Origin of the sequence: Leisingera aquaemixtae, assembly GCF_001458395.1 — a bacterium.
GTDB lineage: Bacteria > Pseudomonadota > Alphaproteobacteria > Rhodobacterales > Rhodobacteraceae > Leisingera > Leisingera aquaemixtae.
The window spans coordinates 1-54705 of record NZ_CYSR01000036.1 but is presented as its reverse complement, the minus strand read 5'-3'; the positions used below and the strand labels follow the sequence as shown (position 1 = coordinate 54705).

Here is a 54705-nt window from a genome sequence, read left to right as displayed (position 1 = left end):
GCACCGCGGACACCGCGGTGTCCACGGAAACAGCGCTGCGGCTGATGGATCATGCGACCTGCCCGGACATGCGGCTTACCCTGGTGAAAGATGCTGATCACCGGTTCTCGGACGCTGCCTGCCTGAAGTTGATCGAAAACGCTGTGCTTGACGTGCTGGGCGGTGCCTGAAGCGGCATTAAGGTGATCGAAATGCCGACAGGCTGCCAAGGCATTTGCGATTGCAGTGGCTTGTTCACGTATCGGTCCAGTTGGGCAAAGCCATTAGAGTTGCGGTGCCGCAGAGCGCGCCCCGGCCTTTACCGGGGTCATGCGGGCGGCTGAAGGCAAAGGTTTTTATTGAATGAGGAATTTCAGAAATGGAACAGAGGGTAAGCCTGATCACGCTGGGCGTGCCGGATATGGAGAAGGCCGCGGCCTTTTACGAGGCGTTGGGCTGGCAGCGGGCGGAGAGCCCGGACGGGGTGATCGCCTTTGACCTGATCTCGCAGACGCTGGGCCTCTACCCCCTGGCGGCGCTGGCGGAAGATATCGGGGTGCCGGAAGCGGAGCTGGGCACCGGCGCGATGACGCTGAGCCACAACACCCGCAGCAGGGAGGCGGTGGCAGAGCTGCTGGCGGCGGCTGAGGCCGCGGGGGCAGAGGTGCTGAAACCGGCGCAGGATGTGTTCTGGGGCGGGCATCATGGCTATTTCCGCAGCCCGGACGGGCATGTCTGGGAGATCGCCTTCAACCCGTTTTCGCCGCTGGCGCAGAATGGCGCGTTCCGCTGGAACGGCTACTGAGCGTGGCGCGGCGGCGGCAGCGGTTCGGCAAACCGCTGCCTTGGGGAGGTTTTTCTTGATCCGGCTGCCGCCTCTCCGCACAGTTGCAGAGACGGGTGGCAGCCAAACCGCGAGGGCAGGATATGCCTCATGACCAGCAACCGAGCCGCGAACCATTGGTTCTGCTGCCGGGGATGATGTGCGACGGCCGGATCTTTGACGCTCAGATCAGGACATTTTCCGGCAGCATGCCGGTGATGGTTCTGCCGCTGGCAGGCGGCGACACGGTAGAGAAGATTGCCGCCCGGATGCTGAGCCACCTGCCGCCGCGCTTTGCCTTGGCGGGGATGTCGATGGGCGGGATCCTGGCGATGGAGCTGGTGCGCCGGGCGCCGGAACGGATCAGCCGCCTGTGCCTGATGGGGGCAAGCCCGCTGGCGGAGACGCCGGAGCAGGCCGCCGACCGGGAGCCGCAAATCATTGCCGCACGCACTGGCCGGCTGGAGGATGTCCTGCGCGCGGCGCTGCCGATGGAGGCGCTGGCGCCGGGGCCGTCGCGGCTGGAGGTGCACAGCCTGTTCTGCCACATGGGGATGGAACTGGGGCCGGAACTGTATGTGGCGCAGGCGCGCGCCCTGCAGCGGCGGCCCGACCAGCAGGCCACGATGCGGCGGGTGCATGTGCCAACGCTGGTGCTGGCGGGGGAGCATGACACGATCGTGCCGCGTGCCAAGCAGGAGCTGCTGGCGCAGCTGATCCCGCACGCGCGGCTGGAGGTCATCCCGGAGGCGGGGCATTTCCCGGTGCTGGAGGCGCCCGATGCGGTGAACCGGGCGCTGCTGCACTGGCTGGCAGTGCCGGCCTAAGGGTAGAGCGCGGCGCGCTGTGCCTTGCTGAGCAGTTCGGGCTCTGCCACCGGTTTGCCGGTGTCCGCATCAAAGAATGGCGTGTCTTTCCAGCGGCCCGACAGGCGGGCGGTGATCATCCGGCTGAGGATGCCCAAGGCCATGGCGCCGCCGCCCTTGGTTCTGGACTGTTTGCCGGGAACGGGGAGGAAGGCCCGGGCGCGGATCTTGCCCAGGGCGGACGGATCCTGAAACAGGTTGGAGCGCATGCCGGCAAAGGGCAGGCCGGGCTTGGCCAGCGTGTTGGCAAAAGGCGTGCCGCAGCAGGCGGCGTACCAGCGCAAGGGGCCGCGGCGGCCCAAGCGGATCGCCCTCAGCTGCTCTGCGCCGTGGGTGATGGTGATGGTGTCGGGCGACAGCTGGAACAAATCGACCGGATCCGGGGCCGGATCCGGCTGGCCGTGATACAGCTCGTTGGCGCGGCAGTCGGCGCAGTAGCAGACGACGCGGGTGCCGCCTTTGACACCCGCTGCTGAAACTTCGCCGCGCAAGGTCCCGCAATTGCAGGAGAATGCCAGGCCGCCGCCCATCCCGTCAGGCAGCCGTGTTCTTGTTGGCCGGTTTGCTGGCCGGTCTACGGGCCGGTGTGCTGCGGCTGTTGGCGTTCATGAAGTTGATCACCAGCGGGCGGATATTGTCGCGCCAGCTGCGGCCGGCAAAGATCCCGTAGTGGCCGGCGCCCGGTTCCAAGTGGCTGGCCTTTTTGCTTTCCGGCAGGCCGGTGCAAAGGTCCAGCGCCGCGACGCACTGGCCGGGGGCGGAGATGTCGTCCTTGGCGCCTTCGACGGTCTTGACCGCTACATCGGTGATCTTGCTGAAATCGACCTTGTGGCCGTTGACGGTGAAGACGTTGCGGGCGATCTCGCGCTTCTTGAAGATGCGCTCCACCGTCGACAGGTAGAATTCGGCGGTCATGTCCATCACCGCCAGGTATTCGTCGTAGAACCGGTTGTGGGCGTCGTGGTCCGAGGCTTCCCCGCGGGAGACGCGCTGGATCTGGTCCAGGAACGCCTTGGTATGGCGTTCGCCGTTCATCGACATGAAGGAGGCGAGCTGCAGCAGGCCAGGGTAGACCTTGCGCCCGACGCCCGGGTATTTGAAGCCGACCTGCTGGATCATGGTTTCCTCCAGCTGGCCCATGGTGACGCGGCGGCCGAAGTCAGTGACCTCCGTCGGGGTGGCGTCCGGATCCACCGGGCCGCCGATCAGGGTCAGCGAGGAAGGCTGCGCATCCGGCTCGCGCTCCGCCAGGTAGGCGGTGGCGGCGAGCGTCAGCGGCACCGGCTGGCAGACCGCGACGACATGGGTGTCGGGACCCAGCTCCCGCATGAAGTCGACGAGGTAGAGCGTGTAGTCCTCGATATCGAATTTCCCTGCGGAAACAGGAATGTCGCGGGCATTGTGCCAGTCGGTCACATACACTTCGCAGTTCACCAGCAAGCTTTTGACGGTGGACCGCAGGAGGGTGGCGTAGTGGCCGGACATCGGCGCAACCAGCAGCACCTTGCGCGGCTGTTCTGCGCGCCCGTTGACCTTGAAATGGATCAGGTCGCCAAAGGGGCGTTCTACCACGGTGGTAATGTCGACCAGATGGTCTTTGCCGTCTTCGCAGGTGAAGGTGCGGATGCCCCACGCGGGTTTCACCACCATCCGCTGGTAGGTGCGTTCGGTCACTTCGCCCCAGGCCGCCATCCAGCTGAGCGCAGGATTTGGCAAGGCGGAAAAGACCGGGTAAGATGCCATGGAGAGGGCGGTGGCACCCAGCCATTGGTTGGTGTTCCGGACGGTCTCCATCAGGTCGTAGGTCATCATGTATCGCATGCGCGTCTCCTTACGGGCTCTGTCCCCGCGTCATCGGACCAGAAAATCCGGAACATCGGACCAATCGCCGCTTTGCCCTGCCTTTTGCAGACGAGTATTCTGCATAGCAGAAAGCCTATGAGGGATTCCTTTATATGACAACTAGTGACGAAGTATCCGCAACGTCCAATTCTGAGAGCTTTGAAAAACTTAAGGAAAATATGATCCGCGTCGAGGAGCTGAGCAAGCGCCTGGCTGACGTTATGTCCCGTAAAGTGCCGCACAACCCGGCTCTGGACGGTCCGAATCAAGAGCTTTATGCGCGTGCAGCAACCGCCTATTGGACGGAGGCCATGCAGAATCCCGCCAAACTTCTGGAGCATCAGCTCGAATTCTGGAGCAAGTCTGTGCTGAATTTCGCCGAAGCGCAGAAAGCTCTGACCGGACAATTGGACAGCACGGATGACGGCGGCCCCACGGACCGCCGTTTTTCGAATCCGCTGTGGCAGAGCAGCCCGTACTTCAATTATGTCAGACAGCAGTACCTGACCAACGCCGAGGCGATCCGCAAGGCGGTGCAGAGTGCAGGTGAGATGGATGCCAAGGACAAGCAGCGGCTGAGCTACTTTGCCGATCAGATCATCGAGATGATGTCGCCGACCAATTTCCTGCCGACCAATCCGGACGCGCTGGAAAAAGCGGTGGAAACCGAGGGCCAGTCGCTGATCGACGGGCTGGAGAACCTGGTCACCGACCTGGAGGCCAACAACGGCGAGCTGGTGGTGCGGCTGGCGGATGAAAGCGCGTTTGAGCTGGGCGGCAACATCGCCACCACGCCGGGAGACGTGATCTACCGCAACCGGATGATGGAGCTGATCCAGTACAAGCCGGTGACGGACACCGTGCATGAAACCCCGATTGTGCTGTTCCCGCCCTGGATCAACAAATTCTACATCCTCGACCTGAAGGCGCAGAACAGCCTGATCAAATGGGTGACAGAGCAGGGCTACACGCTGTTTGTGGTGTCCTGGGTCAATCCCGACGCCAGCCTCGCCGATGTGGGGATGGAGGATTACATCCAAGAGGGCTTCCTGGCCGCGATCGAAAAGGCCAAGGAGGTCTGCAAGGCCGATCAGGTCAACGCGGTGGGATACTGCATCGCGGGCACCACCCTGAGCCTGACCCTGTCGCTGCTGAAACAGCGCGGCGACAAATCGGTGAAATCGGCAACCTTCTTCACCACGCTGACCGACTTCGGCGACCAGGGCGAGTTCACCCCCTTCCTGCAGAACGATTTCGTCGACGGGATCGAGGCGCAGGTGGAACAGGAGGGGCTGCTGCGGTCGTGGGTGATTGCGCGCACCATGTCGTTCTTGCGCTCCAAGGACCTGATCTATGGCCCGGCGGTGAAAAGCTACATGATGGGCGAGACGCCGCCCGCCTTTGATCTGCTCTATTGGAACGGCGATGGCGCCAACCTGCCGGGGCGGATGGCGATTCAGTACCTGCGCGGCCTGTGCCAGAACAATAAATTCGCCGGCGAAGGGTTCGAGCTGATGGGCCACAAGCTTCAACTCAAGGACGTGGATGTGCCGGTGATGTCGATTACTTGCGAAACCGATCACATCGCCCGCTGGAAGGACTGTTACCGCGGCGTGCAGCAGATGGGGTCGCGCAGCAAAAGCTTTATCGTGTCGCAGTCCGGCCATATCGCGGGCATCGTCAATCCGCCCAGCAAGAAGAAGTACGGCCATTACACCAACGACGACCTGAAGGGGGACAGCGAGGCCTGGATGGAAGGCGCTCAGTACCACGAGGGGTCGTGGTGGCCGCGCTGGAATGACTGGCTCAAGAAACGGTCCGGCAAGCAGGTTCCCGCCCGCGAGGTGGGGGATTCGGGCTATCCCTCTTTGATGCCGGCGCCGGGATCCTATGTGAAGGTCAAGGCAAACCGTTGATATTGCAGGCGCAGAAATTTTTTCTGCGCCGCAGCATCAAAACCCTTGAAATGCTGCAGTGCAGCGCGCATATTCCTTTCATGCTAAGAGCGCAGGATGGTCCTGCTGCAGCTTTCTGAGGAATTAGAACTATGGCAAAGACCCAAGACTTCACCGCGATGATGAAAGACTTCATGGGCGCCTTCCCGGTTGACACCAAAGCAATGGAAGACGTCTTCAAAAACACCGCAGCCCTGAACGAGAAGCTGTCCGCCGTTGCGCTGGACGCTGCCGGCAAATCCGCCGAGATCTCCAGCAAGTGGACCAAAGAAACCATCGCCAAGCTGAGCGACGTTTCCAAGGTCAAGGCTGAGCCGGCCGACTATGCCAAGGCGGCAACCGACTTCGCCTCCGCTTCCGCTGAAGTGGCTGCCGAAAACATGGCTGCCTTCGCCGAAGTGGCCAAGAAGGTCCAGATGGACACCGTCGAACTGATGATGGCGGCCGGCAAGGACATGTCCGAAGAAGCAACCGCTGCGATGAAGAAGGCCACCGACGAGGTGACCACCGCAGCGAAAAAAGCTTCGGCAACTGCCAAGTAAGAACGACCACGATCCGGCCCTCGCTCTCCTCCCTGACGGAGCCGGACCGTGAAGAAGGACAGGCCGTAAGGCCTGTCCTTTTGCGTTTCAGGGGATCATTCCGGCAATCCGGCCTGCCGCAGGCCGTCGCAGTAATGCTCCAGATCCTGCGCCCTGGCAAAAGGCAGCGTCTTGCTGATGCGGGCCACCGAGAATTTCGGCTCAAGGTCCAGGATGCGCCCGCATTCGCGCGCGGCCGCGGGCCGGTTCCCCAGCTGCGCGTAGCAGGCGGCCAGATGGCGGTGCGGCGCCGGGAAGCGCGGAAACAGCTCAATCGCCTTAGACACCTCTGAAACCGCCGGATCATAGGCCCGGCACATGTAGAGCGCGAGCCCGCGGAACCAGTGGAAATAGGTCGGGTGGAACGGGTTCTGCGCCGTTGCCTGGTCCAGTTCGGCCAGCGCCTTTTCCGGCCTGCCCTGGTAAATCAGCGACAGTCCGCGGAACGCCATGGCATCGGTATCGTTGGGATTCAGCATCAGGGCGCGCTGGAAATGGTCCTCCGCCAGGGAGAAATTGCCCTTGCACAAATGCATCACGGCCAGCCTGCGTTGCGCAACGCTGTCGAGCGGGTCGATCCGGGCGGCATGGCGCAGCAGCGGAAAGGCCTTGTCCAGAGTGAGTTCCGCCGACATTGCCCAGCCGCTCATCCACTCCACCAGATAGGTCAGCGCCAGCCCGGAGTAGGCGGTCGCATTGCCGAAATCGGCATCGCAGGCCTGCTGGTACAGGGCGCGGCACTTCTTAAGCCTGCCGCGGGAGTCCAGAATGACGGACTTGGCCTGCATCACCAGCTCCCGTGCGGTCAGCGTGCCGCGTTTTGCAGCCTGCGCGGCGGACTTCTGCCGCGAGATGGATTGCAGCTGCGTCGCCAGGGTTTGAGTGATCTGCGCCGCCAGCACATCCTGCTGGGCGAAATCATTGGACAGATCCCGGTCATACCGGCCGCTCCACAGCGACAGGCCGCTGGTGCCATCGGACAGCGTGACAGTGATCCGCAGCCTGCCGGGCAGCTGCCGGACGCTGCCTTCGGCCAGGTAGCGGACGCCCAGCTCAGCCGCGACAACCGGCGCCCCGGCGCCGCTGGCGGCAAAGCGCTGCGCCGCATTGCGGGAGACAACGCGCAGCGCCCGGAACCGGGACAGGCCGATGGTGATGTCCTCGGTCAGCGTCTGCGCCATGGCTTCGGTGTGTTCGCTGGCGCGAGAGGCGCTGGAAAAGGGCAGCACCGCCACCGATGCCTCTGGCGAGGGGCCTTCCGGCTCCAGGGCGGGCAGCGAGTTGCCGGTGATGCGGTAGATCCGCACCGGCTCTGCGATATTGCGGACCTGCTGCAATCCGAGGTCGTCGAAGGCCGCGCCGACCCGGCCGCGGACCTGTTCGTGCACGGTGCCGGAAATGCAGATCTCCCCCGGCGCGGCAAGGCTTTGCAAGCGGGCGGCGATATTCACGCAATTGCCCAGCAGGTCATCGCCAGCGGGGAACACCAGGCCCGCGTGGATGCCCATCCGCAGCCTCAGACTCAGCCCGCGGGGGCCGTTGCGGCAGGCGGCGGCCTTGCTGGAAATCGCCATGGCCGCCTTGACTGCGGGCACTGCTGAAGGGAATTCCAGCAGGAACCCGTCACCCACTGTTTTGACAACCCGTCCTTCATGCTCCCGTGCCGCCGGGGCGATGATGCGGCTGCCCAGATCGCGGACCGCAGCAATGGTTTCCGATTCCCGGGCCTCAGCCAGGGCGGAATATCCGGCCACATCAGCAATCAGTATGGCAGCTTGTTTTTGCCCGTCCCCTTGGTCAGCCATTTTCCCCGGTACCGCAGACTCGAAAGACCTGACGCTAATTGTATCATATTGAGAATTTTTTGGTGCTCTTTAGATGCAAAAAATAAAATATCTGATTCAATGTGTTCCGCTTCGGCGTCAGAAATGCGCTGTGCGGAAGTTAGAATGCTTCACCTGCCAGCCCGCCAGGCGGCGCAGCTTGCCGGACTCCATCTGCTGGTCCAATGCCGGCCGTTCTGCCCAGGCGCCGTGTTTCGTCAGCACATATTTCAAGCTGCGCACCACATAGCTTGCATCATGCGCGTGGCGGCGGGCAATCTCCGCGGTGATGTCCGCCACTGAAACCCCGGTTTCGGCGCTGGCGTTGAAGTGGCCGGTAAGCTGCGGCTGTTCCAGCAACAGCCGGTAGGCCCGGGCCAGATCCGACCGGTGGACCAGCGGCCAGCGGGTGGTGATGCTGCCCCAGATCTCAAACGGCCTGGCGCTGCGGGCAGCCTCAAGATAGCGGCTGAAAACGCCGCCGTCCGCGTGGTAAACCATCGCCGGATGCACCACAGCGGCAGAGAGGGCAGGGGAGGCCAGAACCCTCTGGCCGTTTTCCTGCATCCAGGCAAAGGGTTTGATCGGCCGCAGCGGACTGGCCTCATTGGCGATCCTGTCGCCGGTGGCGCCATAGAGCCAGCAGCCGCCGGTGTAGAGCAGCCGCAGCGGTTCAGGGCGCCGGGAGGCCTGGTGCAGGATGGCGGCGATGGCCGTGGTGTCGGCCGCGGCCATGCCATCGCCGAAGGTGGCGGCCAGCTGGATCAGCGCATCGGTGCTGGCAACCTCCTGCACCCAGCCTTCGGGGCGGCGCAGATCGCCGCGCAGGGGCCGGGCGCCCATCGCGCCCAGCCTGCTGTCCGAGGCCGCCGAGCGGCTGAGGCCGGTGACTTGGTGGCCGCTGCGGACCAGTTCCCGGGTGACGGCGGTGCCGATGGATCCGGTGCCGCCGAGAATCAGAACTTTCATTTTCAATGCGCTCCTGCCGCGGAATCTGCTGCAGGACAGACCTTTAAAAGCTGAAGCCCGGTTCACGTCAAGGCCTGCCGCAGCAGGCCGCCACCGGGGCTGGCAGGATCAAATGTTGCGGAAACAGCGCTGAGGCTTCCCTTTTGTTCTGCAGTGGCATAGGCTTTGCTGCGATGCGTCATGACCGGGGAGGGAACACATGGCAGAACAGGACAAACCCTTGCTGATCAAACGGTATGCCAGCCGCAGGCTGTATAATACCGAGACCAGCGATTACGTCACGCTGGAGGATATCGCGGGGTTTATCCGGGATGGCCGCGAGGTGCAGATCGTCGACCTGAAAACCGGCGATGACCTGACCCGCCAGTACCTGTTGCAGATCATTGCCGAGCATGAAAGCCGCGGAGAGAACGTGCTGCCGGTGAATGTGCTGAACGATCTGGTGCGCAGCTACATGGTGCCCGGCGGCGGGGTAATGCCGCAGTTCCTGCAGACCTCATTCGACATGCTGCGTGAAAGCCAGTCGAAAATGATGGAAAACATGACCGCGATGAACCCGATGGCCAAGATGCCGGGGTTCGAAGCGGTGAAGGCGCAGCAGGAGGCGTTCCTGAAGGCGATGACCAGCGGCTTTGGCACGGCGGGCTGGACCGGCGGCGGGCGCGAGGAGGAGAAATCCGGCGGCAGCGGCGAAGATCTGGACGACATCAAGAAGCAGCTGGCGGAGCTGCAGGAAAAGCTGTCGAAGATGAAGTGAGGCTGAGCGGCTCGCGCCGGCAGAAAATCCCACAGAAAAGCCCCCGGTCCAGCTTGGCGGGGGCTTTTTCTATAAGGGGGCTTGGTGCAGGGTATGGTGCAGGGTTATGTCACGACCCGGCTTCGACCTTCAGCACATTGTGCAGCCGGTGGTATGGCGCGTTCTTCACGATCTCGTCCAGGGTCTTGGCCTCAGCTGCTGGCCGCGCGCGCAGGAACAGATAAGCGCTGGCGCCAAAGGACAGGGCGCAGGCGCCGACGATTGTGCTGACGATGACTGTTTCGAGTCCCATGGCTTCAAACATGCGTTTCTCCGGTTGCTTCCCCTATATAAGGCAACAAAGCTGAAAATTCCATATCACTTCCCGTCCGCGCCGAGCTTACCGGCTTCCAGCACGTGGCGGGCAAGGGTTTCGGCGCTGTCGCGCTCCTGCGCGCGGTGGCGCATTTTCACCCGGCCGCCGATCCGGGAGGCGGTTGCGAAGATGAAACCCGAAAACGACAGCAGGATGAGTCCAAAAGCCAGCCCCCCGGTCACCGTGCCCGCGATCGCCGCGCCAAAGCTTGCCAGCAGCGCGCCGGCTGCCAGCCGCTGCGCCCATTGGCCGATCACCTGATCCGCGTCGCGGGCCTGCGCCTCAGCCTCCGCCGCCTCGGTGGCAAAGGCGGTCAGCAGGTCGGCCACGGCAAGACCGCAGTCCGGGTCATTGGCGGCGCGGATGGCGGCCAGCAGCGCGGCGCGTTCTGCCCGGTCCGATACAACCGCGCCAATGATCCGGCTCAGGTCGCCCTTGGGGATCGGATCCCCCATGCTCAGGGAGTTGGCCATCGCAACCAGCGCGGTTGCCGGGCGCCGCTTGAATTTCAATGGGGCTTTCATGGCGGCAAGGTGGACGGCACACGCCCGGATTGCAATCACGAAAAAGCCCCGGCGCAGGGCCGGGGCTGCAACTGTCAGGTCTTGGCTGCGTCTCAGGCGGCGGCCTTGCCCATGGTCTCTTCAACCGCACCCAGCAGGATATCCGCGATCACGTCCAACTCTGCCCGGCTGAGGCGGACCGGCAGGCGTACGTCGCAGGCCTTCATCAGCATGGCGCGGGTCTGCGGCAGATCGGGCAGGTCACGCAAAAACTGCCAGTTCCAGAAGGCACGGGCGTTGTCGGTGGACAGGCCAAAGACCTGCACCTTGACGCCCTTGGCTTCCGCCGTGGCGGCAAAGGCGCGGGTCTGGTCTTCGCTGAGGCCTGCCAGGTTGAACTGGATCGAATCCGGCGCGCGGCGTTCCGGGCCCAGCGGTGCGGGCACGTCGAAGAAGGGGGAGGCGTTCAGGCGGGCTGCCACATAGTCGTGGTTGGCCAGCCCGTCGCGCACCCGGCGCGCCAGTTCCGGCAGCTGCGGGCGGATCACGGCCGCCGACAGGTTGCTCATCCGCAGGTTATAAAGCGGCAGCTGGTTCTGCCACTTGGCAAAGGCCTGCGCCAGCTCCGGGGTGTTATCGCCGTGCGGGCCCTTGTGCTTTTTCCAGTTGTGCTCATAGGCGCCGGACATAATCACGGCGCGCGCAATCAGGTCGGCGTCGTCAGTGATCAGGATGCCGCCTTCGCCAGCGTTGACCATTTTGTAGGACTGGAAGGAGAAGCAGCCCACCTTGCCGATGGTGCCGATGTTCCGGCCGTTCCAGGTGGTGCCCAGCGAATGGGCCGCGTCCTCGACCACCGGGATGCCGCGGGCATCGCACAGCGCCATGATCGCATCCATATCGGAGGTATGGCCGCGCATGTGGCTGATGATCACCGCCTGCACGCCGTCCAGCTTGGCTTCGAAATCAGCCATGTCGATACGGTAGTTGTCCGCCACCTCACACAGCACCGGCACGCAGTCGGCATGGACGACTGAGGACGGCACGGCGGCGAAGGTGAAGGCCGGGATCAGCACCCGGGCGTCGCGGGGCAGGCCCAGCGCCTTCAGCGACAGGAACAGCGCCGCCGAGCAGGAGGAGACCGCCAGCGCGTATTTGCTGCCCAGCAGTTCAGCGTATTCCTGTTCCAGCAGCGTGACCGGCGCGTCATCAGGCGCCGTGTAGCGGAAAAGATCGCCCGATTGCATCAGCGCGTCGATGGCCTCGCGGGCGGCTGCGGGAATGGGCTCAGCGTCATGAACGTTGGGCGGCAGGGCCATATTTCAAAATCCTGAATTGTTGCTTCAGGAAACGTAAAACTAACCAGGGCTGCTGCCAAGAGGGGACGCGGCGGAATTTGCCACGCCCGGCAAAATTTCACAGGGTTGTTGCGAAGTTGCGCGAAAACCGGCTCAGGAGCGCCTAAACGCCAAGCCGGTCGCGCAGGGCAAACCAGGTCATCGCCAGCACCAGGAGCGGCGAGCGCATCCGCGGCCCGCCGGGAAAGCGTGGGGCAGGAACGCGGGCCAGGGTGTCAAACCCCTCTGCCTGGCCCTGGATCGCCTGCGCCATCAGCTTGCCCGCATGGGTGGCAGTGCCGACACCGTGGCCGGAATAGCCCGAGGCGGTCAGCACGTTGGGCGCCAGCCGCGCCAGATAGGGCATCCGCTTCATGGTGATACCCAGGGTGCCGCCCCAGGCGTAATCGATCTTCACGTCCTTCAGGTGCGGGAAGATCTCCGTCATTGGCTTGCGCACGGTGGCCTGGATATCGGAGGGGAAGCGGTAGCCATAGCTTTCGCCGCCGCCGAACAGCAGCCGTTTGTCGTGGCTGAGCCGGAAGTAGTTGACCACGAATTTGGTATCCGCCACCGCCACGTCGCGGGCCAGCACCCGGGCGGCGTCCTCGCCCAGCGGCTCCGTCGCCACCACGAAGTTGTTGATCGGCATGACCCGCGCGGCCACCTGGCCATTCAGGCCGCCAAGATAGCCGTTGCAGGCCAGGACCAGGTGATCGGCGGTGACGCTGCCGCCCGCGGTGCGGATCCGCAGCTTGGCGCCTTCCTCGATCTCCAGAACCTCGCTGCCCTCGTGGATGACGGCCCCGGCAGCCGCAGCCGCACGGGCCAGGCTGAAGGCATAGTTCAACGGATGCAGATGCCCCGCACCATGATCCAGAATGCCGCCCTTATAGGCGGGCGAGGGGCACATGGCCCAGCAGGCGTCCTGGCCGAGCAGCTCAATGCTGCCGTAGCCGTAGCGGTCCTGCAGGTGGCGGCCATAGTCATGCAGCTCTGCCGCCTCCTTTTCGGAAAAGGCGGTCCAGGCGACGCCTGGTTTCAAGTGGCAGTCCTGGCCGTGGCGGGCGATCAGCGATTTCACCAGATCCTTGGCATCCTCGCCCAGCTGCCAGAGCTTCTGCGCCTCCGGCCCGCCCATCAGCGCCTCCAGACCCTCCTGGTCCATGCGCTGGCCGCTGCCGAGCTGGCCGCCGTTGCGCCCGGAGGCGCCAAAACCCACCCGCTGCGCGTCCAGCAGCACCACGGACATTCCCGCTTCGGCCAGATGCAGCGCTGCCGACAGGCCGGTATAGCCGCCGCCCACAACGCAGACGTCCGCGGCCACCGCGCCGTCAAGGGCTGCAAAGTGCTCCATCGGAATGGCCGTCGCCGCATACCAGCTGTCCGGGTACTCGCCCTTGCGGTCATTGGAATAGAGCAGGTTCATCCCCATCACGCACCTCATCAGGAGCAGGCCCGCCAGCGCGTCGCCTGCTCTTCATCTTTCTGTAAATACTCAATTGCACGGGCGCTGCACCGGGGCGCAGCGCCTGAGGTTTCAGACGTTCATCAGCAGGTGCTCGCGCTCCCAGGGCGAGATCACCTGCAGGAACTCCTCGTACTCCGCACGTTTCACGATGGAGTAGACACGGGCGAAATCCGGGCCCAGCACCTCATGCAGGGCGGTGGCCTCCTCGAACATGTCGAGCGCCTCGCCCATCACCTGCGGAATGTCTCCATCCCCGTCATAGGCATTGCCCTTGAACTGCTTGCGCGGACGCTGCTCCTCGATCAGGCCGAGATAGCCGCAGGCCAGTGACAGGGCGATGCCCAGATAGGGGTTGCAGTCCATGCCTGCGATGCGGTTTTCCACCCGCCGCGCTTCAGGACCGGACAGCGGGATTCGAATGCCGGTGGTGCGGTTGTCGCGCGCCCATTCCAGATTGATCGGCGCGGCGTGGTCCTTCACGTAGCGGCGGTAGGAGTTCACATAGGGCGCCATGACCGCAAGACCCGCGGGCAGGTGGTTCTGCAGCCCGGCGATGAAGTGGAAGAATGCATCGGTCTCGCCGCCCTGCGGGCCTGAGAAGATGTTCTCTCCGGTCTCCATGTCGATCACCGAATGGTGGATGTGCATCGCGGAACCGGGCTCATCCTCGATCGGCTTGGCCATAAAGGTGGCAAAGCAGTCGTGGCGCAGCGCGGCCTCGCGGATCAGCCGCTTGAAGTAGAACACCTCATCCGCCAGCTTGACCGGGTTGCCGTGGCGCAGGTTGATTTCCAGCTGGCCGGCGCCGCCTTCCTGGGTGATGCCGTCGATCTCGAACCCCTGCGCCTCGGCAAAGTCGTAGATGTCGTCGATCACGGGGCCGAATTCGTCCACCGCGGTCATCGAATAGGCCTGCCGCGCAGCCGCCGGGCGGCCGGAGCGGCCCATCATCGGCTTGATTTCATGCGCCGGGTCCAGGTTGCGCGACACCAGGAAGAATTCCATTTCCGGCGCCACAATCGGCTTCCAGCCTTTGTCGTGATAAAGCTGCACCACCCGCTTCAGCACGTTGCGCGGGCTGTAGGGGATCGGATCGCCGTCCCGGTCATAGGCATCATGGATCACCTGCAGCGTCCAGTCCGCGGTCCAGGGCGCGGCCGTGGCCGTGGACATGTCCGGCTTCAGGGTCATGTCCTTTTCGATCCAGCCGTCGTCATCCGCAGCATCGGCCCAGTCGCCGGTGATGGTCTGGTAAAAGATGCTGTCTGGCAGATGGAAAAAATCGGTCTTTGCAAATTTCGATGCCGGTACCGCCTTGCCACGGGCGATACCGGGAAGGTCCGAGATAACGCATTCAACTTCGTCGAGACGACGGCCCTCCAGATAGGATTTTGCTGCATCGGGAAGGGCGTCGAGCCAGGCTGACATTAGGTCCTCTCTTTCCTGTAAAACTCTGCGAGGAAGGTTGCGATGTTTTGATTATCCACGGGGGCATCCAGACCGGCAGCAGCGCGGTCGAGCACCTCGTCGGGCACCACGCCGCGGCCGCGTTTTTCTATCAGGCCGCCGACAAAGGCGCTGGGAAACTCGGGGTGGGGCTGCCAGGAGATGATGTGGTCGCCATAAGCCAGGATGCCGTTGCGGCAGAAATCATTCCCGCCCAGCACCCGCGCGCCCTCGGGCAACTCCACCACCTGGTCCTGGTGCCAGGCGTTCAGGGTCAGCGGGCCGTCCTGCGTCTGGTAGGTGACGCGGCCCACAGCCCAGCCGCCTTCGAACTTGGCGACCTTGCCGCCAAGCGCCTGGGCGATGATCTGATGGCCAAAGCAGATGCCGGCCAGCGGCTGTTTGCTGGCGTGGATGGCGCGGATCAGGTCCTCCAGCGGCGGGATCCAGGCGTGATCCTCATAGGCGCCATGCCTGGAGCCGGTGATCAGCCAGCCGTCGGCGTCCTGCGGCCCATCCGGGAAGATGCCGTCCACCACGGCCCAGGTCTGAAACTCGAACCCCTTGCCATCCAGCATGCCGCGGAACATGCCGTCGTAATCGCCGAACGGTTCATACAGGTCTTCGGGGGAGTGGCCGGTTTGCAGGATGCCGATTTTCATAAGTCACCAGTCAGAAGAAGTTCGCTGCACGGGACGGTAGCCCGCCGCCAGGACGGCGGGCAAGCCACCGTTAGGTCAGACCGTATCCAGGTAGATCTCCACCCGCTCTTCCGGGGTGAGTTCTTCCATGTAATGCAGCTCCTGGCGCTTGGTCAGCACCATGTTGCGGATCATCTCGGCGGAGAAGAACTGCGGGATGATGTCCGAGTTCTCGAACGCGTCGATGGCGCTTTGCCAGGTGTTGGGCACCTGCGGCAGGTCCAGCGCATAGGCGTTGCCGGTGATCGGCTCCGAGGGTTCGATCTTGTTCTCGATCCCATAAAGCGCGGCGCCGAGAATGGCGGTCAGCATCAGGTAGGGGTTCACGTCGCCGCCGGCAAAGCGGTGCTCAATCCGGCGCGCCTTGGGGCTGCCGGAGGGCACGCGGATCGCGGCGGTGCGGTTCTCGTAGGCCCAGCAGATGCCGGTGGGGGCGTGGGCGCCCGGCACCATCCGGTCATAGCTGTTGCCGTGCGGCGCAAACACCAGGGTGGAATCGCCCATTGCCTTCAGGCAGCCGCCGACGGCGTGGCGCATGGCATCGGTGCCCTTGGGGCCGCCGTCGTCAAAGATGTTGTTGCCGTCCTGATCCAGCACCGAGAAATGGGTGTGCAACCCGTTGCCGGCGTAGTCCTCATAGGGTTTGGCCATGAAGCTGGCGGCAAAACCGTGGCGGCGGGCGAGGCCCTTGACCAGCATCTTGAACAGCCAGGCGTCATCGGCGGCGCGCAGCGCGTCGGGGCCGTGCATCAGGTTGATTTCGAACTGACCCAGGCCCGCCTCGGAAATCGCGGTGTCGGCGGGGATGTCCATGTCCTCGCAGGCGTCGTAGAGATCGGTGAAGAAGGTGTCGAACTGGTCCAGCGCCCGGATCGACATGGTTTCCGCCGCCTTGCGGCGCTTGCCGGACCGCGGCGACGTCGGCACCTGCAGGTTCTTGCCGCTGTCGTCGATCAGGAAGAATTCCAGCTCCACCGCGACCACCGGGGTCAGCCCCAGCGCCTTGTAGCGGTCGACCACGGCGCGCAGCGCGTGGCGCGGGTCACCTTCGTAGGCGCGCCCGTCTTCACGGTACATCCAGATCGGCAGCAGCGCCGAAGGCGCGTCCAGCCAGGGCATCGGCACAAAGCCGCGCTCAGTCGGCTTCAGCACCCCATCGGCATCGCCGCTCTCAAACACCAGCGGGCTGTCGTCGATATCCTCGCCCCAGATGTCCAGGTTCAGAACCGACAGCGGAAAGCGGGTGCCTTCCTCGACCGCCTTGTCGGCAAAGCGGGCAGGGACGCGCTTGCCCCGGGCCTGACCGTTGATGTCCGCCGCCGCAACGCGGATGGTGCGCACATGCGGGTTTTTCCTGAGCCAGTTCTTCATCCAATCACCTGACGGTTTCGGGGGCACCGCCGGCCGCCAGCGCCCCCGGACGGGGCGCAGCAGGGCCGGGGCAGCTTATCACCCCTGGTCCAATTTTTGATCATAATCCAGCGCGGCCTAGGGTTTGCCCATGAACTCGCAGGATTCTGTGGCCGGACACCTGGGCTCTGAATTTGATCAAATAATGGATACTACCGGATCAGATTAGGACGCAAGCGAAATTTTCTCCGCCGTTCCTGGGGCAGGTGCTTGTTCAGGTGTTTGTTCACCGCGCCGAAGATGGCGATGATCACCAGCGTCAGCAGGATGAAGTAGAACGCCAGGATCGGGTAGGGGACAAACGGGTTGAAGGTCTTGTCCGCGAAGTAGCTGGCGTAATACAGCGCATCACCCTGCTGCCGCCAGGCCGGGAAGCCGGAGAAGAACACCAGCGTGGTGGCGTGGAACAGGAAAATCGCCTCGTTGGTGTAGGCGGGCCAGGCCAGCCGCAGCATGGTCGGGAAGGTGATGCGGCGGAACCGGGTCCAGCCGGACATGCCATAGGCGTCCGCGGCCTCGATATCGCCCTTGGGGATCGACAGCAGCGCGCCATAGAAGATCTCCCCCGAATAGGCGGCGGTGTTGAAGAACAGCACGACCAGGGCGCCCAGCCAGGCCGAGGTGAACGGGTCAAAGAAGCTGGAGACGCTTTTCAGGCTGAGGAAGCAGGCATAGGCAAAGAAGAACTGGATGAACAGCGGGCTGCCGCGGAACAAGAAGATGAACCACTCCGCCGGTTTGCGCCACAGCGGGTTGGGGCTGGACTTGCCCACCGCCAGCGCCACCGCCAGGAAAAAGCCGGTCGTCAGCGCCAGCGCGCCGAAGTAGACATTCCAGATCAGGCCGGAGCCGATCAGGGTGAAATGCTCGCACAGGGTATATTCGCCGCGCGGCAGCAGCCGTTCGCCAATCCCCAGGGAGCGGAAGGCATAGGCCTGGATGGTTTCAACGCAACTCATGCCGCTGCCTTTCTTTGTGCTTCGCCGCCCGCTGTGGCCTGGCCTTTGGTCAGGCGCTTCATGATCCGGGCCAGAACCACTTCGGACACCTTGGTGAAGCAGAGGTAGAACACCAAGAGCGCCGCAAAATACCAGACATGCCAGTTCGGATGCGGGTATTCCGTGAAACGCTCAGTCTTGGTGCCGCCCAGCTCCCGCGCCCAGTAAACGATGTCCTCGACCCCCAGCAGGAACAAAAGCGGCGTCGCCTTGATCAGCACCATCCACAGGTTCGACAGGCCCGGCAGCGCATAGACCCACATCTGCGGCACCAGAATGCGCCAGAACGCCTGGCGTGTGGTCATGCCATAGGCCTCGGCGGTTTCGATCTGGGCGCGCGGAACGGCCCGCATGGCGCCGTACAGAACGTTGGCGGCAAAGGCCCCGAAGACAATCGAGAAGGTCAGAACCGCCAGGAAAAAGCCGTAGGTTTCATGCACCCACTGCGGCGATGCGGACAGCGGCAGCTTGGCTGCGTCGCAGACCACAAAGTCGATGCCCTGCCGGATCGGCTGATCCCAGTCCGGGCACTTCACCTTGTGGCGCATCCATTCGAACGCCTGGTCCAGCGCGATGACGAAAAACAGGAAGAACGCGATGTCCGGCACGCCCCGCACGATGCTGGTATAACCCTTTCCGAACCAGCGCAGCGGCAGGAACTTGGAGCGGGCGGCGCTGGCGGCGCCGAAGCCGAACAGCAGCGCAACCGGGGCGGTGATGGCCAGCAGGACCAGAACCACGACGACCGAGATGTAAAGGTTCAAGTGCTTGCCCGTGGTCAGGTAGCAGCTGAGCCAGCTCAGCCCCTCAAGCGTGGACGGGTCCGTGCAATAGGAAAACATGTTAGTGCCTGTCTTTCTCCGGCCGTGCCCGGCAGCATGGCCGCCGGAAGAGAATGAATCAGGCCCGCGCGCCGCGGCGGCGGGCCTGCAGATCCTGGAACAGGATCAGATTACCACTGGGAGGACACTTCCCACTTGGCGATCAGTTCGTTCAGCGAGCCGTCATCTTTCATCGACTGGATCGCCGCATCGAACTTGCCGCGCAGCTCAGCGTCCGACTCGCGGAAGCCCATGCCGACGCCGCCGCCCAGAGCTTCGGTCTTTTCGAGCATCACCAGATCGTCACCAACCACGGTGTCGAGGAAGCTCTTGTCGGCCAGAACCGCGTCAGCTTCGCCGTTGCGCACGGCGGCGACGGTTTCTTCCGGGGTGGCAAACTCAACCAGGGTCCAGCCCTGCTCGGCCACAAAGGCGGCCTGGATGGTGGTGGCCTGGGCGGCAATCACGCCGGATTCCAGGTCGATGTCTGCCGACTGGGCAACATAGGCGGACGGATCCGGCGGCGTGTAGGGCTGGGTGAAGTCAATCACCTCGTCACGCTCGTCGGTGATCGACATGCCGGCGATGATGGTGTCGTAGTTGCCGGATACCAGGTTCGGAATGATCGAATCCCAGTCGTTCTTGACCCACTCGCAGGTCAGCTCGGCACGCTTGCACAGCTCGTCGCCCAGCTCGCGCTCGAAACCGTCGATTTCGCCCGCGTCGTTGACGAAGTTCCACGGCGCATAGGCGCCTTCGGTGCCCAGGCGCACCGTCTCTGCCAGGCCCATGCCCGCGGACAGCGCCAGGGCGGCGGTGCCAAGGATCAGTGATTTCATGAGTATACTCCCGTTTTTGGTTGGTTGTTGGACTTGTTTGTTATTGCTCAATGCGCGTGGCGCGTCGAGGAAAGGAAGGCGCGCAGCCGCTCGGAGCGGGTGCCGCCAAAGACTTCGTCGGGGGTGCCTTCTTCTTCGATCAGGCCCTGGTGCAGAAAGACGACGTGGCTGGAGACGTCGGCAGCCATTTTCATGTCATGGGTCACGATCATCATGGTGCGGCCTTCGGCAGCCAGGTCCTTGATCACCCTGATCACTTCCTGTTCCAGCTCCGGATCAAGAGCGGAGGTGGGCTCGTCAAACAGCAGCGCCTCGGGCTCCATGCACAGCGCGCGGGCAATCGCGGCGCGCTGCTGCTGGCCGCCCGACAGCTGGGCGGGGTAGACATCGCATTTGTCGCCGATCCCGACCTTGGTCAGGTAATAGCGGGCTTTCTCCTCCACCTCAGACTTGTCGCGCCCCAGCACGGTGACCGGCGCTTCCATCACGTTCTGCAGGATGGTCATATGGGCCCACAGGTTGAACTGCTGGAATACCATGCTGAGATTGGTGCGGATGCGCAGGATCTGCTTGGCGTCGGAGGGGCGGCGGTTCAGCCCCTGGCCGGTCCAGGTGACGGGTTCGCCCTTGAACAGGATCTCGCCTTCCTGGCTGTCTTCCAGCAGGTTGCAGCAGCGCAGAAGGGTGGACTTGCCCGACCCCGAAGACCCGATCAGCGAAACCACATCCCCCTTGTGGGCGGTGATATCCACGCCTTTGATCACTTCCAGCTCACCATAGGATTTGTGCAGGCCGCGGATTTGCAGAACGGGCGTTGTATCGGTCAAGGTGTCGTTGTCCCTATGAGTGGAAATTCGTTCTTATTGGACCGAAAAAAAGACCGAATGCAACGTTCAAACCGCACAAGCTGGCACCGCAAGCCGCAAAACGGGGGAGTGTGCCGCCGTTTTGGAAGGGGGCGCTACGTCAGCTCTGCAGTGCGGATGCGCTGACTGGTCAGCACCGGGCCAGGCGGCGTCGGCACCGCCAGGTAGCCGCTGGGAGCGATCTGAACGAGGCCGTTGAGGTGCAGCAGGCGGCGGGTCTCCGGGTCCAGCCCGCGGATGGCGGATTCGATTGCGGAAAACAGCGCCTTGGTGTCGCCGCCCAAAGCGGTGATGTAGGGCAGCCCAGGCGTGGGCTCGGTGCGCTCGATCTCTGTCAGCCCGGCGGCGAAACCATCGAATTCACGGACCATTTCCCAGGTCAGCGCGTCCAGCGCGGCAAAGTCGGCGCGGCCCTCGGCCACGGCTTCGGCAGACAGCCGGTGGCCGCCGGTGTCCACCAGCGCGCCGGGCAGGATGCTGCGGTCATGCAGATGCACCATCGGCGCCGCCCAGCCGGATTGCGACAGCGCTTCGTTGTAGGCAAAGCGGCGTCCGGCAAAGCTGCCAAGGGGCTGGCCTGCGTCCTCTTTGCGGGCAACAAAGACGCTGTTGTAATGGCCGGGCGGGCAGCCGGGCAGGCCGTAGTCGGGGGTGCCGACAAGCTCTACCTCGCCATAAAGCCGGGTGCGGTAAGGGCAGCCGCAAGTCTGCGACAGCAGCAGATCGGGGGATTTCCAGACCTCCCAGAAATCGGCGCCGCGGGTCAGCTGCCCGGGGCCGCCGCCAAGGTGATCGCGGATCGAGGCCCAGAACCGGTCGTTTGCCGCCGCGGTTTCCGGGCGGTCGTACATTTCAAGATGAGCAATCATAAAGCAGCCTCTGCCCGTTGGCGCGCCTTGGCGCTGTCCACGTCCGATACCCCCAGCAGGCTGGCTGACAGCCGCAAGAGCGCGTCTTCGTTCGCATCGCGGCGGCCGTCGGCCAGGGCCACCTGCCACAGCGCCTCGAGCACGCCGGTGCGGTCCTCATAGGCCACGGCATCCTTGATCGCGCGGGTAAAGCGGACGGTGTCGGGGGCCTCGGCCTCCATCGCCTCCGCCTGTTCGCGCAGGATCAGCGCGCCGCCGGTGTCCAGCCCGTAGCGGGCCGCCAGAATGCGGTCGATGCGGTCCTTTTCAACTTCGGAATAATTGTGGTCGGAGCGGGCAATCCGCACCAGCAGCGCGGTCAGCGCCAGCCGCGCGCCTTCGTCATCCAGCGTGGCAGGCGCGGGCTCCAGCAGGCGGTGCAGAAGCTCCCGGAACATCAATGCTCTCCAGCGGTGCTGCCGAGTTTCTCCTCGGCGCGCTCCCGGGCCTTCTGGCTGTCGGTATAGGACAGGCCCATCGCCTTGCGGGCCTCCTCGACGATGGTGACTTCGCCCTCGTGGGCGCTGCCGTCGGCCAGCACCACTTCCCACAGCGCGTCCAGCGCGGCGAGGCGCTCCTCCAGGCCGGTGGTTTCGCGGATCAGCCGCCCGAAGGTGTCGGTTTCCGGCGCCGCGGCGTGCAGCTTCTCGCAGGTGGCGCGCACCTTGGCGGCCTCGATCGCGTTGTGCTGGTAAAGCCGGGCCAGGATCCGGTCGATCAGGCTGATCTCCTCCAGCTGGTAGTCGCGGTCGGATTGCGCCACCCGCACCAAGAGCGCCCCCAGCGCCAGTTCGGCATCCGGGTCAGGCAGGGCCGGCGGTTCGGACGGGCGGAAAGCTTGGAAGAATTTCTTAAGCAGGGGCATTCGATGACCTCAGTCAGCTGCGCGGCGGGGCGCGGGATTATTCGCCGTAGCCTTCGATGATTTCCATATCACCGGCAGACACCGGATCGCGCAAGGCCTTGGCGTCCTGGTAGGCCACTGAATCATAGCAGGCTTTTGCGGTTGCGAAATCCTTGAATTCAATCACTACCGTGCGCGCCTTCATCTGCCCTTCGCGCACTTCCTTCGGGCCGCCGCGGATCAGGAACCTGGCGCCGTATTCCGCAAACACGGGCCCGTTGGCGCTGATGTAATCCTTGTAACGCTCCGCGTCATTCACATCCACGTGGGCCACCCAGTATCCTTTGGGCATGGGGTGCAGCCTCCCTTCTTTTTATGGTTGAGTTCAGGCTGATACAAATCCGTGCCGAACACAATGGGGCGGTTATTAAGAATTTGCCGTTCTGGCGGAATTTGCGGTTGGTTCAGTATGTTGCGCCGGAAAGGAAAACGCCCGCCAGACACGGCGGGCGTTTCAACCATGATTAACGGCAGGGCCGTGTCAGCCGATTTCAGCCAGGCGTGCCAGCGCTTCCTTGACTTTGGCTTCCTCTTCTTCGCGTGCGGCGAGGTTTTCGCGCGCCTCTGCCACAACCTCTTCCGGGGCGGAGGCCGCGAATTTCGGGTTGTTCAGCCGCCCGCGCAGGCCGCCCAGCTCCTTGGCCAGCTTGCCCAGGGTCTTTTCCAGGCGCGCCTTTTCGGCGTCCACGTCGATCACATCCGCCAGCGGCAGCCCGAAGGAGGCGCCAGGAGCAGCGACCGAGGCGCAGCCTTTGGGGAAGCTCTCCACCTGTTCCAGCGAGGTGATGCGGGCCAGTTTCTGGATCATCGCCTCGTTCTTCTCCCAGGCCGCGCGGGCCTGATCGGAGAATTCGGTCACCACCATCGGGATCTTGGCCCCGGCCGGCACATGCATCTGCGCGCGGGTGGAGCGGATGTTCTCGATTGCGGTGATCACCCAGTTCATCTCGGCGTCCGCTTGCGGGTTGACCAGCTCGGTGCCGTAGGCCGGCCAGTCTTCATGCACCAGCATGTTCGAACGCTTGGCGGTGTTGCCCCACAGCTCCTCGGTGATGAAGGGCATGATCGGGTGCAGGAGGATCATGCACTGATCCAGCACCCAGCCCAGCGTCTGGCGGGTCTCGGTAATCACCGCCTCATCGTCGGAGCCGAACAGCGGCTTTGACAGCTCGATGTACCAGTCGCAGACCTTGCCCCAGACAAAGGCATAGAGCGCGTTGGCCGCATCGTTGAAGCGGAACGCCTCTAGGGCGGCGTCCACTTCAACCCGCACCTTGGCGGTCTCGCCAATGATCCACTGGTTCACGGCTGCCTTGGCATCCGGGCAGGCGTAGGCGGGGACGTTCGGGTCATAGACGTTGTTGAAATGGGCAAAGTTCACCGCATTCCACAGCTTGGTGCCAAAGTTCCGGTAGCCCTTGAGCCGCTCCATATCCAGCTTCAGCACGCCGCCAAGCGCCGCCATCGCGGCGGAGGAGAAGCGCAGCGCGTCGGCGCCGAACTCGTCGATGATCTCCAGCGGGTCGACCACGTTGCCGGTGGATTTCGACATCTTCTTGCCCTTGGCGTCGCGCACGAGGCCATGCAGGTAGACGGTGTCGAAGGGGATGCGCTTCTTGACCGGCAGGTTCTCGTCCAGCACCGCCAGCTGCATCATCATCATCCGGGCAACCCAGAAGAACAGGATGTCCTGCCCGGTGACCAGGGTCGAGGTCGGGAAGTACTTCTCCATTTCCGGAGTGGTGTCCGGCCAGCCCAGCGTGCCGATCGGCCAGAGGCCGGAGGAGAACCAGGTGTCCAGCACATCCGGGTCGCGGAACATCGGCACCTGCATCGGCCCGTCAAAGCTGCGGATCGCGCCTTCGTCCTGCACATCCATCAGCTTGACCTGTTCGGCCAGAACCCGCGCCGCTTCGTGCTGATCGGCGACAATGCGGAATTCGGTGCCTTCAGCGGACTGAAGACGCGCCTTTTCCAGCGCCTCTTCCTCAGTCGCGGCGCAGATCGGGTACCAGTCCTCCTCGCCGGGGACATACCAAACCGGGATCTGATGGCCCCACCACAGCTGGCGCGAGATGCACCAGGGCTCGATGTTTTCCAGCCAATGGTAATAGGTCTTCTCGCCGCTCTCCGGCAGGATCTTCACATCGCCATTGCGCACGGCGTCCAGCGCCGGGCCGACAACCTTTTCCGCGTCCACGAACCACTGGTCGGTCAGCATCGGCTCGATCACAACCTTGGAGCGGTCGCCGAAGGGCTGCATGATCGGTTTGTTCTCGACGTAAGGCACCTGCACCTGAACGTCCTCGCCGCTCTCAGGGTCGGTCTTAGTGACGGTCTGCATCACCGCCAGGCCTTCGCGGGTGATCTGCTCCACCACCAGATTGCGTGCCTCGAACCGGTCCAGACCGCGCAGGTCGTCCGGCACCAGATTGATGGCGTCGGCTTCATTCTCTGACAGGGTCTGCTCGCCCTTGGCCACTGCCATGGCAATGCCGGCGGCTTCCGCGTAGGGGGCGCCGTCGTCGCGCATCTGGCCCTTGGTGTCCATCAGGCGGTACATCGGGATGCCGCCGCGCTTGGCAACCTGGTAGTCGTTGAAGTCATGCGCGCCGGTGATCTTCACCGCACCCGAGCCGAAGTCCTTATCCGGGTATTCGTCCGTGATGATCGGGATCAGGCGGCGGTGTTCCTTGGGGCCGACCGGGATTTCGCACAGCTTGCCGACGATGGGCGCATACCGCTCATCGCTGGGATGCACCGCAACCGCGCCGTCGCCCAGCATGGTCTCGGGCCGGGTGGTCGCGATGGAGATATAGTCGCGCTCTTCCTCCAGCGTGACGTTGCCGTCGGCGTCCTTCTCCACATAGGTGTAGGTGGCGCCATTCGCGAGCGGGTACTTGAAGTGCCACATGTGGCCCGCAACCTCGATGTTCTCGACTTCAAGGTCAGAGATCGCGGTCTCGAAATGCGGGTCCCAGTTGACCAGCCGCTTGCCGCGGTAGATCAGGCCCTTGTTGTACATCTCCACAAACACCTTGATCACGGCGTCATGGAAGTTGGGGGAGTTCTCGTGGCCCACGCGGGTGTCGCCATGGGCGCCCGCCATGGTGAAGGCGGTGCGGGAGAAATCGCAGGACGCGCCGAGGCGTTTCAGCTGCTCAACAATGGTGCCGCCGGATTTTTCCTTCCACTCCCAGACCTTCTCCAGGAATTGCTCGCGGCCCAGCTCGCGGCGCGACGGCTGCTGGGTCTTGGCCAGCTCACGCTCGACAACCATCTGGGTCGCGATCCCCGCGTGGTCGGTGCCCGGCTGCCACAGGGTGTCGTACCCCTGCATCCGCTTCCAGCGGATCAGGATGTCCTGCAGCGTGTTGTTGAAGGCATGGCCCATGTGCAGCACACCAGTGACGTTCGGCGGCGGGATCATGATGCAATAGGTGGAGGCTTCCGGCTTGGCATTTGCGCCTGCCTTGAAACAGCCGGCCTCTTCCCAGGCCTTGTAAAGGCGGCTCTCGGCTTCGGCCGCGTTGAATGTCTTTTCCATCGCCATGCGCTAGGTCCTGCGTGCGTGTAAATTTGGGGTCGCGCTATCCCTTACCGAAAGGGGCGGCAAAGGGAAAGTCCCAGCGGCACCGGGGCAGTGCGGCGGCCTGCCGGGCGTGGCATCGGTCAACTTTTATGGAACCAGCGGCGGGCGGGCGCGTTTTCCGTTAACCAAGCGCCGCGCGGAACAGCGGTGGCGCACCGGTCTTTCAAGCGCCCCGCAGCGGCGCCGAAATCAAAGACGCCCGGCCCCTGCTGACGCGCATTCCGCGGTACGGGCCGGGCGCACGATTTTCCGGAGGGCGCGACACCTTAGGCCCGGCGGCCGTAATCTCCGCCGCAGGCATCTGGATCGCGCGCGGACCGTCTGCCCCTTATTGCCCGGTCCGGTCCAGCTTGGTCGCCAGGTGGATCAGGCTTTCCGACGAGCGCACCCCGCGGGCTTCTGCGATCTTGTCGATGGTTTCGTCCAGTTCCGCAGTGCTTTGCGCCACCACCTGCGCCAGCAGATCGAACCGGCCGGAGGTGGTGTGAACGACCTCAACCCCCGGCAGTTTGCGCAGCCGCGCCAGCACCTCCGGCCCGCTGCGCGGCTCGATCGACATCAGCACCGTGGCCTGCAGCGGCGGGCGGGCGGCGGCGCAGGATTTGAGCGTGTAGCCGGTGATCACCCCAGTGGCCTCCAGCCGCTCGATCCGGGCCTGCACTGTGGTGCGGGCAAGGCCAAGATGGCGCGCCAGCTCGGCCACCGGGCGGCGGGCATTCTCCCGCAGCAGTGTGACAAGGCGCTGATCGGTGTCGTCGGTTTGCATGTTCTGCCTGCGATCTGACGGAAGTTTTCGTCACTATAGGCAAAGTGACGAGCGGAATCGACGGAAAACTCACGGAAAATATGTAAAACGAATGAGGGTTACAGATGCAGCAGATTCCCCCGCTTTGGCTTTCGCCTGAGTCCCACTTGGCCCGCAGCGCGCCGGATCATCCGATCCTGTATTTCTCGCCGCGGGTCCTGCACGAGGTGGCGCGGCGGTTCAGCCAGGGGTTTCCGGGGCTGGTGACCTATGCGGTCAAGGCCAACCCGCACCCGGCGGTTCTTTCCAACCTTGTGGCGGCGGGGATCACCGCCTTTGATGTGGCCTCGCCCGCAGAGATGGAGGCGGTGCGCGCCGCCAGCCCCGATGCGGTGATGCATTACAACAACCCGATGCGGTCCGAGGCGGAGATCGCCGCCGGGATCGAACACGGCGTCGCCAGCTGGTCGGTGGATGAGCTGAGCGAACTGGAGAAGCTGGACGCTGTGCCGCGCGCCTGCGAGATCGCCGTGCGCTTTGCGCTGCCGGTGGCGGGCGCGGCCTATGATTTCGGCAGCAAGTTCGGCGCCGCGCCGGAGGAGGCGGTGGAACTGCTGAAGCAGGTGGCGGCCAAGGGCTGGACGCCTGCCTTGTGTTTCCACCCGGGCACTCAGTGCGAAGATGAGACGGCCTGGGTCGAATATGTCCATGCCGCAAAGCGGATCGTCGATGCGGCGGGAGTGCGGATTGCGCGCCTGAATGTGGGCGGCGGCTTTGCCGCCAACCGCGATGGCGTGGCGCCGGATCTGGAAAAGGTCTTTGCCGCGATTGCCACCGCAGCGGATCAGGCGTTCGGCGCTCAGAAGCCCACGCTGATCTGCGAGCCGGGCCGGGCGATGGTCTCCGAAAGCTTCACCTTGGCCGCCCGCATCAAGGGGATGCGCAAGGACGGCGCGGTGGTGTTCCTGAACGACGGGATCTATGGCGGCCTGGTCGATATCCGCGACATGGGGCTGCCGGGGCGGGTTGAGGTTGTGGCCTCCGACGGCACCCACCGCAGCGGTGTGCGCAAGCCGCGGGTGGTGTTCGGGCCGACCTGCGACAGTCTTGACCGGCTGCCGGACGGGCTGCCGCTGCCTTGCGATTGCGTCGCGGGGGACTATGTGCTGTTTCCGGGGCTGGGCGCCTATTCCTCGGCCATGAGCACGCAATTCAACGGCTATGGCCTGTCTGACGTGGCGACGGTGATTGAGCTGGCTGGACAAGCGGCCCGCTGACAGTAGTCTCGCCCCCGCAACAGCAGCCAGCGCGGACAGGGGGCGAGCATGGAAAAATTCGGGAAAAGCCAGCCGGTAAAGCGGGTCGAGGACCTCAGGTTCCTGACCGGCCAGGGGCGGTACATCGAGGATGCTGCCCCGGCGGACGCCTTGCGCGTATGGGTGCTGCGCAGCCCGGTGGCGCATGGGGAAATCTCAGCGCTGGACGTCGAGGATGCGCGCGCGGCGGAGGGCGTCCATGCGGTGATCACCCTGGCCGATCTGGAAGCTGCGGGCATCGACACCTCCATGGACGGCTCGCTGGTGACGAACCGCGACGGCACCAAAGGCGCGGCGCCCGAGCGCCCGATGCTGGCGCGCGGCCGGGTGCGCTATGTCGGGGAGCCGGTGGCGGTGGTCATAGCGGAGACACTGGATCAGGCCCGCGATGCCGGGGAGCTGATCGAACTGGACATCGACGATCTGCCGGTGAAGCTGGACGTGCTGCCGGGCGGTGAGCCGCTGCATGCGGGGGTGCCGGACAACAAGGCGTTTGACTGGGGCATGGGCGATGAGGCGGCCACCGCGGCGGCGTTCCAAAGCGCGGCCCATACTGTTGCGCTGCAGGTCGAGGACAACCGGATCATCGTCAATTCGATGGAGCCGCGCGGCTGTTTTGCCGAGTGGTCCGAAGAACGGCTGCATTTCTGCTACGGCGGGCAGGGGGTCTGGGCGATGAAGTCCCAGCTTGCCGCCAAACTGGGGCTGGACGAGGCCGCTGTGAAAGTCACCACGCCCGATGTGGGCGGCGGCTTTGGCATGAAGGCGATGCCTTATCCGGAGTATTTCGCGGTCGCCCATGCCGCCCGGACCCTGGGCCGGCCGGTGTTCTGGATGTCGGACCGCTCTGAGGCGATGCTCAGCGACAATGGCGGCCGCGACCTCACCTCGCTGGCGGAACTGGCCTTTGACGAAACCCTCAAGATCACCGCCTACCGGGTCACCACCCGCTGCAACCTTGGCGCGTATAATTCTCATTTCGGCCAGCCGATTCAGACCCAGCTGTTCAGCCGCGTGCTGGCAGGCGTCTACGACATTCAGACCGCCTGGCTGCAGGTGGAGGGGATCTATACCAACACCACCCAGGTCGACGCCTACCGCGGCGCCGGACGGCCGGAGGCGATCTATGTGCTGGAGCGGGCAATGGACCGGGCCGCCCGCGAGCTGGGGGTGGATCCTTGGGAGCTGCGGCGGCGGAACTTCATTCCGGCTGACGCGTTTCCCTACAACACCGTCACCGGAGAGACCTATGATGTAGGCGATTTTAGCAAAGTCCTGAGCCGCGCCGCGCAAGAGGCTGATATCGCGGGATTCGCGGCCCGCCGCGCCGAAGATGGTAAACGCGGCAAGTTACGGGGCGCCGGGCTTTGTTACTATATCGAAAGCATTTTGGGCGATCCTTCGGAAAGCGCGGAAGTGGAGTTTCTGGAGGACGGGCGGGTGCATATCTATGTCGGCACGCAAAGCAACGGACAGGGGCATGAAACCGTCTATGCCCAGTTTCTGGCCGACCAGAGCGGTATCCCGGCAGACAAGATCCAGGTCATCCAGGGCGACAGCGACCGCATCGCCACGGGCGGCGGTACCGGCGGCTCGCGGTCGGTGACGACGCAGGCCAATGCGCCGCTGGCGGCGGTGGATGCGATGATCGCCGCCTTCATCCCCTTCCTGGCGGAGGAGATGGGGGTGGAGGAAGAGGCTGTCGGGTTTGACGGCGAAACCTTCCGCGCACCGGGCTCCAACCTGACCCCCACCATGCTAGAAGCGGCAGAGATGGCCCGCGCGCACGGGCGGCTTGATCTGCAGCGTCACGCGGCGCGGGCCCGGCTGCCGGGGCGCTCGTTTCCGAACGGTGCCCATGTTGCCGAGGTCGTGATCGATCCGGAGACTGGGAATTCCGCTGTGGAGCGCTACACTGTAGTCGACGATTTCGGTAATCTGATCAACCCGGTGCTGGCCGAAGGCCAAGTGCACGGCGGGGTGGCGCAGGGGCTGGGACAGGCCATGCTGGAGCGTGTTGTCTATGACGAGGACGGACAACTGCTCACGGCTTCGTTCATGGACTATGCCTTGCCGCGGGCCAGCGGCGTTCCCATGATTGGATTCACCTCCGAGCCGGTGCCTTCGACACAGAACCCGATGGGGATGAAGGGCTGCGGCGAGGCGGGCACCGTCGGCGCGCTGGCAGCGGTGGCAAACGCGGTGCAGGACGCGGTCTGGGACCGCGGCGTGCGGCAGGTGGACATGCCGTTCACCCCGCTGAGGATTTGGGAAGTGCTTAGGGATGTTTCTGAAGCAGCTGAGTAAAAGGGTTCTAGGGTGGCTGGGACGGCCGCTGCGCTCGGAGCACTCCGGCGAAACCAAGCTGCGCGGGCCGCAGGCGCATGTGATCATCCTGGACGGCACCATGTCGACGCTGGAGGCGGGGCATGAAACCCACGCCGGCCAGCTGTACCGGCTGTGCAGCCAGACCAGCGGCCAGGTCTCGGTCTTTTACGAATCCGGCGTCCAGTGGAAGGGCTGGGGCAGCGCGCCGGACGTGATGATGGGCCGCGGCATCAACCGCCAGATCCGCCGCGCCTATGGCTATCTCGCCTCGCGCTACCGGCCGGGCGACCGGATCTATCTGTTCGGCTACTCCCGCGGGGCCTATGCGGTGCGCTCGCTGGCCGGTGTGATCGACCGGATCGGCCTGCTGAAGCCGGAGCACGCCACCGTGCGCAACATCCGCCCCGCCTACCGCCATTACCGGCTGAACGGGCGCTCCAAGACCGGCACCGCCTTCACTAAGGCGTATTGCCACGGCGAGGTTGAGATCGAGATGGTCGGCGTTTGGGACACCGTCAAGGCGCTGGGCCTGCGGCTGCCGCTGCTGTGGCGCTGGGCGGAAAAGCAGCACAATTTCCACAACCATACATTGGGTCCCCATATCAAAAGCGGCTATCACGCGCTGGCACTGGATGAGACGCGCGACGTGTTCAAGCCGGTGCTGTGGGACTGCCCCAAGGGCTGGAACGGCCACGTCGAGCAGGTCTGGTTCCGCGGCGCCCATGGCGATGTGGGCGGCCAGCTGGGCGGCTTCGAGGAAGCGCGGCCGCTGGCCAATGTCTCGCTGATCTGGATGCTGGAAAAAGCGGAGGAACGCGGCCTGCCGCTGCCCAGCGACTGGCGGATGCGCTTTCCGGTCGACCCCAAGGCGCCCTCGGTCGGCACATGGCAGGGCTGGGCCAAAATCTTCCTGCTGCGCAGCCGCCGCCGGGTCGGGCTGGACTCCAGCGAACGGCTGCACAGCAGTGTCGATGCGGGAAGACAGAACGCCGCATCGTCCGGCGGCTGGCTGGCGATGTTCTCCAAGACCTGAAGGGGGAGGGCTGGCCCGGCTGGTTTCCTGGTTTCAAGGAAACCGTCAGTCCCGCTTGCAGGCAAGATGCAGCGGGAGGGCTGTCGGATCAGACGGCGGCGCGGCGCTGCTCGAGCGCCTGCTTCAGGCGCTTCAGGGACAGGGCGACAATCAGCTTGTGGGCGGGCCGGACCGGGATCATGTAGGCGCGGCCAAACCGGTTCCGCGTCTTGACCGAGGAGGTCACGGACAGGACGCCGGCGCTGCTGGTTAAACAGGTCATCACGTCCAGGTGCCTGTCCCGCACGGTCAGGGTCAGGACCGTATCCGACACGGCTTCCACCAGAAAGAAATCCAGCTTGTCACCGGGCTGCACGCCCGTGTGCGGCTTGCTGGTGATGCCGCCGATGCGTTTGACGCCAAAACAGGCCGATATCGCGTCCCGCAGCCAGAACGCCAGCTTCAGGCCCGGCAGCGGCCGCGCGTGCATCAGGGTCCAGGCCTCTAGCGGGGTGACCGGAACTGGCAGAACAATGGACTGCGTGTCCAGGAAATCCAGCTCTGCGGCGGGGGCCAGGATTTGAATGCGGGCGGTGGCGGCCCGCGCGAAGGTATTTGGCGGCATGGCCGGCCCTTCCGCTGCGTGTCAGGTTACGGGATTGAAGATAATTGCAAAAATGCGGCCGACAAGGCCCGCGGCAAAAAACCGGCGGCCGGGGCTAGGCGGCTTTCATCACGATGCAGGTGGTGGATCCGGTCGCGTAAAGCCGCCCGTCCTCAACCCCGCGAAGCTCGCCATGCGCCACCCCGGTCGAGCGGCCGGCATGGTCGACGGTGCCGGTGCAGCCGATCAGGGTGCCCAGAGGGATCGGCCGCAGGATGTTGATCTTGAATTCCAGCGTTGTGTAGACCGAGCCCGGCGGCACCCTGGTCATCACCGCGCAGGCCATGGCGCTGTCCAAGAGCGTGCCGTACCAGCCGCCATGCACGGTGCCCATCGGATTGGTGACGTGGAATTCGGGCGTGCCGCGGAACTCAACCCGGCCTTCTTGAACGCTGTGCAGGTAATAACCCAGCGTCTCGGCAATCGGCGGGCCGGGCAGGCGGCCCTCCAGAATGCCTTGCATGAACTCAAGCCCGGAGATCCGGGATATCTGCTCTATCGTCAGCAGGTCGGAAGGCTGTTTGGCATAAAACATGGCGCGCGGGTCCTTGGCGGGGGGGTGTCCCCCGCATTAGGAACCGCGCGCCGGGGCCTGCAAGGCTTACGCCACGTTCTCCAGTGCCACCTTGGGGGTGACGCCCAGGGCGAAGCAGACGTCGCGGGTCAGTTCCGGGCGGTTCAGGGTGTAGAAATGCAGCTTGTCCACGCCGCCTTCCAGAAGGTCCGAACACAGCTCGGTGCACAGTGCCGTGGCCAGCAGCTCCTCGCGGCCGTCGCGCAGCGCCTTGTCAAAGGCGTTTTCGACCCAATCCGGGATCACGGTGCCGCAGCGTTTGGCGAAATTCCGGGCGCCCTTCCAGTTCTCGATCGGCAGGATGCCGGGAGTCAGCCTGCTGCCGTCGATCCCCGCCTTTTCGCAGGCGTCGCGGAAGCGGAAGAAGGTTTCCGCCTCAAAGAAGAACTGGGTCAGAGCCTCATCAGCGCCGGCATCCAGCTTACGCTTCAGCCATTCCACGTTGGCGGCCTGGCTGGCGGCCTCCGGGTGGCAGTCCGGGTAGGCGCCGACGCGGATGGTGAAGCCGCCGCGCGCCGCCAGACCCTTGATCAGTTCCACCGAGTCGGCAAAGCCTTCGGGATGCGGAGTGAACTTGCCTTCGCCCTTGGGCGGGTCGCCGCGCAGGGCGACGATCTCGGTCACGCCGGCCTCGGCAAACTGGTCGGCGATCTCCAGCGTTTCCGCCTTGGAAGCATTCACGCAGGTCAGATGCGCGGCCACATTAAGGCCGGAGGAATTGTGCAGGGTCGCAACCGCATCGCGGGTCAGCGTGCGGGTGGTGCCGCCTGCGCCATAGGTCACCGATACAAAGCGCGGATCCATCGGAGCGAGGACCTGCACGGTGTCCCAAAGCCGGAAGGAGGCTTCGAGATTTTTCGGCGGGAAGAATTCGAAGGAAATCTTGGGCGTCGTCATCTCAGGTCTCTCGCTATGTGTCTGTTTGCACTTGTTGCACGCGCAGCATTGTGAGACAATTTCATAATACTCAAGATTAACATGAGCGATCTGATAGAATGCATATCGAATTCCGCCATCTCCGCACCATCAAGGCCATCCATGAGGCCGGCGGGCTGGCCCGGGCTGCGGAGCAGCTGAACATCACCCAAAGCGCACTGAGCCATCAGGTGAAGGGGCTGGAGGACCAGGCCGGGGTGGAACTGTTCATCCGCCGGTCCAAGCCGATGAAACTGTCCCCCGCGGGCCTGCGGCTGTTGCGGCTGGCAGAGCAGGTTTTGCCGCAAGTCGAAGCGGCGCAAGCGGAATTTTCCTCCTTGCGGGATGGCAATACTGGCCGGATGCATATCGCTATCGAATGCCACGCCTGTTTCGAATGGCTGTTCCCGGTGCTGGAGGGCTTCCGCAAGAACTGGGGCGACGTGGATGTGGATATCCGTCCGGGCCTGGCCTTTGACGCGCTGCCTGCGCTTCTGAAGGAGGAGGTGGATCTGGTGGTGTCCTCCGACCCGGAGGACATTGCCGGTGTCGAGTTTATCGAGCTGTTTGATTACAATCCTGTCTTTGTAGCTTCAGCGCAGCATCCGCTGGCGGAAAAGCCTTATATCGAGGCGGAGGATTTCATCGGCCAGAGCCTGATCACCTATCCGGTGGACAAGGTCCGGCTGGATGTGTTCAGCCAGCTGCTGATCCCGGCGGGGGTGGAGCCTGCCTCGATCCGGCAGGTGGAACTGACGGCGGTGATCCTGCTGCTGGTCGCCTCCAACCGCGGGGTGTCGGTGCTGCCGGACTGGGTGGTACGGGAGGTGAAGTACTCTTCGGATTATGTGACCCGGCCGCTGACCAAAACCGGCATCACCCGCAGCCTGTATGCCGCGATCCGGACGGAGGACCGCGAGAAGCCCTTCATGCAGGATCTGATCCGCCTGGCAAAGGTGGAGGCACGCAAGCTGCAGCATCAATAGATGCCGCCGCCAGGACGGGCGCGGAGCGGCCTGCGCCGGTCCGGCGCCTGTGCCCGCTCCGCGCGGTTGCGTGATCCGGCGGATGCCGGCGCGCGGCTCAGACCAGCTTGACGATCTGCTTGCCGGTATTGCCGCCCTGCATCATCGACAGGAAGGTCTGGGGGGCGTTCTCCAGCCCTTCCGCGATATCCTCCAGATACCTGATGTCGCCGCTGGCGATCCTGGGGGCCACTTCGCCCAGGAAATCGCCATAGCGGTCGTAGTGGTTGAAGATGATGAAGCCATTGACCGACAGGAACTTGGTCAGCACCGTGCGCCAGATGGCCGGCGCGGTCAGATCCGTCTCGGCGCTGTTGTACCAGGCGATCATGCCGCAGACCGGGATGCGGCCGAAGGTGTTCATCAGGGGCAGCACCGCTTCCAGCACTTTGCCGCCGACGTTTTCGTAATAGATGTCGATGCCGTCCGGGCATTCTGCCGCCAGGGCCTCGCTCAGGCTTTCGGCACTGGCATAGGCGCGGTGGTCGAGGCAGGCGTCAAAGCCGAAGGTCTCGACCGCCAGCTTGCACTTGTCGGCACCGCCGGCAATGCCGACCACCCGCAGGCCTTTCTGTTTCGCGAGCTGTCCCACCATGGAGCCGACCGGGCCGGTGGCGGCGGCAACCACCAGGGTTTCGCCTGCCTGCGGGCGGCCATAGGCGTCCAAGCCATGCCAGGCGGTAAACCCCGGCATGCCGAGAGCGCCAAGTGCGGTGGTGAGCGGTGCCATATCCGGGTCCAGCTTGCGGATATCGCTGGCCAGCGCACAAGCGTGGCTGGCCCAGCCGAACGCACCGAGGGCAAAGTCGCCCGGCTGGAAATCAGGGCTGTTGGAGGCAATCACCTCACCGACGCCGCCCGCGGTCATGGTTTCCCCGATCTCCACCGGCGGCGCATAGGATTTGCCTGCGTTCATGCGCCCGCGCATGTAAGGATCCAGCGACATATAGTGAATTTTGACAAGCACTTCGCCGTCGCCGGGCTGGGGCATGTCCACGCTTTCCAGGCGGAAGTTCTCTTCGCTGGCCTGGCCTTCGGGGCGGCTGGCCAGCACGATACGCTGCATCTGGTCGGGCATGGGAGTCCTCCTTGTAATGATTGCAGCAGAGACTGGGCCTCGCGGGGGCGGAATTCAACCGCCTGCCGGGCTGTAACCGGGCGTCAGGGCTGTTGCATCCTTGCCGGCAAAGCCCCTTGGCATTCGGGGGCAGGGGGCGTATAGGCACGGTTTGACCCGGCATCTCCCCGACGTGACAGGATTCTGCAGACATGATTGGCAGCGCAAACCTCAATGTGATGATCAAAGCCGCCCGCAAGGCTGGCCGTTCCCTGGTGAAAGACTTTCGCGAGGTGGAAAACCTGCAGGTGTCGATGAAGGGCGCGGGCGACTTCGTCTCCAAGGCCGACATCGCCGCCGAGAAGATCATCAAGGATGAGCTGCGCAACGCCCGCCCGACCTATGGCTGGATCGCGGAAGAGGGCGGCGAGATCGAGGGCGAAGACCCCACCCGCCGCTGGATCGTCGACCCGCTGGACGGCACCACCAACTTCCTGCACGGGCTGCCGCACTGGGCGATCTCCATCGCGCTGGAGCACAAGGGCAAGATCGTGGCAGGCGTGGTCTATGACGCTGCCAAGGATGAGATGTTCTTTGCCGAGAAGGGCGCAGGCGCCTGGATGAACGACACCCGTATCCGCGTGTCGGGCCGCCACCGGATGATCGAGTCGATCTTTGCCACCGGCGTGCCGTTCGGCGGCCGCGCCGACCTGCCGCTGACGCTGCAGGATCTGGCCCGCCTGATGCCCGCCTGCGCCGGCGTGCGCCGTTGGGGCTCGGCTGCGCTGGACATGGCCTATGTGGCCGCAGGCCGTTACGAGGGCTTCTGGGAGCGCCGCCTGAACGCTTGGGATCTGGCTGCCGGCATCATCATCGTGAAAGAGGCCGGCGGTCTGGCCGAGGCGATCGACCCGGACGCGGGCATCATCGACAGCGGGTCTGTCGTTTGCTCGAACGAGCCGATTTTCGAGAACTTCGCCAAGGTGATCCGGGGCTGAGTTAGTCCGGACATTTAGGGATAGAAGACGCGGCTGAAGGGCCGCGTTTTTTTGTTCCGAATAGGTCTGCTTTCCCACCAACAGGGCGGTGCCCGCCCATGGGGCCGGACGGGCGCTGCCCGGCCTGTCGGCCAGGCGAAAGAGTTATTGATCCGAGGGATGGTTCACCCCGTCGTTCCAGGGAATCTCGCCATAGGTCCCGGCGTGCGTCCGCGGATTGGCGCCCTCGATGCAGCCCAGGTTGACGCCGCATTCTTTCGGATCTGAGCGGCGCTGGTGGTGGGTGTAGATGCCGCAAGTCTTGCAGAAATAATGCTTCGCCGTATGGCTGCCCCAGGTGTAGAGGGTAAGGTTTTCGGCCCCCTTCAGCACCTTCAGGCTGGCGGTCAGGGCGGTGACGGCAGCCGCCCCGCGGCGGCGGCAGAAGGAACAGTCGCAGCGCGCGGCAGAGGCGAGGCCCTGGGGGAACTCCGCCTCGATCTCAACGGCGCCGCAGTGGCAGGTGGCTTTCAGGTGGGGCATTCGATGGTCCTTTCTGGGTCTTTGCGGCGCAAGGCTGACTAAGACCGGAGATAATTCCCCGTAAAAACCTTAGGCGCAGCCCTACCATTTACTTGCCCCGATGCCCGTCGGGGGGGGCGGCTTGCGTGTTTACCAGTAGCTTGTTTCGAAAGTTGCGCAGGCCGCCTTTTCCACATGCCATGGCTTAAGCCGGGGGCTGTCTCACTTCCCCCAAGGGCCCGGATTGCGCTTTTTGCGCGGCAGTTTGGGGATGCGGCTGGCGGAGAGTTCATACTCGTTCTCCGGATGCGGCGGGGTGCCGTGGGTGCGGTTCCAGAACGCCGGGCCGCCGCGGCGCAGCCACAGGGGCAGGCACAGGATCAGCCCCACCGCAAAACCTCCGGCATGGGCCCAATAGGCGACGCCGCCCTGGTTGGGGTCAGAGCCGAGGCCGCCGAAAAACTGAATCGCCAGCCACACGCCCAGCATCACAAAGGCGGGGATGGTGAAGATGCGGAAATAGATGATCAGGATCAGCAGGATATCGACGCGCGCCCTTGGGAACATCAAGAGATAGCCGCCCATGACGCCGGCAATGGCGCCGGAGGCGCCAACCGTTGGAACCATGGACCCGGGTGCGGACATCACATGAATCAGCCCGGCGCCAAGCCCGCTGAGCAGGTAGAACAGCAGGAAGGGGAGATGGCCCATCTCCTCTTCCAGGTTGTCGCCAAAGATCCACAGGAACAGCATGTTGCCGCCCAGGTGCATCAGCCCGCCATGGATGAACAGGGAAGTGAAGAGGGTTTCAAACCCGTAGCCATGGATGATCTCGGCCGGGACAATTGCGTAGGCGTCATAGAAATAGGCCAGCGCGCGCGGCGAAGCATAGCTGGCGGTGTAGTAGATATAGGCCAAGACGTTTGCGGCAATCAGCGCATAGACGACATAGGGCCTGCGGCCGGACGGGTTGTGGTCGCGGATTGGAAACATGAGGGAACGCTGGGCCGGAAATGGCCCAGCGTCAAGTGCTTAGCGCCGATAGCTCAGGCGTTTCCGCCGAGCAACTGCGCGTTGCCGCCAGAGGCGGTGGTGTCGACGCAGACGTGGCGTTCTGCCAGGACGCGGGCGCGGTCGGGCTTGCCGGGGATCAGGGGGATGATCGGGCCGTCGCGCTTGGCGAGGCATTGCTCGATGTCGCGCCCCGTCGCCTCATCGCCCCACCACAGCACGCCGGAGATGCCCTCGATGGTCTGCAGCTGGTTCAGGCCCAGAAGGCCATGCGCCTCAATCGCGGTGCCGCCGAGGCTGATCACCTGCTTGGCCTGTTCCGCGGCGGCCTCCGGTCCCGGGCCCATGCACAGGAGCGGCGGGCGGGCCGAAACCGTCAGGCGGTTTGACTCACCGGTCGGGCCGGGCAGGGAGGTGGTGACGGGCTGCGCAGGAACGCCGCTGGCCCCCGGCAGCGCGGCGGTTTCAGTGTCCCACTCGGCGCTGACCTGCTGCCGGTCCGGCGCGCAGAAGCGGTTGAGGTAGAAGGGGCCGCCTGCCTTGGGGCCGGTGCCCGACAGGCCCTCGCCGCCGAAGGGCTGGCTGCCGACAATCGCGCCGATCTGGTTGCGGTTCACATAGATGTTGCCCGCATGCACCCGGTCGCAGACATGCTGCACCCGGTCGTCAATGCGGGTGTGCAGCCCGAAGGTGAGGCCGTAACCGGTTGCGTTGATGTCGGAAATCACCTGATCCAGCTGGTGCGACTTGAACCGGGCCACATGCAGCACGGGGCCAAAGATCTCCTCCTCCAGCGCGCTGATGCCGGGCACTTCGATCATCGTGGGCGCGACAAAGGTGCCGCCCTGCGGCGCCATCAGCTCCTTCATGACCCGGCCCTCGGCCCGGGCCTTGTCGATGTGGGCCAGGATCCCTGCGCGGGCGCCTTCGTCGATTACCGGGCCGCTGTCGGTGGATAGGTGCCAGGGATCGTCCAGGCGCAGACAGTCCATCGCACCCTTGAGCATTTTCAGCACGGTATCCGCAATGTCGTCCTGCAGATAAAGGCAGCGCAGCGCCGAGCAGCGCTGGCCGGCGGATTGGAAGGCGCTTTCGATCACCGCCTGCACCGCCTGTTCCGGCAGCGCGGTGGAATCGACGATCATTGCATTCAGGCCGCCGGTTTCCGCAATCAGCGGCGCGCCCGGCTGCAGGTTGTCGGCCATCGCCTTGCGGATGCGCAGGGCGGTGGCGGTGGAGCCGGTGAAGGCGACGCCGTTCACCCGCGGGTCGGAGGTGATGGCAGCCCCGACCACGCTGCCGCGGCCCGGCACCAGCTGCAGGGCGCTGCGCGGCACCCCGGCCTCGTGCATCAGCTGCACGGCGCGGTGGGCGATCAGCGGCGTCTGGTCGGCGGGCTTGGCCAGCACCGCGTTGCCCGCGGCCAGCGCGGCAGAGACCTGGCCGGTGAAGATCGCCAGCGGGAAGTTCCACGGCGAGATGCAGGAGAAGATGCCCGCGGGCGGCGCATCGGGAATGCGCGCCGCATAGTAGCGCAGGAAATCCACCGCCTCGCGCAGCTCGGCAACCGCATCGGGAATGGTCTTGCCGGCCTCGCGGGCGAGAATGGCGAACAGTTCGCCGTAGTTTTCCTCGTAGAGGTCAGCGGCCTTGTTCAGGATTGCCGCACGCTCCTCTGCCGGGGCGTCCCAGGGATCTGCCAGCGCCAGCGCCAGTTCGATATCTTCGGGGCTGCACTGGCTGACGGTGCCGGCGACGCTCAGGTCGGTGGGGCTGGTCACATCCTTGGCGGCCTCGGGCTGGGCATCGCCTGCCAGCAGCGGCGCGGCCTGCCACTGGTGGTTGCGCCAGGGCGCGCGGGCCTCATCGATCTTTGCCAGCGTCGGCGCATGGCCCAGGTCGAACCCCTTGGAGTTGGGGCGCTCCGGCGCATAGAGCTCCGGCCCGGTCGGGATCTTGCGGGTTACATCTGCGACGGCATCAAACGGGTCCGCGGCCACAACCTCCGGAGGCACGTTTTCGTCCACGATCTGGTTCACAAAGGAGGAGTTGGCGCCGTTTTCCAGCAGACGCCGCACCAGATAGGCCAGCAGATCGCGGTGCGCGCCGACGGGCGCGTAGATCCGGCAGTTGGTCTTGTTCTGCTCCAGGACCATCTGGTGAAGGGTTTCACCCATGCCGTGCAGGCGCTGGAACTCGTAAAGACCCTTATCCATGCCGTCGGCCATGTGCAGGATGGCGGCAACGGTGTGGGCGTTGTGGGTCGCGAACTGCGGATAGATCCGGTCCGTCAGCCCCAGCAGCTTGCGGGCGTTGGAGATGTAGGAGACATCGGTCAGCGGCTTGGAGGTATAGACCGGGAAGCCATCGACGCCCTCGACCTGGGCGCGCTTAATCTCGGTGTCCCAATAGGCGCCCTTCACCAGCCGCACCATGAAGCGGCGGTTGTATTTCTCCGCCATTTCATGCAGCGCGTCGATCGCCAGGCCGGCGCGGGGGCCGTAGGCCTGCACCACCACGCCAAAGCCGTCCCAGCCCGCCAGCGCCGGGTCGGAGACCACGGCGTCGATCACCTCCAGCGACAGCGACAGGCGGTCGGCTTCCTCGGCATCCACATTCAGGCCCATTTTGGCGGCCTTGGCCAGCAGCGCCAGCGCCTTCAGACGCGGCACCAGATGCTCCATCACGCTGGCGTCCTGCGCCAGCTCATAGCGCGGATGCAGCGCCGAGAGCTTCACCGAGATGCCGGGGTTCTTGCGGATGTCGTCGCTGTTGCAGGCGGCGGCAATGGCCGAAATCGCCTTGGAGTAGGACAGGTGATAGCGCGACGCGTCGGCCTCCGTCCGGGCGGCCTCGCCCAGCATGTCGTAGGAATAGGTGTAGCCCTTGGCCTCCATCCCGGCGGCGCGGTTCATCGCGCTTTCGATGGTTTCGCCCAGCACGAACTGGCGGCCCATCTCCTTCATCGCGCGGCTGACGGCGGTGCGGATCACCGGCTCGCCCAGGCGCTTGATGGCGCCGCGCAGGGCGCCGATGGGGCTGCGGTCCTCGTCCAGCACCTTACCCGTCAGCATCAAGGCCCAGGTCGACGCGTTGACCAGCGACGACGTGGATTTGCCCAGGTGCTTGCCCCAGTCCGACGGCGCGATCTTATCCTCGATCAGCGCGTCGATGGTGTCGGCATCCGGCACCCGCAGCAGCGCTTCGGCCAGGCACATCAGGGCGATGCCTTCCTCGGTCGACAGGCCGTATTCGGCCAGGAAGACCTCCATCAGCCCGGGCGCCGAATGGCCGCGGATGTCGCGCACCAGGGCGGCGGCGCTGGAACAGATCCGGGCGCGGTCGGCATCGGACAGGGCGGCTTGGGCAACCAGCCGGTCGCGCATGGCAGTCTGATCGGCATAGGTGCCGGCGTCGATCCGGTAGCGCAGCTTGGATTGGGTGGTCATGCAGGGGACTCCACAGATAACATGCAGGGCTTTTGCATAGAATACACGCTTTCTGGCGGGACAATCGCCTGAAAATGTGTAACATGCAGGTCAAGTGGCGGAAAGATGAGCAAGGAGACGGTTCAATTGGCCTTTCCTGATATCGACAGGTTTGACCGGGCGATTCTGAATGTGCTGGCGGAGGACGGCCGGATTTCCGTCGCTGACCTGGCCCGCCGGATCGGGTTGTCGAAAACCCCGACCCAAACCCGGCTCAAACGGCTGGAGACGGAGGGCATCATCACCGGCTACCGCGCCCTGGTGGACCCGATCCGGCTGGGGCTGGACCATGTGGCCTTTGTCGAGGTGAAGCTGGACGATACCCGGCAGGCGGCGCTGGCCAAGTTCAACGCCGCGGTGTCCAAGCTGCCCGAGGTGGAACAGGCCTATATGATGGCCTCGCATTTCGACTATCTGCTGAAGGTGCGCACCCGCTCGATGACCGATTACCGGGCGGTGCTGGGGGAGAAGATCTCCTCCCTGCCGCATGTCTCCTCGACCTCCACCTATGTGGCGATGGAGGCGGTGAAGGAAGACGGCGCACTGGGGCCGCTTTAGGGTGTTGCGGAAGCTGCGCGCGCACAGGTGACTTGATCGAAACTGCAAATGTGCCAGCATTGGGGGCATGTTCAGATTTGTTTCCCGACCCCCGCAGCGTCCAGCCAGTTGTGTTCTACCGGCTGCGGCCCTGCTGCTGGCAGCGCAGGCCGCCGCCGCCGGCTGCCCGTCCGCACCTGATCACAGCACGCCGCTCGAAGGGCTGCTGAGCGAGGTCCAGCAGGCCGGCAGCGAGGCGCAGGCGCGCGAGATCGCCAACCGCATGTGGGAGTTCTGGGCCGATGCCCCGGATGAGCGTGCGCAGGAGATCCTAAACCGCGGCATGACCCGGCGCTCGTCGTTCGATTTCCTCGGCGCGCTGGAGGATTTCGATCAGCTGATCGCCTATTGCCCCGGCTATGCCGAGGGCTACAACCAGCGCGCCTTTGTGCATTACCTGCGCCGCGATTTTGCCGCCGCGCTGCGGGATCTGGACCGGGCGCTGGAGCTGTCGCCGCGCCACGTCGCGGCGATGAGCGGGCGGGCGCTGTCGCTGTACGGCCTGTCGCGGCTGGAGGAGGCGCGGGTCGCGCTGGCAGAAGCGCTGGCGCTGAACCCCTGGCTGCCGGAGCGTTACCTGGCCGATCCCGGCGGGCCGCTGGCGCCGCCGGGGGCCGGGGATATGGAGCTGTAGCAGCGCGCGCACAACCGAGAAATTTCCCGGCAAACGCCGAAAACCGATTGTCCGTCAGAAATCAGGAGGCTAGACCTGCTGCTGTGGCGCCGCCCGGCGGTGCCGCCGGCGGACGTGGTGGAATGGTAGACACCGGAGACTTAAAATCTCCTGGCCTTATGGCCGTGCGGGTTCGAGTCCCGCCGTCCGCACCACCGGCTCCATTGCCGCATCAGCCCTGACAGAACCGTTCCGCTCCGGCGCCGCTTGGCTTGAAGTTCCCGTGCAAAGGGGACTTGGCGCGATCACGTAAAGATTGCATTGCTGTAACGATAATATTATGCAAGATGTCGCACAGAATGTGAAAGATCTTTGGCATATGGCGCTGATCCATCAGAAAATTTCCGCTTTGCTCGCGGATTTAAATTTGTCCAACCGGCAGGCCGCGCTGAAATGCGGTATTCCTTACGGCACATTTAACAGCGCGCTGAAGAATGAGCGCGAGATCGGCTGGAGCACGCTGGACGCGCTGTCGCGCGGGCTGGGGGTGTCGTTCCGCTACTTTTCCTCCGATACCGCCGGGCTGGAGCTGCTGCCGGAACGCCAGGCGGGCGGGCCCGGCAGCAAGGCGTTTGAGATTCTCAACGCGCAGATGCAGGCCGCCGCCCGCAGCCGCCAGTACAGCGGCTGCGATGTTTCGCTGCAGGATTTCCTGGACTGGTGGTTTTCCAACAGCGGCCGCCTGGAAGGGTTCGACCAGCTGCAGCACGCGGTGGACATGTTCGATCCGCCGGACCCGGAAGGGAACCGGATCCAGCCGATCCAGTCCGGGCGGCACAGCCTCGCCTCGGTCTGCTTTGAGGTGTCCAGCAGCGGCCAGCTGCGGGATACGCTGAACGGCTTCAGCGACAAGCTGAACGCCGATCTGGTGATGGCCCACAGCGAGGCGATCAACCGCGGCGAGCCGGTCATCACCCCCCCCTCGATTGATGTGAAACTGCGGACCGCCCGCCTCTTTACCCGCCAGTACCGGCGGGTCCTGGCGCCGGTTTACCTGCCGGACGGCAAGCTCCTGGTGGCCAATTTCTCACAGGATATCAAATTCGGCTAGGTCGCTTAGCAGCATGTGCTCCATTTCCAGCCGGGAAGAGCCGACAAACCATTCGGTGCTGCTGCGCACCTCCGGTTCCGGGGCGCGCCATTTCTGCGCGCGCGGGATCGCCCGGGTGAAGCCGTAAACCAGATCCAGCCGCGCCTGCATGTGGCGGTCGGGGATGAAGGCATAGATCCAATCCACATCCCATTTCTGGATCGCCAGAATCTGAAAAATCCGCATGAAGGGCGCCAGCCGCTCAGCGCGTTTGCCGCGGCGGCCCGGCAGGAAGTTCAATTCGCCGATATAAGCCAGCCGCCCGCTGACTTCGCGGGCCAGCGGCTCGGCCACGCTCTCGACACCGCCGCCTGCCGGGTTGGGAAACTGGTGGCGGGAGGTGCGCATCAGGAAATCTGCCAGAGTTTCCCGGCCCAGGTCCTGCAGCATTGCCGCCGCGCCGCCGATATAGGTGCCGTTCTCCTTCAAAAACAGCCAGAAAGCCGAATTCTCGGTGTGGTCGGTGCGCTCAATGGCAAAGCCGGGCATCTGGAACTGGCGGCCTGACAGGGCGGCGGTCTCGGGCACTTTCTCGAAATCCGTGAACATTTCGACCTGCAGGCCGGCCTGCGAAAGCGTATGCAAGTATCCCGAAAGCGTTTTTCCCATATCGAGCGAATTCATTAAAGTCCCCTGTCGTAAAGTCTTCCACTCGAATAGCCCGAAAAACTTTCTAGCGCCGCTAAAGAGTTCAAGTTGCATAAAATCTTAAATAAAATTTCGGAAAATGATCTGCTTTACCTTGGGGAAGGTAATGCAGCTATGAGGTGCAACAATATTGGCGGCAGGCCGAGGCAAAAATGCGGCTGGCAGGCACCTGCTTTTTGCGGACCATCCCGCTCGCGGCGCGGCTGTGGGAGGGCAGGGGGCGCGCTACTGTTGCCTCCCGCCGGCACGGCGGCGGCGCCGTGCCTGACTGTCATGTGCCGTGAAGGACGTCAGCGGCGTTAGGACGCGCCCTCAACCGGAAGGCCGTCGTCTTTCCAGGCCTGCAGGCCGCCCTCGATGATGGCAGCGTCATACCCCATCTGGCACAGCGTGTGCGCGGCCAGTGCGGCCCGGGCGCCGGAGGCGCAGAGCACGTAGATACCCGCATCATCGCGCCGGCTGGTCAGCGCGGCCTCGGCGGCGCCGCTGTCCGGATCGGCCTTTGATTCCAGCACGCCGCGGGGAATATGCAGGCTGCCGGAGACGCAGCCGTCCTGCTGCAGTTCGCCGGGCTCGCGCACGTCTAGGATGACGTGGCCGGCTGCGGCCGCGTCATGGGCATCTTGGGGGCTGGCCGTCTTGGTCTGCGCCCGGGCGGTTTCGACCATCTCTTCCATGGTTTGTGCCATTGTCCGCACCTCAGAATTTGTTGACAGGGATTTTCAGGTAATGATTGCCGTCGCTTTCCGCCGCGCCCAGGCGGCCGCCGCGCAGGTTCACCTGCAGGGCGGCCAGCATCCGGTCCGGCAGGGAGAGGGTTTTGTCGCGCTCGGTGCGCTGCTTGATCCAGTCTTCCTTGCGGGTCCCGGCCTTCACATGCGGGTTGCGCGCCAGATGCTCTGCCACCGTGGCCTCCCACGCGGGGGCGTCCCGGTCATCGGTGCCGTAATCGTGGCCGACGAACAGGCGGGTGTTTTCCGGCAGGGAGAGGATCTGCTGAATGGACTGCCAAAGCTCCCCGGCGGAACCGCCGGGGAAGTCCGCACGCGCGGTCCCCGCGTCGGCGTGCATCAGAGTGTCATGGACAAACGCCGCATCGCCGCAGACATAACTGACTGAGCCCAGCGTGTGACCGGGCGACAGCATTACCCGGATCTGAAGGTCGCCCAGCTCGATTGTGTCGCCATCCGCCAGCAGCCGGTCAAAGTCGCGGCTGGGATCAAATGCCTCCGGCATGTGGTAGTAGCCGCGCCAAAGCTCAGCAATCTCGCGCACCTTTTCGCCAATCGCCGTGGGTGCGCCTGTGCGCTCTTTCAGCCGGGCGGAGGCCATAAAGTGGTCGGCGTGCGGGTGGGTGTCCAGGATCCAGGCGGGCGTCAGGCCTTCCTGTTCGACCACCCGCATCACGTGGTCGATGCTGTCCTGTGCGGTGCCCGCGTTTTTCGGGTCGAAATCCCAGACCACGTCGATCAGCGCCGCCTTGCGTGTCGAGGGATCGGCGCAAATATACTGGACCGATCCGCTTTCCGGTTCATACAGGCCCCAAACCTCGGGGCTGTTGCTGCTGCCCGCGGGCGAATGCCGGACAATGCGGTCGCCTTGCGTGTAGTCCGTTGCCATTGTTTCCCCTCCTTTGCGCATATGTCGTGCTGATGGCCGCAGGGGCCGGGCCGCCTGCGGCATTGGAGGCATAACGCTTGGCAGGAAAACCGGTTCCCGCGCGGGCCTGCGCTGCGGCGGAGACGGCGCGCAAGATGCGCCGCCAGGCAGACAATAAAACGGCCCGGGAACCATCAGATCCCGGGCCGTCCTCATTTCTGCAGCAATACCGGCTCAGCCGCGGCCGCGGTAGGGCGGCACGCCCTGGTCCGGGATCCAGACGCCTTCGGGCATTGGGCCGGTCTGCCAGAACACGTCGATCGGGATGCCGCCGCGCGGATACCAGTAGCCGCCGATGCGCAGCCATTGCGGCTCCAGGAAATCCGCCAGGCGGCGGGCGATGGAGACGGTGCAATCCTCGTGGAAGGCGCCGTGGTTGCGGAAGGAGGTGAGGAACAGCTTCAGCGATTTGCTTTCCACCAGCCAGTCGCCCGGCACATAGTCGATCACCAGATGGGCAAAGTCCGGCTGCCCGGTCATCGGGCAGAGCGAGGTGAACTCAGGCGCGGTGAAGCGCACGTTGTAGGCCACATCGGCCTGCGGGTTCTGCACCCGCTCCAGTTCTGCCTCTTCCGGGCTTTGCGGCACGATGGTGTCGCCGCCCAGCTGCTTCAGGTTGCTGTAGATGCTGTCAGACATATCAGGTTCCTTGTCGTCAGACGCCGCGCTTGTTGCCCCAGACCAGCACATGCAGCTGGGGCAGGACGCGGGGGGTGAACCAGCCGTCGCCGGTCACTTTTTCAATCAGCCACAGCAGGCGGTCCGTGGCCTGGTTCAGATCGACGGGCTGTTCCGGGTCGACCTCCGGGTTGCCGGGCTGCAGGTACAGCGGCAGCTCCGGGTGACGCTCTGCCACGGCCTTGGCCCAGGCGTAATCCTTGTCGTCAAAGATCACGATCTTCATCACTGCCTGACCGCAGCCCTCTGCCGCTTCAAGGCAACGGTCAAAGGCCTTCCAATCCACCGTTTCGCCGCTGGAGGGCGGCTTGGGGCTCAGCACCAGCATGTCGAGATCGGCAAACCAGGGCTTGCTGACCGAGCCTTGGGTCTCGCAGGCAAAACGGTAGCTTTCCGCCTTGCCGTAAGCGATCACCGGGGCGAAGTCCTGGATCGCCGGGTTGCCGCCGGAGATCGAGACGGTCAGCGGCTTGCCGCCGGACAGGCGGCGCACCTCTGCCATGACGTCCTCGGGAGACATCACCGCCCAGTCATGCCGGTAGGCGCTGTCGACCGCGTGCATCGAGTCGCACCAGGAGCAGCGGTAATCGCAGCCGCCGGCGCGCACAAAGACTGTGGGTTCCCCGATCAGGGCGCCCTCGCCCTGGATCGTGGGGCCGAAGATTTCCGCGATGCGCAATGTTGTCATGGCCGGTATTCCGCCCAGGTCTTGGGCGTCTCCGAAACCTTCACCGCAGCAACCTCCGGCCAGCGTGCATTGCACCAGTCATAGAAATGCTTCGCCATGTTTTCCGCCGTCGAATACCCGTCCAGCACGTCGTTCAGATGCCGGTGGTCGAAGGTTCCGTCGATGTAGTCCTTCAGCGGTTTCAGCTCGTGATAGTCGCGCACAAAGCCGTCGCTGTTCAGCTCCTTCGCCGCCAGCTCCACCACCACGACATAGTTGTGGCCGTGCAGCCGGGCGCATTGATGGTCCGGCGGCAGGTGGGTCAGCTGGTGCGAGGCGGAGAAGTGGAATTCCTTGGTGATCCGGAACATCAGGCGCCGTCCTTGGCAGCAATCGCCGCCTTCCAAAAATCCGGGTCGGCATAGTCCGTCGGATCCTCGATGCCCGCCAGATGGAAGGCCTCGCGCCGTTCAACGCAGGTGCCGCAACGCCCGCAGTGCTTCTCACCGCCCTTGTAGCAGGACCAGGTCTCTGCAAAGGGGGTGTTGTGCGCAGCACCTGCGGTGACGATGTCGCCCTTGGTGCGGTGCACGAAGGGGGTGTACAGCCGCACGTCGGCGTATCCATCCAGCGCCGCGCGCTGCATGGCGTCAAACGCCTCGGTAAACGCCGGGCGGCAGTCCGGATAGATGAAATGATCCCCGCCATGCACCGCCGTCGCCACAGCGTCGTCGCCGTTGGCGGCAGCAATGCCATAGGCGATGGTCAGCATGATCGCGTTCCGGTTCGGCACCACGGTGACCTTCATGGTCTCTTCTTCGTAGTGGCCGTCCGGCACGTCGATGTCATCGGTCAGGGCCGAGCCGGAGAGCGCCGCCCCGATGCCGCGCATGTCGATGATGTCATGCGGCACACCCAGCCGTTTGGCGGCGGCGGCGGCATAGTCGAGTTCCTTCCTGTGGCGCTGGCCGTAATCGAAGGAGACAAGACGGGTCAGCTGATGCTCCTCAGCGACCATATGGGCAAGCGAAACGGAATCCAGCCCGCCCGAGCAGATAACGATAGTCTTCATGTTTGAACCCTTGTTTTGGTGACCGGGTAGGCTGCGACCGGTGGCGCGCGTTTAACAGCATGCGGCAAATGGCGCAAGCGGCGGGCGTATTGCGAACATTCGGCAGGACTTGTTGGAGATTTTTGAAAGTGGCTGGTGGCCGGTGAGGGCAGGGCCCGCCCATGGGGGGGCGGACGGGTGCTGTCCGGCGTGCCGCCGGGCGGTATTTTCTATACCGGCGGCAATTCCCCCTCCAGCCACTCCAGAAACGCCCGCGACGCCGGAGTGCTGGCATGGCTCGGCGGCGGCATCAGGAAATAGCTCTCCAGCTGCTCCGCCGAATGATCGCTGGCCCGGACCAGCTGGCCGCTCTCCAGCAGTCCGCCCGCCAGGGTGTCATGGGACATGGATATCCCGGCCCCGTTCACCGCCGCGGTCATGGCGATCACGTAAGTAGAGGCCAGGCTGATCTCGTGATTGCGGTCAAACGGCCGGTTCTGCGACTTGAACCACGCCCCCCAGGAGCCTGTGACGCCTGCACAATCCAGCAGCGTGGCAGTGCTGAAATCAACCGCGCCGCCCTGATAGCCCGGTGCGCAGACCGGATAGAAGCGGTCCCGCGTCAGCCGGACCGCAGCTGCCGACATATCGTTCGGGCGGCCAAAGCGGATCTCGGTCCCGGCAGAGCTGGCATGGCGTTCCGGGTCCCAGATCGGTGTCACGATATTCAGCACCAGCCAAGGGAACCGCGCATAGAGCCGCGGCAAGCGCGGCGACAGCCAGAACACCGAAAAGGCCATATTGCACTGCAAGACCAGATGGCGCCCCTGATCGCCGCCGGTAAAGGCCTGGGTTCCGGCCGCGATCAGGTCAAAGGCCTCGCGCACAATCGGCATGTAATTCGCCCCGGCCTCCGACAGCTCCAGCGCGCGGGTTTTGCGGATGAACAGCTCCCGGCCCAGGAAGTTCTCCAGGCTGCGCACATGCTGGCTGATTGCCGATTGCGTCAGGTTCAGCTCCGCCGCGGCGCGGGTGAACGACAAGTGCCGGGCACTGGCCTCGAAGGCGCGCAGCCAGGTCAGCGGGGGCAGGGAGGAGGGCGGCGATCCGGGGGGCGGCATGGATGTATGACCTGTGCATTAGTTTCCTTAATGCATAGCGGTTGAATCCATTGTTTGTCAGCTGACAATCCGGCTGGCACCAATAACGCAACCGCACTTCCGGAGGCGCAGGAATGAACACGCAAGCGGCGCTGAGCCCGAACCTCACCCATTGGCAGGAGCGCGTCGACATGGCCGCGGCCTTCCGCTGGACCGAACGGCTGCACATGCATGAGGGCGTCGCCAACCACTTCAGCCTGGCGGTGAACGAGGACGGAACCCAATTCCTGATGAACCCGAACCAGGCGCATTTCCGGCGCATCAAGGCATCCAGCCTCCTGCTGCTGGATGCGGACGACCCCAAGACGATGGAGCGCCCCGGCGCGCCGGACCCGACCGCCTGGGGCCTGCACGGCTCCATCCACCGCCTGTGCCCGCATGCGCGCTGCGTCATGCATGTGCATTCCATCCACGCCACCGTGCTCGCCTGTCTTGCCGACAGCACCCTGCCGCCGATCGACCAGAACACCGCCACTTTCTATGGCCGCTATGTGGTCGACAATGATTTCGGCGGCCTGGCGTTTGAAGACGAGGGCGCGCGCTGCGCCGGGATGCTGACGGACCCCAAGGTCAAGGTGATGATCATGGGCAACCACGGCGTGCTGGTCATTGGCGATAGCGTCGCGGACACCTTCAACCGGCTCTATTACTTCGAGCGCGCCGCCGAGACCTATATCCGCGCCCTGCAAACCGGCCGGGAACTGCGGGTGCTGAGCGACGAGATCGCCGAGAAGACCGCGCAGGAGCTGGAGGATTACCCCGATCAGGCGGAACGCCACCTGGCGGAGCTGAAGGCGATCCTCGACGACGAGGGCTCCAACTACGCAACCTGAAACCTGGGACAGGAGGCAACCCGATGCACGGCACGCTCCCCGACCGCGAGGCGGACCGCTGGCACTATCACCCCAAGGGGCAGGTGCCGCTCAACCCGCTGTTCAGCTGGCCGCCGCGCCCGGCGGCGGTCCTCAGATGGTACCGCGGCGCCTGGATGGAGATCACGTCGCTGACGGTCTGCCTCCTGCTGGCGCTCGCCCTTTACGCCTGGCTGCTGCCGCCGCTGGCAGAGATGGCCGCCTTCCGCCCCGGCTGGATGCTGCAGGTCTGGCTTGCCAACCTGCTGCCGCAGGCCGCGGTGGCCGGGGGGCTGCACTGGTGGCTCTACATCCGCAAGGGCCAGGGTATGCAGAAAAAGTTCGACACACGCGACCTGTCGCGGGGCAACGGCACATTTACCTTCAAGAACCAGGTGCTGGACAACATGTGGTGGACCCTTGGCAGCGCCATCACCGTGGCCACCGTCTATCAATGGGGCATCTACTGGCTGATGGCCAATGGCTGGGTGCCCACCGTGACATTCGCCGAAGCCCCCGTGTGGTGCGTGGTCTGGATGCTGTTGATCCCGATGTGGTCCGGCCTGCATTTCTACTGGGTGCACCGGCTGGAGCATCACCCGCGGCTCTATAAACACGTGCATGCAGTCCACCACCGCAACGTCAACATCGGGCCGTGGTCAGGGATCTCCAACCACTGGTATGAAAACCTGCTCTACTTCACCACCTATTTCATCCACCTGATCGTGCCCTCGCACCCGCTGCACCTGGTGTTCCATGCGATGTTCCAGCAGGTCAGCCCGGTGCTGTCGCATTCCGGTTTCGAACGGGTGATCGCCGGGGACACAGAGGCGGCCAAGGCCGGCGATTTCTTCCACCAGCTGCACCACCGTTATTTCGAGTGCAACTACGGCACCTCGGAGATCCCCTTCGACAAATGGTTCGGCACCTACCACGACGGCTCCGCCGCGGCGACGGACCGGACGCGGGCCTTTAAGAAGCAGATGTACACGCGCTAGAATTGCATCAATGCCGAACTGATCAGGATCAAGGCGTATATATTCGCGAATCCCTATGCCTGTGCACAGAACAGTCAGAGGCAAAGGAGAAAGCCCATGTTGCGTCTTGCATCCATCCTGTATTCGCTGATCGGCAGCAGCCTGGCAGGTGCCGGGGTGATCGCTGTGCTTGCAGCAGGGCTGGTCACGACACAAGCGATCCTTGCCGCCGCTGCTGCCGGCGCCGTTCTGGGGATGCCGGTCGCCTGGCTGGTCGCAAGACAGCTCTATGCCCGCGGCGCCTAGGCGTTGAGGAACACCCGCGCGGCGGCCTCGAACTCCCGCGGCTTCTCGGCGTGCAGCCAATGGCCCGCGCCGGGCAGCTTGGCAAACCGGGCATTCGGGAACCGCGCGCGGATTTCGCCGCGGTGCTGCGGCAGCACGTAATCCGAGTCCGACCCTGACAGGAACAGCGCAGGGCCGTCCCAGGCGGCTTCCGTCTGCGGAAAGGACATGATGTTCGGCATCTGCTCTGCCAGCGTGTCCAGGTTCAGCTTCCAGCGCTTGTTCGGCAGGTCCAGCGACTGGGTGAAAAAGCTCTGCAGCGCAGCGTCCACCCCGGCCTCAGCCAGCCGGGCGGCGGCCTCGGGGCGGCGCTCGATGCTCTCCAGGTCCAATGACTTCATCGCGTGGATATACTGGATCTGAGTATGGCCATAGGCCACCGGCGCGATGTCGGCGACCACCAGTTTGCGCACCGCCTCGGGGTGATTGAGCGCCAGCATCATCGCCGCCTTGCCGCCCATCGAATGGCCGATCACATCCATCCGGCCGCCATGGGCCGTGATCACCTCCGCCAGATCCTCCGCCAGCTCCGGATAGGTGTGGCTGTCCCTGCGGGGGCTGTCGCCGTGGTTGCGCATGTCCACCGCAACCACCTGCCGCTCATCCGACAGGCGCTTGGCGATGACGCCCCAGTTGCGGGCCGAGCCATAAAGGCCATGGGCAATCAGGAGCGGGGGGGTTCCGGTGGCAGAGCCATGAATGATCGTGTTCAGCATGGCGCCTTGATAACCGGGCAGGCAAAGGCTTGCCAGCCCCATTGAGGCGGGCGCGGGCGCGGGCTAGGGTGGCCCAACACATCAGCCGAGGGAGAGTGCCGCAATGGCCGCCAGCCTGGATCAGGATATCGAAGACATCCGCACGCTCCTGAAGGAGCGCGAGCACGCTTCCGGCGACCTCGCCGCCGCGCTGAAACTTGTCCGCCGCCGCCTGCCGCGGCGGGTTTACAAGCAGGGCATGAAACTGGCCGGTGCGCTGCCGCTGCTGGAACACCCCAAGCTGCGGCAGACGGTGGACGAAAAACCGCTGCGCGGCGCCGCCCGCGAGGTTAAGGCGCACTTGAAGGAAATCGACATTGCCGACCGGCGCAAGGGGTTCTGGCTGGGGGTCTTGGGCAGCATGGCGTTTTCGCTGCTGGTGGTTCTTATCCTGCTGGTGGTGGTCCTGCGCTGGCGCGGGCTGGTCTGATTTCCCGCTTTACGCGGCCTGCGATGTGAAAGCCTCTCCTGACCGGCCGCCCTTAAGCTTGCCGCTGCCGCGCGGCAGCTGGCGGCGGGCGGTCCGCCGCGGCAGCCGGAGACAGCGCATCGCGGAACACCAGCGTTACCGTGACAAAGCTGACGTACAGCAGAAGATACCACGACCCCATTTTTGCCAGGCTCACCCACTCGCCACTGGCCTGACCGTTGTAGAGCCAGGTTTTCGTGCCGGTGCCGACATTCTCCGCCAGCCACAGGAAAAAGCTCGACAGAAACGCCGCCAGCGGCAGCGGCATCCAGTAAAACTGCTCGCCGATGCGGAACCAGATGCGGGTGCGGGCAAACAGCAGCACGGTAGCGGCAAACAGGCCCAGCCGGATGTCTGGCAGATAGTGGTGGGCATAGAAGTTGCCATAGATTGCAGCGGCCAGCAGCACCGTGGTCCAGAACGGCGGGTAGGGGGCGAAATGCATGTCGAACAACCGGATCACCCGCGCCATGTAAGAGCCGACGGCGGCATACATGAAACCGGAAAACAGCGGCACATCGTACAGCTTGATAACTCCTGCCCCGGGATAGGTCCAGCTGCCCGCCTGCACCTTGAAGATTTCCATCGCGGTTCCGGTCAGGTGGAACAGCAGGATCACCCGCACCTCGCGCCAGCTCTCCATGCCGGCGGCCAGCAGCAGCCCCTGCAGCGCCAGCGCATAGATGAGCAGCGCGTCATAGCGGGCCAGCGGCCATTCCGGCTGCCAGATCCAGCCCGTGAAAATCAGCCCGGCCAGCAGCAGGATTCCGAAGATGGCGGCCCACCCCTGTTTCAGGGTAAACATGATGAACTCGGTGGCGGCCAGCGGCAGGCGTGCCCGCATCCCGTCGCCCAACCGGCGCTCCAGGCGCCGGGTCCGGTTCGCCGGCTGTGAGTCTTGGAAAGGGATCATAAGATGGCTGCTCTACAATTTCTTGGTTCAAAACATTAGCTAACCCTCGGGCCTGCCGGAAAACCTTTCCCTGATCTTTCTGAAAACGCAATCAGGAAGCGGTCGGCATGTGCGCGTGTTTGACCCGCGGTGTCCAGAGCCCGGGCGGGGTTTTGCGCTCCGTTGAACCGCACCAAGCGCTCCCGCCCCTTTCCGGCCTGCCTGCGGCCGTCCCGAAAGCGTTGGGCAGGGCGCCGTGCGGGCCGCACGGCGCGGGCAGCGCCCCTCTTAGGGGCGCTGCCGGGCCCAAGGCCCGTGCCGGGGCATCAGCGATGCACCGGCGGGGCGCGGGAGGGCTGCCTTTGCGGCAAGGAAAAACCGCCGCGGCTGAGGGGCCGCGGCGGTTCGTTTCTGTCAGTCCCGAAAGGGCTTACAGGTTCGGGTAGAGCGGGAAGCGGGCGCAGAGGTCCGCGACCTTGGCGCGCACCGACGCTTCCACATCCGCGTTGCCCTCTTCACCGCTGGCCGCCAGCCCGTCGATCACCTCGATGATCAGGTCGGCGATCTGGCGGAACTCCGCTTCGCCGAAGCCGCGGGTGGTGCCGGCAGGCGTGCCCAGGCGCAGGCCCGAGGTCACGGTGGGCTTTTCCGGGTCGAACGGGATGCCGTTCTTGTTGGTGGTGATATGGGCGCGCCCCAGTGCCTTGTCGGCGATGTTGCCGGTCACGCCCTTGGGCCGCAGGTCGACCAGCATGACGTGGGTGTCGGTGCCGCCGGTCACGATGTCCAGGCCGCCCTTGATCAGCTGGTCCG

General features: G+C 64.4%; 56 protein-coding genes, 1 tRNA gene and 1 pseudogene (1 of these 58 only partly in view). 19 read left to right on the top strand and 39 right to left on the bottom strand.

The features are described from left to right. From PHA8399_RS19850 to PHA8399_RS19840, 3 genes are all read left to right on the top strand, one after another. Positions 1 to 170, top strand: the 3' portion of a protein-coding gene (locus PHA8399_RS19850) for an alpha/beta hydrolase (RefSeq protein ID WP_058287836.1). The gene continues 580 nt to the left of window position 1, outside the view; the window shows 170 of its 750 coding nt (coding positions 581-750); its start codon lies off the left edge, out of view; its stop codon occupies positions 168 to 170. Between the two features lie 188 nt (positions 171 to 358). After that, positions 359 to 784 carry a VOC family protein gene (locus PHA8399_RS19845; RefSeq protein WP_058287835.1) on the top strand — a complete coding sequence of 142 codons (426 nt, stop codon included), beginning with the start codon at positions 359 to 361 and terminating at the stop codon, positions 782 to 784. 122 nt (positions 785 to 906) lie between these two features. Beyond that, positions 907 to 1629, top strand: a complete 723-nt coding sequence (locus tag PHA8399_RS19840; RefSeq protein ID WP_058287834.1) for an alpha/beta fold hydrolase — start codon at positions 907 to 909, stop codon at positions 1627 to 1629. On the opposite strand, the gene PHA8399_RS19835 is transcribed toward PHA8399_RS19840, so the two are convergent. Further along, positions 1626 to 2198, bottom strand: a complete 573-nt coding sequence (locus PHA8399_RS19835) for a DUF6151 family protein (protein WP_058287833.1) — start codon at positions 2196 to 2198, stop codon at positions 1626 to 1628. The two genes, PHA8399_RS19840 and PHA8399_RS19835, sit on opposite strands and share 4 nt — an antisense overlap. A 4-nt stretch (positions 2199 to 2202) precedes the next feature. After that, on the bottom strand, positions 2203 to 3489 hold the full coding sequence (phaZ, locus tag PHA8399_RS19830) for a polyhydroxyalkanoate depolymerase (RefSeq protein ID WP_058287832.1): 1287 nt from the start codon (positions 3487 to 3489) through the stop codon (positions 2203 to 2205). 134 nt (positions 3490 to 3623) lie between these two features. Between phaZ and PHA8399_RS19825 the strand changes: the two genes are divergently transcribed. Beyond that, on the top strand, positions 3624 to 5426 hold the full coding sequence (locus tag PHA8399_RS19825) for a PHA/PHB synthase family protein (protein ID WP_058287831.1): 1803 nt from the start codon (positions 3624 to 3626) through the stop codon (positions 5424 to 5426). A 131-nt stretch (positions 5427 to 5557) separates the two neighbouring features. Beyond that, the gene (locus tag PHA8399_RS19820; RefSeq protein ID WP_058287830.1) at positions 5558 to 6007 is read left to right on the top strand and encodes a phasin, PhaP; all 450 of its coding nucleotides are present in this window, start codon (positions 5558 to 5560) and stop codon (positions 6005 to 6007) included. A gap of 95 nt (positions 6008 to 6102) precedes the next feature. Here the strand turns inward: PHA8399_RS19820 and PHA8399_RS19815 are convergent, their stop codons facing one another. Both PHA8399_RS19815 and PHA8399_RS19810 read right to left on the bottom strand, forming a co-directional pair. After that, entirely contained in the window at positions 6103 to 7851 is a 1749-nt protein-coding gene (locus PHA8399_RS19815; protein ID WP_058287829.1) for an adenylate/guanylate cyclase domain-containing protein, read from the bottom strand. 117 nt (positions 7852 to 7968) lie between these two features. After that, entirely contained in the window at positions 7969 to 8838 is an 870-nt protein-coding gene (locus tag PHA8399_RS19810; RefSeq protein WP_058287828.1) for an NAD-dependent epimerase/dehydratase family protein, read from the bottom strand. Positions 8839 to 9037: 199 nt separating this feature from the next. On the opposite strand from PHA8399_RS19810, the gene phaR reads away from it, so the two are divergent. After that, on the top strand, positions 9038 to 9595 hold the full coding sequence (phaR, locus tag PHA8399_RS19805) for a polyhydroxyalkanoate synthesis repressor PhaR (RefSeq protein ID WP_058287827.1): 558 nt from the start codon (positions 9038 to 9040) through the stop codon (positions 9593 to 9595). A 109-nt stretch (positions 9596 to 9704) separates the two neighbouring features. Here the strand turns inward: phaR and PHA8399_RS19800 are convergent, their stop codons facing one another. The 17 genes from PHA8399_RS19800 to PHA8399_RS19720 form a co-directional block, all read right to left on the bottom strand. Continuing rightward, positions 9705 to 9887, bottom strand: coding sequence for a hypothetical protein (locus PHA8399_RS19800; RefSeq protein WP_244270270.1), 183 nt, complete (start codon positions 9885 to 9887; stop codon positions 9705 to 9707). A gap of 65 nt (positions 9888 to 9952) precedes the next feature. Continuing rightward, positions 9953 to 10474, bottom strand: a complete 522-nt coding sequence (locus PHA8399_RS19795) for a hypothetical protein (RefSeq protein WP_244270269.1) — start codon at positions 10472 to 10474, stop codon at positions 9953 to 9955. Positions 10475 to 10566: 92 nt separating this feature from the next. After that, entirely contained in the window at positions 10567 to 11772 is a 1206-nt protein-coding gene (locus PHA8399_RS19790) for a DegT/DnrJ/EryC1/StrS family aminotransferase (RefSeq protein ID WP_058287824.1), read from the bottom strand. Positions 11773 to 11914: 142 nt separating this feature from the next. Continuing rightward, positions 11915 to 13225, bottom strand: a complete 1311-nt coding sequence (locus PHA8399_RS19785; protein ID WP_208856352.1) for an NAD(P)/FAD-dependent oxidoreductase — start codon at positions 13223 to 13225, stop codon at positions 11915 to 11917. 105 nt (positions 13226 to 13330) lie between these two features. Beyond that, the gene (locus tag PHA8399_RS19780; protein WP_058287823.1) at positions 13331 to 14689 is read right to left on the bottom strand and encodes a glutamine synthetase family protein; all 1359 of its coding nucleotides are present in this window, start codon (positions 14687 to 14689) and stop codon (positions 13331 to 13333) included. Further along, positions 14689 to 15369 carry a type 1 glutamine amidotransferase gene (locus tag PHA8399_RS19775; protein WP_058287822.1) on the bottom strand — a complete coding sequence of 227 codons (681 nt, stop codon included), beginning with the start codon at positions 15367 to 15369 and terminating at the stop codon, positions 14689 to 14691. The genes PHA8399_RS19780 and PHA8399_RS19775 overlap by 1 nt, the downstream gene beginning before the upstream one ends. Positions 15370 to 15444: 75 nt before the next feature. Then, positions 15445 to 16779 (bottom strand): glutamine synthetase family protein, encoded by a 1335-nt coding sequence (locus tag PHA8399_RS19770; RefSeq protein WP_058287821.1) that lies wholly within the window; start codon positions 16777 to 16779, stop codon positions 15445 to 15447. A gap of 191 nt (positions 16780 to 16970) precedes the next feature. Continuing rightward, positions 16971 to 17777 carry an ABC transporter permease gene (locus tag PHA8399_RS19765; RefSeq protein WP_058287820.1) on the bottom strand — a complete coding sequence of 269 codons (807 nt, stop codon included), beginning with the start codon at positions 17775 to 17777 and terminating at the stop codon, positions 16971 to 16973. Continuing rightward, positions 17774 to 18658: an ABC transporter permease gene (locus PHA8399_RS19760; RefSeq protein ID WP_058287819.1), complete on the bottom strand. Its 885-nt coding sequence runs from the start codon at positions 18656 to 18658 to the stop codon at positions 17774 to 17776. Before PHA8399_RS19760 ends, PHA8399_RS19765 begins: the two co-directional genes overlap by 4 nt. Before the next feature lie 110 nt (positions 18659 to 18768). Next, positions 18769 to 19476: a transporter substrate-binding domain-containing protein gene (locus PHA8399_RS19755; RefSeq protein WP_027238074.1), complete on the bottom strand. Its 708-nt coding sequence runs from the start codon at positions 19474 to 19476 to the stop codon at positions 18769 to 18771. Between the two features lie 47 nt (positions 19477 to 19523). Beyond that, positions 19524 to 20303 carry an ABC transporter ATP-binding protein gene (locus tag PHA8399_RS19750; protein WP_027238073.1) on the bottom strand — a complete coding sequence of 260 codons (780 nt, stop codon included), beginning with the start codon at positions 20301 to 20303 and terminating at the stop codon, positions 19524 to 19526. Between the two features lie 134 nt (positions 20304 to 20437). Further along, on the bottom strand, positions 20438 to 21211 hold the full coding sequence (locus PHA8399_RS19745; protein ID WP_058287818.1) for a phosphate/phosphite/phosphonate ABC transporter substrate-binding protein: 774 nt from the start codon (positions 21209 to 21211) through the stop codon (positions 20438 to 20440). After that, positions 21208 to 21648 (bottom strand): tellurite resistance TerB family protein, encoded by a 441-nt coding sequence (locus PHA8399_RS19740; protein WP_058287817.1) that lies wholly within the window; start codon positions 21646 to 21648, stop codon positions 21208 to 21210. Before PHA8399_RS19740 ends, PHA8399_RS19745 begins: the two co-directional genes overlap by 4 nt. After that, the gene (locus PHA8399_RS19735) at positions 21648 to 22109 is read right to left on the bottom strand and encodes a tellurite resistance TerB family protein (protein ID WP_058287849.1); all 462 of its coding nucleotides are present in this window, start codon (positions 22107 to 22109) and stop codon (positions 21648 to 21650) included. Before PHA8399_RS19735 ends, PHA8399_RS19740 begins: the two co-directional genes overlap by 1 nt. A gap of 43 nt (positions 22110 to 22152) precedes the next feature. After that, positions 22153 to 22446, bottom strand: coding sequence for a DUF1330 domain-containing protein (locus PHA8399_RS19730; protein ID WP_058287816.1), 294 nt, complete (start codon positions 22444 to 22446; stop codon positions 22153 to 22155). 189 nt (positions 22447 to 22635) lie between these two features. Continuing rightward, on the bottom strand, positions 22636 to 25707 hold the full coding sequence (locus PHA8399_RS19725) for a valine--tRNA ligase (RefSeq protein ID WP_058287815.1): 3072 nt from the start codon (positions 25705 to 25707) through the stop codon (positions 22636 to 22638). Positions 25708 to 26074: 367 nt separating this feature from the next. Beyond that, on the bottom strand, positions 26075 to 26512 hold the full coding sequence (locus PHA8399_RS19720) for an Lrp/AsnC family transcriptional regulator (protein WP_058287814.1): 438 nt from the start codon (positions 26510 to 26512) through the stop codon (positions 26075 to 26077). Between the two features lie 104 nt (positions 26513 to 26616). Between PHA8399_RS19720 and PHA8399_RS19715 the strand changes: the two genes are divergently transcribed. The 3 genes from PHA8399_RS19715 to PHA8399_RS19705 are packed head-to-tail and all read left to right on the top strand — an operon-like array spanning position 26617 to position 31168. Next, positions 26617 to 27768 (top strand): type III PLP-dependent enzyme, encoded by a 1152-nt coding sequence (locus PHA8399_RS19715; protein ID WP_058287813.1) that lies wholly within the window; start codon positions 26617 to 26619, stop codon positions 27766 to 27768. A 48-nt stretch (positions 27769 to 27816) separates the two neighbouring features. After that, complete coding sequence (locus PHA8399_RS19710) at positions 27817 to 30114, top strand: xanthine dehydrogenase family protein molybdopterin-binding subunit (RefSeq protein WP_058287812.1); 2298 nt, start codon at positions 27817 to 27819, stop codon at positions 30112 to 30114. Next, positions 30092 to 31168: a T6SS phospholipase effector Tle1-like catalytic domain-containing protein gene (locus PHA8399_RS19705; RefSeq protein ID WP_058287811.1), complete on the top strand. Its 1077-nt coding sequence runs from the start codon at positions 30092 to 30094 to the stop codon at positions 31166 to 31168. Before PHA8399_RS19710 ends, PHA8399_RS19705 begins: the two co-directional genes overlap by 23 nt. An 88-nt stretch (positions 31169 to 31256) precedes the next feature. On the opposite strand, the gene PHA8399_RS19700 is transcribed toward PHA8399_RS19705, so the two are convergent. The 3 genes from PHA8399_RS19700 to PHA8399_RS19690 all read right to left on the bottom strand — a co-directional run bounded on the left by PHA8399_RS19700 (position 31257) and on the right by PHA8399_RS19690 (position 33282). After that, positions 31257 to 31772, bottom strand: coding sequence for a DUF2867 domain-containing protein (locus PHA8399_RS19700; RefSeq protein WP_058287810.1), 516 nt, complete (start codon positions 31770 to 31772; stop codon positions 31257 to 31259). 94 nt (positions 31773 to 31866) lie between these two features. Next, complete coding sequence (locus tag PHA8399_RS19695) at positions 31867 to 32346, bottom strand: PaaI family thioesterase (protein ID WP_058287809.1); 480 nt, start codon at positions 32344 to 32346, stop codon at positions 31867 to 31869. 66 nt (positions 32347 to 32412) lie between these two features. Beyond that, positions 32413 to 33282, bottom strand: a complete 870-nt coding sequence (locus PHA8399_RS19690) for a methylenetetrahydrofolate reductase (RefSeq protein ID WP_058287808.1) — start codon at positions 33280 to 33282, stop codon at positions 32413 to 32415. 98 nt (positions 33283 to 33380) lie between these two features. Between PHA8399_RS19690 and PHA8399_RS19685 the strand changes: the two genes are divergently transcribed. Beyond that, entirely contained in the window at positions 33381 to 34286 is a 906-nt protein-coding gene (locus PHA8399_RS19685; protein WP_058287807.1) for a LysR family transcriptional regulator, read from the top strand. 97 nt (positions 34287 to 34383) lie between these two features. Here PHA8399_RS19685 and curA read toward each other — a convergent pair whose 3' ends face one another. Beyond that, positions 34384 to 35403, bottom strand: a complete 1020-nt coding sequence (curA, locus tag PHA8399_RS19680; protein ID WP_058287806.1) for an NADPH-dependent curcumin/dihydrocurcumin reductase — start codon at positions 35401 to 35403, stop codon at positions 34384 to 34386. Between the two features lie 191 nt (positions 35404 to 35594). Here curA and PHA8399_RS19675 point away from each other — a divergent pair, with 191 nt between their 5' ends. Then, the gene (locus PHA8399_RS19675; protein WP_058287805.1) at positions 35595 to 36380 is read left to right on the top strand and encodes an inositol monophosphatase family protein; all 786 of its coding nucleotides are present in this window, start codon (positions 35595 to 35597) and stop codon (positions 36378 to 36380) included. A gap of 144 nt (positions 36381 to 36524) precedes the next feature. Here PHA8399_RS19675 and PHA8399_RS19670 read toward each other — a convergent pair whose 3' ends face one another. The 3 genes from PHA8399_RS19670 to putA form a co-directional block, all read right to left on the bottom strand. Then, a complete protein-coding gene (locus PHA8399_RS19670; protein WP_058287804.1) occupies positions 36525 to 36902 on the bottom strand; it encodes a GFA family protein in 378 nt (125 codons plus the stop codon). Between the two features lie 201 nt (positions 36903 to 37103). Further along, complete coding sequence (locus PHA8399_RS19665) at positions 37104 to 37874, bottom strand: rhomboid family intramembrane serine protease (RefSeq protein ID WP_058287803.1); 771 nt, start codon at positions 37872 to 37874, stop codon at positions 37104 to 37106. Positions 37875 to 37927: 53 nt separating this feature from the next. Beyond that, entirely contained in the window at positions 37928 to 41341 is a 3414-nt protein-coding gene (gene putA / locus PHA8399_RS19660) for a bifunctional proline dehydrogenase/L-glutamate gamma-semialdehyde dehydrogenase PutA (protein WP_058287802.1), read from the bottom strand. A 105-nt stretch (positions 41342 to 41446) separates the two neighbouring features. Here putA and PHA8399_RS19655 point away from each other — a divergent pair, with 105 nt between their 5' ends. The 4 genes from PHA8399_RS19655 (at position 41447) to PHA8399_RS19640 (ending at position 43701) form a co-directional block, all read left to right on the top strand. After that, positions 41447 to 41938, top strand: coding sequence for an Lrp/AsnC family transcriptional regulator (locus tag PHA8399_RS19655; RefSeq protein WP_058287801.1), 492 nt, complete (start codon positions 41447 to 41449; stop codon positions 41936 to 41938). A 67-nt stretch (positions 41939 to 42005) separates the two neighbouring features. Further along, the gene (locus PHA8399_RS19650) at positions 42006 to 42611 is read left to right on the top strand and encodes a tetratricopeptide repeat protein (protein ID WP_244270268.1); all 606 of its coding nucleotides are present in this window, start codon (positions 42006 to 42008) and stop codon (positions 42609 to 42611) included. Positions 42612 to 42719: 108 nt separating this feature from the next. Beyond that, positions 42720 to 42805: transfer RNA gene (locus PHA8399_RS19645), tRNA-Leu, on the top strand. Positions 42806 to 43017: 212 nt separating this feature from the next. Then, positions 43018 to 43701 (top strand): helix-turn-helix domain-containing protein, encoded by a 684-nt coding sequence (locus PHA8399_RS19640; protein ID WP_244270267.1) that lies wholly within the window; start codon positions 43018 to 43020, stop codon positions 43699 to 43701. On the opposite strand, the gene PHA8399_RS19635 is transcribed toward PHA8399_RS19640, so the two are convergent. From PHA8399_RS19635 to PHA8399_RS19600, 8 genes are all read right to left on the bottom strand, one after another. Next, positions 43678 to 44364 (bottom strand): hypothetical protein, encoded by a 687-nt coding sequence (locus tag PHA8399_RS19635; protein WP_058287799.1) that lies wholly within the window; start codon positions 44362 to 44364, stop codon positions 43678 to 43680. The genes PHA8399_RS19640 and PHA8399_RS19635 overlap by 24 nt on opposite strands. Before the next feature lie 323 nt (positions 44365 to 44687). Further along, a complete protein-coding gene (locus PHA8399_RS19630) occupies positions 44688 to 45077 on the bottom strand; it encodes a rhodanese-like domain-containing protein (protein WP_058287798.1) in 390 nt (129 codons plus the stop codon). Between the two features lie 10 nt (positions 45078 to 45087). Then, positions 45088 to 46008: an MBL fold metallo-hydrolase gene (locus tag PHA8399_RS19625; RefSeq protein ID WP_058287797.1), complete on the bottom strand. Its 921-nt coding sequence runs from the start codon at positions 46006 to 46008 to the stop codon at positions 45088 to 45090. 213 nt (positions 46009 to 46221) lie between these two features. Then, positions 46222 to 46686, bottom strand: a complete 465-nt coding sequence (gene queF, locus PHA8399_RS19620) for a preQ(1) synthase (RefSeq protein WP_058287796.1) — start codon at positions 46684 to 46686, stop codon at positions 46222 to 46224. A gap of 16 nt (positions 46687 to 46702) precedes the next feature. Next, on the bottom strand, positions 46703 to 47413 hold the full coding sequence (gene queE, locus PHA8399_RS19615; RefSeq protein ID WP_058287795.1) for a 7-carboxy-7-deazaguanine synthase QueE: 711 nt from the start codon (positions 47411 to 47413) through the stop codon (positions 46703 to 46705). Next, entirely contained in the window at positions 47410 to 47763 is a 354-nt protein-coding gene (queD, locus tag PHA8399_RS19610; protein ID WP_058287794.1) for a 6-carboxytetrahydropterin synthase QueD, read from the bottom strand. The genes queE and queD overlap by 4 nt, the downstream gene beginning before the upstream one ends. Continuing rightward, a complete protein-coding gene (gene queC, locus PHA8399_RS19605) occupies positions 47763 to 48464 on the bottom strand; it encodes a 7-cyano-7-deazaguanine synthase QueC (RefSeq protein WP_058287793.1) in 702 nt (233 codons plus the stop codon). Before queC ends, queD begins: the two co-directional genes overlap by 1 nt. Before the next feature lie 209 nt (positions 48465 to 48673). Continuing rightward, on the bottom strand, positions 48674 to 49564 hold the full coding sequence (locus PHA8399_RS19600; RefSeq protein ID WP_058287792.1) for a LysR family transcriptional regulator: 891 nt from the start codon (positions 49562 to 49564) through the stop codon (positions 48674 to 48676). 113 nt (positions 49565 to 49677) lie between these two features. Here PHA8399_RS19600 and PHA8399_RS19595 point away from each other — a divergent pair, with 113 nt between their 5' ends. The 3 genes from PHA8399_RS19595 (at position 49678) to PHA8399_RS19585 (ending at position 51737) form a co-directional block, all read left to right on the top strand. Then, positions 49678 to 50436 carry a class II aldolase and adducin N-terminal domain-containing protein gene (locus PHA8399_RS19595; protein ID WP_058287791.1) on the top strand — a complete coding sequence of 253 codons (759 nt, stop codon included), beginning with the start codon at positions 49678 to 49680 and terminating at the stop codon, positions 50434 to 50436. Between the two features lie 23 nt (positions 50437 to 50459). Continuing rightward, a complete protein-coding gene (locus tag PHA8399_RS19590; RefSeq protein WP_058287790.1) occupies positions 50460 to 51452 on the top strand; it encodes a sterol desaturase family protein in 993 nt (330 codons plus the stop codon). A 96-nt stretch (positions 51453 to 51548) separates the two neighbouring features. After that, positions 51549 to 51737 carry a hypothetical protein gene (locus PHA8399_RS19585; RefSeq protein ID WP_008556487.1) on the top strand — a complete coding sequence of 63 codons (189 nt, stop codon included), beginning with the start codon at positions 51549 to 51551 and terminating at the stop codon, positions 51735 to 51737. On the opposite strand, the gene PHA8399_RS19580 is transcribed toward PHA8399_RS19585, so the two are convergent. Further along, positions 51734 to 52534: an alpha/beta fold hydrolase gene (locus PHA8399_RS19580; RefSeq protein WP_058287789.1), complete on the bottom strand. Its 801-nt coding sequence runs from the start codon at positions 52532 to 52534 to the stop codon at positions 51734 to 51736. The two genes, PHA8399_RS19585 and PHA8399_RS19580, sit on opposite strands and share 4 nt — an antisense overlap. A gap of 61 nt (positions 52535 to 52595) precedes the next feature. Here PHA8399_RS19580 and PHA8399_RS19575 point away from each other — a divergent pair, with 61 nt between their 5' ends. Continuing rightward, positions 52596 to 52961, top strand: coding sequence for a hypothetical protein (locus PHA8399_RS19575; protein ID WP_058287788.1), 366 nt, complete (start codon positions 52596 to 52598; stop codon positions 52959 to 52961). Positions 52962 to 53013: 52 nt separating this feature from the next. On the opposite strand, the gene PHA8399_RS19570 is transcribed toward PHA8399_RS19575, so the two are convergent. After that, positions 53014 to 53844 (bottom strand): DUF817 domain-containing protein, encoded by an 831-nt coding sequence (locus PHA8399_RS19570; RefSeq protein WP_244270266.1) that lies wholly within the window; start codon positions 53842 to 53844, stop codon positions 53014 to 53016. Positions 53845 to 54322: 478 nt separating this feature from the next. Continuing rightward, positions 54323 to 54705 (bottom strand): annotated as a pseudogene (gene glyA, locus PHA8399_RS19565) (serine hydroxymethyltransferase); the annotation flags it as partial.

Bases quoted from the DNA above. Each gene is read 5' to 3' on its own strand.
- PHA8399_RS19695 (WP_058287809.1), bottom strand. From the start codon at position 32,346: ATGTTTTATGCCAAACAGCCTTCCGACCTGCTGACGATAGAGCAGATA.
- PHA8399_RS19585 (WP_008556487.1), top strand. From the start codon at position 51,549: ATGTTGCGTCTTGCATCCATCCTGTATTCGCTGATCGGCAGCAGCCTG.
- PHA8399_RS19745 (WP_058287818.1), bottom strand. From the start codon at position 21,211: ATGATTGCTCATCTTGAAATGTACGACCGCCCGGAAACCGCGGCGGCA.
- PHA8399_RS19635 (WP_058287799.1), bottom strand. From the start codon at position 44,364: ATGAATTCGCTCGATATGGGAAAAACGCTTTCGGGATACTTGCATACG.
- PHA8399_RS19725 (WP_058287815.1), bottom strand. From the start codon at position 25,707: ATGGCGATGGAAAAGACATTCAACGCGGCCGAAGCCGAGAGCCGCCTT.
- PHA8399_RS19730 (WP_058287816.1), bottom strand. From the start codon at position 22,446: ATGCCCAAAGGATACTGGGTGGCCCACGTGGATGTGAATGACGCGGAG.
- PHA8399_RS19595 (WP_058287791.1), top strand. From the start codon at position 49,678: ATGAACACGCAAGCGGCGCTGAGCCCGAACCTCACCCATTGGCAGGAG.
- PHA8399_RS19785 (WP_208856352.1), bottom strand. From the start codon at position 13,225: ATGGGGATGAACCTGCTCTATTCCAATGACCGCAAGGGCGAGTACCCG.
- PHA8399_RS19840 (WP_058287834.1), top strand. From the start codon at position 907: ATGCCTCATGACCAGCAACCGAGCCGCGAACCATTGGTTCTGCTGCCG.
- queF (WP_058287796.1), bottom strand. From the start codon at position 46,686: ATGTCTGACAGCATCTACAGCAACCTGAAGCAGCTGGGCGGCGACACC.
- queD (WP_058287794.1), bottom strand. From the start codon at position 47,763: ATGTTCCGGATCACCAAGGAATTCCACTTCTCCGCCTCGCACCAGCTG.
- queE (WP_058287795.1), bottom strand. From the start codon at position 47,413: ATGACAACATTGCGCATCGCGGAAATCTTCGGCCCCACGATCCAGGGC.
- PHA8399_RS19670 (WP_058287804.1), bottom strand. From the start codon at position 36,902: ATGCCCCACCTGAAAGCCACCTGCCACTGCGGCGCCGTTGAGATCGAG.
- PHA8399_RS19790 (WP_058287824.1), bottom strand. From the start codon at position 11,772: ATGGCCCTGCCGCCCAACGTTCATGACGCTGAGCCCATTCCCGCAGCC.
- PHA8399_RS19795 (WP_244270269.1), bottom strand. From the start codon at position 10,474: ATGAAAGCCCCATTGAAATTCAAGCGGCGCCCGGCAACCGCGCTGGTT.
- PHA8399_RS19775 (WP_058287822.1), bottom strand. From the start codon at position 15,369: ATGAAAATCGGCATCCTGCAAACCGGCCACTCCCCCGAAGACCTGTAT.
- PHA8399_RS19705 (WP_058287811.1), top strand. From the start codon at position 30,092: ATGTTTCTGAAGCAGCTGAGTAAAAGGGTTCTAGGGTGGCTGGGACGG.
- PHA8399_RS19655 (WP_058287801.1), top strand. From the start codon at position 41,447: ATGAGCAAGGAGACGGTTCAATTGGCCTTTCCTGATATCGACAGGTTT.
- PHA8399_RS19825 (WP_058287831.1), top strand. From the start codon at position 3,624: ATGACAACTAGTGACGAAGTATCCGCAACGTCCAATTCTGAGAGCTTT.
- PHA8399_RS19780 (WP_058287823.1), bottom strand. From the start codon at position 14,689: ATGTCAGCCTGGCTCGACGCCCTTCCCGATGCAGCAAAATCCTATCTG.
- PHA8399_RS19575 (WP_058287788.1), top strand. From the start codon at position 52,596: ATGGCCGCCAGCCTGGATCAGGATATCGAAGACATCCGCACGCTCCTG.
- putA (WP_058287802.1), bottom strand. From the start codon at position 41,341: ATGACCACCCAATCCAAGCTGCGCTACCGGATCGACGCCGGCACCTAT.
- PHA8399_RS19630 (WP_058287798.1), bottom strand. From the start codon at position 45,077: ATGGCACAAACCATGGAAGAGATGGTCGAAACCGCCCGGGCGCAGACC.
- PHA8399_RS19710 (WP_058287812.1), top strand. From the start codon at position 27,817: ATGGAAAAATTCGGGAAAAGCCAGCCGGTAAAGCGGGTCGAGGACCTC.
- PHA8399_RS19590 (WP_058287790.1), top strand. From the start codon at position 50,460: ATGCACGGCACGCTCCCCGACCGCGAGGCGGACCGCTGGCACTATCAC.
- queC (WP_058287793.1), bottom strand. From the start codon at position 48,464: ATGAAGACTATCGTTATCTGCTCGGGCGGGCTGGATTCCGTTTCGCTT.
- PHA8399_RS19720 (WP_058287814.1), bottom strand. From the start codon at position 26,512: ATGCAAACCGACGACACCGATCAGCGCCTTGTCACACTGCTGCGGGAG.
- PHA8399_RS19580 (WP_058287789.1), bottom strand. From the start codon at position 52,534: ATGGGGCTGGCAAGCCTTTGCCTGCCCGGTTATCAAGGCGCCATGCTG.
- PHA8399_RS19600 (WP_058287792.1), bottom strand. From the start codon at position 49,564: ATGCCGCCCCCCGGATCGCCGCCCTCCTCCCTGCCCCCGCTGACCTGG.
- PHA8399_RS19700 (WP_058287810.1), bottom strand. From the start codon at position 31,772: ATGCCGCCAAATACCTTCGCGCGGGCCGCCACCGCCCGCATTCAAATC.
- PHA8399_RS19570 (WP_244270266.1), bottom strand. From the start codon at position 53,844: ATGCGGGCACGCCTGCCGCTGGCCGCCACCGAGTTCATCATGTTTACC.
- PHA8399_RS19715 (WP_058287813.1), top strand. From the start codon at position 26,617: ATGCAGCAGATTCCCCCGCTTTGGCTTTCGCCTGAGTCCCACTTGGCC.
- PHA8399_RS19770 (WP_058287821.1), bottom strand. From the start codon at position 16,779: ATGAAGAACTGGCTCAGGAAAAACCCGCATGTGCGCACCATCCGCGTT.
- PHA8399_RS19845 (WP_058287835.1), top strand. From the start codon at position 359: ATGGAACAGAGGGTAAGCCTGATCACGCTGGGCGTGCCGGATATGGAG.
- PHA8399_RS19820 (WP_058287830.1), top strand. From the start codon at position 5,558: ATGGCAAAGACCCAAGACTTCACCGCGATGATGAAAGACTTCATGGGC.
- PHA8399_RS19810 (WP_058287828.1), bottom strand. From the start codon at position 8,838: ATGAAAGTTCTGATTCTCGGCGGCACCGGATCCATCGGCACCGCCGTC.
- phaR (WP_058287827.1), top strand. From the start codon at position 9,038: ATGGCAGAACAGGACAAACCCTTGCTGATCAAACGGTATGCCAGCCGC.
- PHA8399_RS19740 (WP_058287817.1), bottom strand. From the start codon at position 21,648: ATGTTCCGGGAGCTTCTGCACCGCCTGCTGGAGCCCGCGCCTGCCACG.
- PHA8399_RS19685 (WP_058287807.1), top strand. From the start codon at position 33,381: ATGCATATCGAATTCCGCCATCTCCGCACCATCAAGGCCATCCATGAG.
- PHA8399_RS19765 (WP_058287820.1), bottom strand. From the start codon at position 17,777: ATGAGTTGCGTTGAAACCATCCAGGCCTATGCCTTCCGCTCCCTGGGG.
- PHA8399_RS19835 (WP_058287833.1), bottom strand. From the start codon at position 2,198: ATGGGCGGCGGCCTGGCATTCTCCTGCAATTGCGGGACCTTGCGCGGC.
- curA (WP_058287806.1), bottom strand. From the start codon at position 35,403: ATGCCCGACCAGATGCAGCGTATCGTGCTGGCCAGCCGCCCCGAAGGC.
- PHA8399_RS19625 (WP_058287797.1), bottom strand. From the start codon at position 46,008: ATGGCAACGGACTACACGCAAGGCGACCGCATTGTCCGGCATTCGCCC.
- PHA8399_RS19760 (WP_058287819.1), bottom strand. From the start codon at position 18,658: ATGTTTTCCTATTGCACGGACCCGTCCACGCTTGAGGGGCTGAGCTGG.
- PHA8399_RS19755 (WP_027238074.1), bottom strand. From the start codon at position 19,476: ATGAAATCACTGATCCTTGGCACCGCCGCCCTGGCGCTGTCCGCGGGC.
- phaZ (WP_058287832.1), bottom strand. From the start codon at position 3,489: ATGCGATACATGATGACCTACGACCTGATGGAGACCGTCCGGAACACC.
- PHA8399_RS19650 (WP_244270268.1), top strand. From the start codon at position 42,006: ATGTTCAGATTTGTTTCCCGACCCCCGCAGCGTCCAGCCAGTTGTGTT.
- PHA8399_RS19675 (WP_058287805.1), top strand. From the start codon at position 35,595: ATGATTGGCAGCGCAAACCTCAATGTGATGATCAAAGCCGCCCGCAAG.
- PHA8399_RS19815 (WP_058287829.1), bottom strand. From the start codon at position 7,851: ATGGCTGACCAAGGGGACGGGCAAAAACAAGCTGCCATACTGATTGCT.
- PHA8399_RS19690 (WP_058287808.1), bottom strand. From the start codon at position 33,282: ATGACGACGCCCAAGATTTCCTTCGAATTCTTCCCGCCGAAAAATCTC.
- PHA8399_RS19800 (WP_244270270.1), bottom strand. From the start codon at position 9,887: ATGGGACTCGAAACAGTCATCGTCAGCACAATCGTCGGCGCCTGCGCC.
- PHA8399_RS19665 (WP_058287803.1), bottom strand. From the start codon at position 37,874: ATGTTTCCAATCCGCGACCACAACCCGTCCGGCCGCAGGCCCTATGTC.